Source organism: Ensifer aridi (assembly GCF_002078505.1).
In the GTDB taxonomy this organism is placed as follows: domain Bacteria; phylum Pseudomonadota; class Alphaproteobacteria; order Rhizobiales; family Rhizobiaceae; genus Sinorhizobium; species Sinorhizobium aridi.
Map to the genome: position 1 here is coordinate 549,382 of NZ_LUAV01000004.1, position 57,671 is coordinate 607,052.

50 protein-coding genes and 3 tRNA genes (2 of these 53 only partly in view) are annotated in these 57,671 nt (G+C 62.0%); 40 read left to right on the plus strand and 13 right to left on the minus strand.

The genetic code is table 11. The annotated features are described in order from the left end of the window. The 7 genes from AYK65_RS06310 to AYK65_RS06340 form a co-directional block, all read left to right on the plus strand. A protein-coding gene (locus AYK65_RS06310; protein ID WP_026612531.1) for an endonuclease/exonuclease/phosphatase family protein crosses the window boundary here: on the plus strand, positions 1-838 show its 3' portion. The gene continues 20 nt to the left of window position 1, outside the view; 838 of the gene's 858 nt are visible here — the last part of the coding sequence; its start codon lies beyond the left edge, outside the window; it ends in the stop codon at positions 836-838. Between the two features lie 18 nt (positions 839-856). Further along, on the plus strand, positions 857-2,416 hold the full coding sequence (locus tag AYK65_RS06315) for a phospholipase D family protein (RefSeq protein WP_026612530.1): 1,560 nt from the start codon (positions 857-859) through the stop codon (positions 2,414-2,416). Positions 2,417-2,813: 397 nt separating this feature from the next. Beyond that, positions 2,814-3,446, plus strand: a complete 633-nt coding sequence (clpP, locus tag AYK65_RS06320; protein ID WP_026612529.1) for an ATP-dependent Clp endopeptidase proteolytic subunit ClpP — start codon at positions 2,814-2,816, stop codon at positions 3,444-3,446. A gap of 292 nt (positions 3,447-3,738) precedes the next feature. Beyond that, positions 3,739-5,016, plus strand: coding sequence for an ATP-dependent Clp protease ATP-binding subunit ClpX (gene clpX / locus AYK65_RS06325; RefSeq protein WP_026612528.1), 1,278 nt, complete (start codon positions 3,739-3,741; stop codon positions 5,014-5,016). Between the two features lie 411 nt (positions 5,017-5,427). Continuing rightward, positions 5,428-7,845 carry an endopeptidase La gene (gene lon, locus AYK65_RS06330; protein ID WP_026612527.1) on the plus strand — a complete coding sequence of 806 codons (2,418 nt, stop codon included), beginning with the start codon at positions 5,428-5,430 and terminating at the stop codon, positions 7,843-7,845. Positions 7,846-8,066: 221 nt separating this feature from the next. Next, entirely contained in the window at positions 8,067-8,339 is a 273-nt protein-coding gene (gene hupB, locus AYK65_RS06335) for a DNA-binding protein HupB (protein ID WP_026612526.1), read from the plus strand. A 300-nt stretch (positions 8,340-8,639) separates the two neighbouring features. After that, positions 8,640-10,835: an esterase-like activity of phytase family protein gene (locus AYK65_RS06340; RefSeq protein ID WP_081158082.1), complete on the plus strand. Its 2,196-nt coding sequence runs from the start codon at positions 8,640-8,642 to the stop codon at positions 10,833-10,835. 83 nt (positions 10,836-10,918) lie between these two features. On the opposite strand, the gene AYK65_RS06345 is transcribed toward AYK65_RS06340, so the two are convergent. Together AYK65_RS06345 and AYK65_RS06350 are read right to left on the minus strand one after the other, a co-directional pair. After that, entirely contained in the window at positions 10,919-11,392 is a 474-nt protein-coding gene (locus AYK65_RS06345; RefSeq protein ID WP_026612524.1) for a MarR family winged helix-turn-helix transcriptional regulator, read from the minus strand. 250 nt (positions 11,393-11,642) lie between these two features. Further along, the gene (locus tag AYK65_RS06350) at positions 11,643-13,475 is read right to left on the minus strand and encodes a HAMP domain-containing methyl-accepting chemotaxis protein (RefSeq protein WP_034884985.1); all 1,833 of its coding nucleotides are present in this window, start codon (positions 13,473-13,475) and stop codon (positions 11,643-11,645) included. Positions 13,476-13,801: 326 nt separating this feature from the next. On the opposite strand from AYK65_RS06350, the gene AYK65_RS06355 reads away from it, so the two are divergent. The 3 genes from AYK65_RS06355 (at position 13,802) to AYK65_RS06365 (ending at position 19,018) form a co-directional block, all read left to right on the plus strand. Further along, positions 13,802-15,076, plus strand: coding sequence for a metallophosphoesterase family protein (locus tag AYK65_RS06355; RefSeq protein ID WP_046118306.1), 1,275 nt, complete (start codon positions 13,802-13,804; stop codon positions 15,074-15,076). Continuing rightward, positions 15,076-18,537, plus strand: coding sequence for an ATP-binding protein (locus AYK65_RS06360; protein ID WP_081158057.1), 3,462 nt, complete (start codon positions 15,076-15,078; stop codon positions 18,535-18,537). The genes AYK65_RS06355 and AYK65_RS06360 overlap by 1 nt, the downstream gene beginning before the upstream one ends. Before the next feature lie 82 nt (positions 18,538-18,619). Then, a complete protein-coding gene (locus tag AYK65_RS06365; RefSeq protein ID WP_026612521.1) occupies positions 18,620-19,018 on the plus strand; it encodes a (R)-mandelonitrile lyase in 399 nt (132 codons plus the stop codon). 66 nt (positions 19,019-19,084) lie between these two features. Here AYK65_RS06365 and AYK65_RS06370 read toward each other — a convergent pair. Continuing rightward, positions 19,085-19,160 (minus strand) — tRNA-Val (locus AYK65_RS06370). A 453-nt stretch (positions 19,161-19,613) separates the two neighbouring features. On the opposite strand from AYK65_RS06370, the gene AYK65_RS06375 reads away from it, so the two are divergent. The 22 genes from AYK65_RS06375 (at position 19,614) to AYK65_RS06480 (ending at position 39,350) form a co-directional block, all read left to right on the plus strand. After that, a tRNA-Asp gene (locus AYK65_RS06375) sits at positions 19,614-19,690 on the plus strand. Positions 19,691-19,762: 72 nt separating this feature from the next. Beyond that, positions 19,763-19,839 (plus strand) — tRNA-Asp (locus AYK65_RS06380). A gap of 307 nt (positions 19,840-20,146) precedes the next feature. Then, complete coding sequence (locus AYK65_RS06385; protein ID WP_026612520.1) at positions 20,147-20,512, plus strand: NADH-quinone oxidoreductase subunit A; 366 nt, start codon at positions 20,147-20,149, stop codon at positions 20,510-20,512. After that, positions 20,503-21,081 (plus strand): NuoB/complex I 20 kDa subunit family protein, encoded by a 579-nt coding sequence (locus tag AYK65_RS06390; protein WP_026612519.1) that lies wholly within the window; start codon positions 20,503-20,505, stop codon positions 21,079-21,081. Before AYK65_RS06385 ends, AYK65_RS06390 begins: the two co-directional genes overlap by 10 nt. An 18-nt stretch (positions 21,082-21,099) precedes the next feature. Further along, positions 21,100-21,705, plus strand: a complete 606-nt coding sequence (locus AYK65_RS06395) for an NADH-quinone oxidoreductase subunit C (protein WP_026612518.1) — start codon at positions 21,100-21,102, stop codon at positions 21,703-21,705. A gap of 57 nt (positions 21,706-21,762) precedes the next feature. Then, a complete protein-coding gene (locus AYK65_RS06400) occupies positions 21,763-22,953 on the plus strand; it encodes an NADH-quinone oxidoreductase subunit D (RefSeq protein ID WP_026612517.1) in 1,191 nt (396 codons plus the stop codon). Next, positions 22,953-23,207 carry a hypothetical protein gene (locus AYK65_RS06405; RefSeq protein ID WP_026612516.1) on the plus strand — a complete coding sequence of 85 codons (255 nt, stop codon included), beginning with the start codon at positions 22,953-22,955 and terminating at the stop codon, positions 23,205-23,207. Before AYK65_RS06400 ends, AYK65_RS06405 begins: the two co-directional genes overlap by 1 nt. A 16-nt stretch (positions 23,208-23,223) precedes the next feature. Then, entirely contained in the window at positions 23,224-24,063 is an 840-nt protein-coding gene (nuoE, locus tag AYK65_RS06410; protein ID WP_046118303.1) for an NADH-quinone oxidoreductase subunit NuoE, read from the plus strand. A gap of 4 nt (positions 24,064-24,067) precedes the next feature. Beyond that, positions 24,068-25,372 (plus strand): NADH-quinone oxidoreductase subunit NuoF, encoded by a 1,305-nt coding sequence (gene nuoF / locus AYK65_RS06415; RefSeq protein WP_026612514.1) that lies wholly within the window; start codon positions 24,068-24,070, stop codon positions 25,370-25,372. A gap of 6 nt (positions 25,373-25,378) precedes the next feature. Then, positions 25,379-26,005 carry an NADH:ubiquinone oxidoreductase gene (locus tag AYK65_RS06420; protein WP_026612513.1) on the plus strand — a complete coding sequence of 209 codons (627 nt, stop codon included), beginning with the start codon at positions 25,379-25,381 and terminating at the stop codon, positions 26,003-26,005. A gap of 99 nt (positions 26,006-26,104) precedes the next feature. Then, on the plus strand, positions 26,105-28,186 hold the full coding sequence (gene nuoG, locus AYK65_RS06425; protein ID WP_026612512.1) for an NADH-quinone oxidoreductase subunit NuoG: 2,082 nt from the start codon (positions 26,105-26,107) through the stop codon (positions 28,184-28,186). A 20-nt stretch (positions 28,187-28,206) separates the two neighbouring features. Beyond that, a complete protein-coding gene (gene nuoH, locus AYK65_RS06430) occupies positions 28,207-29,250 on the plus strand; it encodes an NADH-quinone oxidoreductase subunit NuoH (RefSeq protein WP_046118301.1) in 1,044 nt (347 codons plus the stop codon). 64 nt (positions 29,251-29,314) lie between these two features. Further along, positions 29,315-29,806 (plus strand): NADH-quinone oxidoreductase subunit NuoI, encoded by a 492-nt coding sequence (nuoI, locus tag AYK65_RS06435; protein WP_026612510.1) that lies wholly within the window; start codon positions 29,315-29,317, stop codon positions 29,804-29,806. Between the two features lie 150 nt (positions 29,807-29,956). Then, positions 29,957-30,571 (plus strand): NADH-quinone oxidoreductase subunit J, encoded by a 615-nt coding sequence (locus AYK65_RS06440; protein ID WP_026619316.1) that lies wholly within the window; start codon positions 29,957-29,959, stop codon positions 30,569-30,571. Between the two features lie 29 nt (positions 30,572-30,600). Then, positions 30,601-30,909, plus strand: coding sequence for an NADH-quinone oxidoreductase subunit NuoK (nuoK, locus tag AYK65_RS06445; RefSeq protein ID WP_003531854.1), 309 nt, complete (start codon positions 30,601-30,603; stop codon positions 30,907-30,909). Positions 30,910-30,916: 7 nt separating this feature from the next. After that, complete coding sequence (gene nuoL / locus AYK65_RS06450) at positions 30,917-32,911, plus strand: NADH-quinone oxidoreductase subunit L (protein ID WP_026612508.1); 1,995 nt, start codon at positions 30,917-30,919, stop codon at positions 32,909-32,911. Then, a complete protein-coding gene (locus AYK65_RS06455) occupies positions 32,911-34,422 on the plus strand; it encodes an NADH-quinone oxidoreductase subunit M (protein WP_026612507.1) in 1,512 nt (503 codons plus the stop codon). The genes nuoL and AYK65_RS06455 overlap by 1 nt, the downstream gene beginning before the upstream one ends. 19 nt (positions 34,423-34,441) lie before the next feature. Then, positions 34,442-35,884: an NADH-quinone oxidoreductase subunit NuoN gene (nuoN, locus tag AYK65_RS06460; RefSeq protein ID WP_026612506.1), complete on the plus strand. Its 1,443-nt coding sequence runs from the start codon at positions 34,442-34,444 to the stop codon at positions 35,882-35,884. After that, positions 35,881-36,660 carry a biotin--[acetyl-CoA-carboxylase] ligase gene (locus tag AYK65_RS06465; RefSeq protein ID WP_026612505.1) on the plus strand — a complete coding sequence of 260 codons (780 nt, stop codon included), beginning with the start codon at positions 35,881-35,883 and terminating at the stop codon, positions 36,658-36,660. The genes nuoN and AYK65_RS06465 overlap by 4 nt, the downstream gene beginning before the upstream one ends. A 14-nt stretch (positions 36,661-36,674) precedes the next feature. Then, on the plus strand, positions 36,675-38,342 hold the full coding sequence (locus tag AYK65_RS06470; protein WP_026612504.1) for a ribonuclease J: 1,668 nt from the start codon (positions 36,675-36,677) through the stop codon (positions 38,340-38,342). Positions 38,343-38,493: 151 nt separating this feature from the next. Continuing rightward, a complete protein-coding gene (gene mce / locus AYK65_RS06475; RefSeq protein ID WP_026612503.1) occupies positions 38,494-38,898 on the plus strand; it encodes a methylmalonyl-CoA epimerase in 405 nt (134 codons plus the stop codon). 182 nt (positions 38,899-39,080) lie between these two features. Then, on the plus strand, positions 39,081-39,350 hold the full coding sequence (locus tag AYK65_RS06480) for a DUF1467 family protein (protein WP_026612502.1): 270 nt from the start codon (positions 39,081-39,083) through the stop codon (positions 39,348-39,350). A gap of 157 nt (positions 39,351-39,507) precedes the next feature. Here AYK65_RS06480 and AYK65_RS06485 read toward each other — a convergent pair whose 3' ends face one another. Further along, entirely contained in the window at positions 39,508-39,708 is a 201-nt protein-coding gene (locus tag AYK65_RS06485) for a hypothetical protein (protein WP_046118540.1), read from the minus strand. A 497-nt stretch (positions 39,709-40,205) separates the two neighbouring features. Here AYK65_RS06485 and proS point away from each other — a divergent pair, with 497 nt between their 5' ends. From proS to AYK65_RS06500, 3 genes are read left to right on the plus strand one after another with little or no spacing between them, the layout of a single operon-like run. Beyond that, complete coding sequence (gene proS / locus AYK65_RS06490) at positions 40,206-41,534, plus strand: proline--tRNA ligase (RefSeq protein WP_081158058.1); 1,329 nt, start codon at positions 40,206-40,208, stop codon at positions 41,532-41,534. Between the two features lie 17 nt (positions 41,535-41,551). Then, positions 41,552-42,862 (plus strand): lipoprotein-releasing ABC transporter permease subunit, encoded by a 1,311-nt coding sequence (locus AYK65_RS06495; protein ID WP_026612500.1) that lies wholly within the window; start codon positions 41,552-41,554, stop codon positions 42,860-42,862. A 17-nt stretch (positions 42,863-42,879) separates the two neighbouring features. Continuing rightward, positions 42,880-43,566, plus strand: a complete 687-nt coding sequence (locus tag AYK65_RS06500) for an ABC transporter ATP-binding protein (protein ID WP_026612499.1) — start codon at positions 42,880-42,882, stop codon at positions 43,564-43,566. A gap of 76 nt (positions 43,567-43,642) precedes the next feature. Here the strand turns inward: AYK65_RS06500 and AYK65_RS06505 are convergent, their stop codons facing one another. Together AYK65_RS06505 and AYK65_RS06510 are read right to left on the minus strand one after the other, a co-directional pair. Beyond that, positions 43,643-44,110, minus strand: a complete 468-nt coding sequence (locus tag AYK65_RS06505; protein WP_026612498.1) for a DUF5680 domain-containing protein — start codon at positions 44,108-44,110, stop codon at positions 43,643-43,645. 84 nt (positions 44,111-44,194) lie between these two features. Further along, positions 44,195-44,764 (minus strand): FG-GAP repeat protein, encoded by a 570-nt coding sequence (locus tag AYK65_RS06510; protein ID WP_081158059.1) that lies wholly within the window; start codon positions 44,762-44,764, stop codon positions 44,195-44,197. Positions 44,765-45,023: 259 nt separating this feature from the next. On the opposite strand from AYK65_RS06510, the gene AYK65_RS32335 reads away from it, so the two are divergent. Both AYK65_RS32335 and dnaE read left to right on the plus strand, forming a co-directional pair. Continuing rightward, the gene (locus AYK65_RS32335; RefSeq protein ID WP_167549644.1) at positions 45,024-45,167 is read left to right on the plus strand and encodes a hypothetical protein; all 144 of its coding nucleotides are present in this window, start codon (positions 45,024-45,026) and stop codon (positions 45,165-45,167) included. Between the two features lie 119 nt (positions 45,168-45,286). Further along, a complete protein-coding gene (dnaE, locus tag AYK65_RS06515; RefSeq protein ID WP_081158060.1) occupies positions 45,287-48,784 on the plus strand; it encodes a DNA polymerase III subunit alpha in 3,498 nt (1,165 codons plus the stop codon). A 59-nt stretch (positions 48,785-48,843) separates the two neighbouring features. Here dnaE and AYK65_RS06520 read toward each other — a convergent pair whose 3' ends face one another. Beyond that, positions 48,844-50,073 carry a L,D-transpeptidase family protein gene (locus tag AYK65_RS06520; protein ID WP_081158061.1) on the minus strand — a complete coding sequence of 410 codons (1,230 nt, stop codon included), beginning with the start codon at positions 50,071-50,073 and terminating at the stop codon, positions 48,844-48,846. A 273-nt stretch (positions 50,074-50,346) separates the two neighbouring features. Next, on the minus strand, positions 50,347-51,639 hold the full coding sequence (locus AYK65_RS06530) for a DNA polymerase IV (protein WP_046118298.1): 1,293 nt from the start codon (positions 51,637-51,639) through the stop codon (positions 50,347-50,349). A 75-nt stretch (positions 51,640-51,714) separates the two neighbouring features. On the opposite strand from AYK65_RS06530, the gene AYK65_RS06535 reads away from it, so the two are divergent. Next, the gene (locus AYK65_RS06535; RefSeq protein WP_081158062.1) at positions 51,715-52,302 is read left to right on the plus strand and encodes a GNAT family N-acetyltransferase; all 588 of its coding nucleotides are present in this window, start codon (positions 51,715-51,717) and stop codon (positions 52,300-52,302) included. Positions 52,303-52,379: 77 nt separating this feature from the next. Here the strand turns inward: AYK65_RS06535 and AYK65_RS06540 are convergent, their stop codons facing one another. Further along, complete coding sequence (locus AYK65_RS06540) at positions 52,380-52,646, minus strand: DUF3572 domain-containing protein (RefSeq protein ID WP_026612492.1); 267 nt, start codon at positions 52,644-52,646, stop codon at positions 52,380-52,382. Positions 52,647-52,802: 156 nt separating this feature from the next. Here AYK65_RS06540 and AYK65_RS06545 point away from each other — a divergent pair, with 156 nt between their 5' ends. Then, entirely contained in the window at positions 52,803-53,174 is a 372-nt protein-coding gene (locus tag AYK65_RS06545) for a response regulator (RefSeq protein WP_003537642.1), read from the plus strand. Between the two features lie 17 nt (positions 53,175-53,191). Continuing rightward, complete coding sequence (locus AYK65_RS06550; protein WP_026612491.1) at positions 53,192-54,559, plus strand: PleD family two-component system response regulator; 1,368 nt, start codon at positions 53,192-53,194, stop codon at positions 54,557-54,559. 508 nt (positions 54,560-55,067) lie between these two features. On the opposite strand, the gene rpmG is transcribed toward AYK65_RS06550, so the two are convergent. From rpmG to AYK65_RS06570, 4 genes are all read right to left on the minus strand, one after another. Further along, positions 55,068-55,235: a 50S ribosomal protein L33 gene (gene rpmG, locus AYK65_RS06555; protein ID WP_026612490.1), complete on the minus strand. Its 168-nt coding sequence runs from the start codon at positions 55,233-55,235 to the stop codon at positions 55,068-55,070. Between the two features lie 95 nt (positions 55,236-55,330). Further along, the gene (locus AYK65_RS06560) at positions 55,331-56,515 is read right to left on the minus strand and encodes an MFS transporter (RefSeq protein ID WP_046118296.1); all 1,185 of its coding nucleotides are present in this window, start codon (positions 56,513-56,515) and stop codon (positions 55,331-55,333) included. 13 nt (positions 56,516-56,528) lie between these two features. After that, positions 56,529-57,242 carry an NUDIX hydrolase gene (locus tag AYK65_RS06565; RefSeq protein ID WP_081158063.1) on the minus strand — a complete coding sequence of 238 codons (714 nt, stop codon included), beginning with the start codon at positions 57,240-57,242 and terminating at the stop codon, positions 56,529-56,531. Beyond that, positions 57,239-57,671, minus strand: the 3' portion of a protein-coding gene (locus AYK65_RS06570) for a DUF983 domain-containing protein (protein ID WP_026612487.1). The gene runs 23 nt beyond the window's last position; only the last 433 of its 456 coding nucleotides appear in the window; its start codon lies beyond the right edge, outside the window; its stop codon occupies positions 57,239-57,241. The genes AYK65_RS06565 and AYK65_RS06570 overlap by 4 nt, the downstream gene beginning before the upstream one ends.

A 57,671-nucleotide genomic window follows, 5' to 3' on the forward strand; every position in this document is an offset into this window, starting at 1 on the left:
TTTATCCGCAGGCATCATCGCGGCAATCCGCAAGCGGCGGCCGATCGTCGTCAATCGCGAGGCGGCCGTGAGCCGCGGCGATATCGTGATCGCTTCTTATAACATCCACAAATGCGTAGGTACCGACGGGCGCTTCGATCCCGGGCGAACGGCCCAGGTCATCAGCGAGATCGGAGCGGACATCGTCGCCCTCCAGGAGGCCGATCAGCGCTTCGGCGAACGCGCCGGCCTTCTCGATCTGGAGCACCTGCGCCGCGACGCACATCTCGTGTCGGTTCCGATTGCCCCATTTTCCGAGAAAGGTCATGGCTGGCACGGCAATGTCCTGCTGCTCCGAGAAGGGGCGGTCTCCGATGTGCGACAGTTGAAATTGCCCGGCGTCGAGCCGCGTGGCGCCCTGGTCGTCGATCTCGACCTCAAGGCAGGGCCGTTGCGGATAATCGCCGCGCATCTGGGCCTGCTGCGCCACTCCCGTGCGCGGCAGGCTGAAACGCTCCTGAAGGCCACGGCGGATGGTGCCGGCCGGCCGACGCTTCTCATCGGCGATCTCAACGAATGGCGCATGGGCAAGCGCTCATCGCTCAAGTTCCTGAGCCCCACATTCGACCCGTCGCACGCAGCGGTCGCGAGCTTCCCGTCGCGTTTTCCGCTGCTGCCGCTCGACCGCGTGCTCGGCAACCCGCATCATCTCGTGACTTCCGTGTCGGTGCACGATACGCCGCTGGCGCGCGTGGCTTCGGACCATCTGCCGGTCAAGGCCTCGATCGACCTCAAGGCCGCCCAACAGGACGCCAGTGACGGTGACCGTACCGGCTTGATCGGCGCGGAGCCGGTGTAACGCCCGAGGGTGCCTGTCATGTGGTCCTGGATTGCACTCTTCCTTGCGATCCTCTTCGCCCTGTTCCTCGTCGCGGTCCTTTACGTCTACGGCTGGTTCGGACGCCGACCGAAGACCGATCCGTCTTTCGCACGTCCGGTCGGTGAAGAAAGGACCGGCATCGACGAGGATCTCGGACCGTTTTTCCCGGCCCGCAGCGAAGAGAGCGCCGTCGCGCTCATATCCGACAATATCGAGGCTTTTGTCGCGCGGGCCCATTCTGCTCGCCGGGCCGGTCGCAGCCTCGACCTGCAATATTATTATTGGAAGGACGATCTGACCGGCTTTCTGTTGACGCGTGAGGTCCTCCGCGCTGCCGATCGCGGCGTGCGCGTCCGATTGCTGCTCGACGACATCAACGCCGGCATTCACGACCGTCTGTGCATCTCCCTCGACGCGCACCCGAATGTCAATGTGCGCCTTTTCAATCCGAGCCGGGCGCGGACCGATCGTTTCCGCCGCGGCTTCGAGATGGCGATCCGCGCCTTCAGTGCGACGCGCCGAATGCACAACAAGCTGTGGTTGGCCGACAGCCGCCTGGCGATCGCCGGCGGTCGCAATATCGGCGACGCATATTTCGACGCTGCCGAGCAGTCGAACTTTCGCGACCTCGACGTCTGGATGGCAGGACCTGTCGTCGATCAGGCGACGGCGATGTTCGATCTCTATTGGAACAGCGCGTCGGTTCTGCCGATCGCGGCGCTGAGGACCCCACGCAAGCACTACCTGCCGGCGCTGCGCGAAGCGCTTGACGGGGTGGCGCGCACCGCTGCCGGCCGTTTCTACCTGGAAAGGGTTGATGAAGTGGCGGCGCAGAAGGGGCCTTATTGGGGCAGCCGTCCCCTTCATCGCAGCGCCGAGCTGCGCGTGGCTTTCGACCCGCCGGAAAAGGCTTTGATGCAGAAACGGCAGAATTGGCTGTTGCGTGAGCTCTTCCCCCTGATCAACGCCGCAAGACACGATCTGCGCATCATCTCGCCCTATTTCATCCCGGGCGCCGAGGGGACGCGCGAACTGGCGCTGCTCGGGAACAAGGGTGCGAAAGTGGCAGTGCTGACGAATTCGCTTGCCGCAACCGACGTCGCGGCTGTGCATGGCGGCTACATGAAATATCGCAAGGGCCTGCTGCGTGCCGGCGTGGAGCTCTACGAGCTCAAGGAGCGCGGCGATTTCATCGAACGCCATCGGATATCGCTCTTCGGCGCGCGAAGCGCGAGCCTGCACACCAAGGCCTTCGTCGTCGACGGCCTGACTGGCTATGTCGGTTCGATGAATTTCGATCCGCGTTCCGCTTCGCTCAACACGGAGATGGGGATTATCTTTTCCGATCAAGCGCTCGCCGCGGAGCTTCAATCGATATTCCATGACGAGACATTGCCGGAGAGAAGCTATCGCCTGGTTTTGGAGGGGGGCAAGCCTGTCTGGCGCGACCGGACGAACGGAACGACCCGGGTGCTGCGCCGCGAACCCGACGCGGGCATCCTGCGCCGGCTGATCGCCGGGGCGATCCGCTTCCTGCCGCTTGAGTCACAGCTTTGACATTTGCGGCTTTGCGCTGCCGCTGCTCTTCACCTGAACCGCTCTCCGGTTACGCGGAGACAGCGCCGGCAGGCGGTTGAGGGGCGGACAACGGCGATCAGAGTTTCGGTACCGCATCAAAGCGCCCCGGAATTCACGGTCCGTTTACCGACGATACGCGAATGCCTGTGAGCAAGACGGCAGGCTGGGCGCCCGAAGGGGCCGGAACCCAAAAAAATGTTCTATCGAATGACGAGGCGAGCCGTAAAAATCCTTGGCCCCGCGGCCTGCGGCCATTAAAGCATTATCGAATGCTGGCGACTTGAAGTGAAGGGCATTGACACTCTATGTAAGGTCTGAGGCTAAACCGATGATTCCGGTCCGCGAAGGGATTGCGGGCGATTGATGAAGGTTCGATATGAGAAATCCAGTTGATACGGCCATGGCTCTGGTGCCGATGGTTGTTGAGCAGACCAACCGCGGCGAACGGTCCTACGACATCTATTCGCGGCTGCTCAAGGAGCGCATCATCTTCCTTACGGGTCCCGTCGAAGATCACATGGCGACGCTCGTCTGCGCGCAATTGCTGTTCCTCGAGGCGGAAAATCCGAAGAAGGAAATCGCACTCTACATCAACTCACCAGGTGGCGTCGTGACGGCCGGCATGGCGATCTACGACACGATGCAGTTCATCAAGCCCGCGGTTTCGACGCTCTGCATCGGTCAGGCCGCATCCATGGGTTCGCTGCTGCTTGCGGCCGGCCACAAGGACATGCGTTTCGCAACGCCCAATTCCCGCATCATGGTGCACCAACCGTCCGGCGGCTTCCAGGGCCAGGCTTCCGATATCGAGCGGCATGCGAGGGACATCCTCAAGATGAAGCGTCGGTTGAACGAGGTCTACGTCAAGCACTGCGGCCGCACTTATGAAGAGGTCGAGCAGACGCTTGACCGCGATCATTTCATGAGCGCCGACGAAGCTCTGGACTGGGGCCTGATCGACAAGGTGATCACCTCGCGCGATGCCGTAGAGGCCGCCTCACAGGGTTGAAATCGAGCATTTGTGTCACCACAGATGTAATTGTGACACATTTGTAAGAGCCAAGGGGCTTTATCGGAAGGGCAAAGCCGTTAATATGAATCCTTAATGCCGTGTTTGAATCTTGAGAGCATGGCATTCGGATTTCGGCGGGAGAGTCGTTGCGGCCGAAGTCGGGCCCATGCGCCTGACGCGGTGAGTACTCCCAAGAACCTTGCGCTGTGCCGGGGGCCTTTGCGCAAGGCGAACTGAGTGGTCCGCGATATCTTTCCGAAGGTGTCCGGCGTGCTGGAAGGAAATGGAAATGAGCAAGGTCAGCGGTAGCAACGGCGGTGACTCGAAGAATACCCTCTATTGTTCGTTCTGCGGCAAGAGCCAGCATGAAGTTCGCAAGCTGATTGCCGGACCGACCGTGTTCATCTGCGATGAATGCGTCGAACTCTGCATGGACATCATCCGCGAGGAGAACAAGACCTCTATGGTCAAGTCTCGCGATGGCGTTCCGACCCCGCAGGAGATCATCAAGGTCCTCGACGAATACGTCATCGGCCAGCAGCAGGCCAAGCGCATCCTGTCCGTTGCCGTGCACAACCATTACAAGCGGCTTGCCCATGCGGCGAAAAGCAGCGACGTCGAACTCGCGAAGTCGAACATCATGCTGGTCGGGCCGACAGGCTGCGGCAAGACCTATCTGGCGCAGACGCTCGCTCGCATCATCGACGTTCCCTTCACCATGGCCGACGCGACGACGCTGACGGAAGCGGGCTATGTCGGCGAGGACGTCGAAAACATCATCCTGAAGCTTCTCCAGGCGGCCGACTACAATGTCGAGCGCGCTCAGCGCGGCATCGTCTATATCGACGAGGTCGACAAGATTTCCCGCAAGTCGGATAACCCGTCGATCACCCGCGACGTTTCCGGCGAGGGCGTGCAGCAGGCCCTACTGAAGATCATGGAAGGCACCGTCGCCTCTGTGCCGCCGCAGGGCGGCCGCAAGCACCCACAGCAGGAATTCCTGCAGGTCGACACGACGAACATCCTCTTCATCTGCGGTGGTGCGTTCGCCGGCCTCGACAAGATCATCTCTGCTCGCGGCGAGAAGACGTCGATCGGCTTCGGCGCAACCGTCCGCGCTCCGGAAGACCGTCGGGTCGGCGAGGTGCTGCGCGACCTCGAGCCGGAGGATCTGGTCAAGTTCGGGTTGATCCCCGAATTCATCGGCCGCCTGCCGGTTCTCGCGACGCTTGAAGATCTGGATGAAGACGCTTTGATCCAGATCCTCTCGGAGCCGAAGAACGCGCTGGTCAAGCAGTATCAACGCCTGTTCGAGATGGAAGACGTCGAACTGACCTTCCACGAAGACGCGCTGCGCGAGATCGCCCGCCGGGCCATCGTCCGCAAGACCGGCGCGCGCGGCCTGCGTTCGATCATGGAAAAGATCCTGCTCGACACCATGTTTGAGCTGCCGACGCTCGAAGGCGTCCGCGAGGTCGTCATTTCGGATGAGGTGGTCAAGGGGACGGCGCGTCCGCTCTACATCTACTCGGAGCGTTCCGAGGAGAAGACCAACGTCTCGGCCTAAATCGGCTGGTCGCTCACGATAGTTTGAAAAGCCCGCCATGTGCGGGCTTTTTTGTGCGCATATACCCTGGTCGAGGAAGTCGCTGTCGGAGCGAGCCCCGTCGGCTTCGATTCCTGGCGAGTTTGAGTGGTTTTCGGTTCAAAATCACTGTGATCTCGCGAATCGATTGTTGCTAAAGTGCCGCGACGACGCGATGATGCGACGATTCAATGAAAGCCGGGCTGGCCCTCGGTCGTAAGGTCCGCGACAGCATCTCAGCGTAGGCATCGGAATATCCATGAAGGCGGAGGTTGCGCCTTACCTTGAAAAGGCCTCTCTTGCACTCCACTTTCATGTACGAAATGTGACAGCCGGGAGTGCCGCTGAGGCTCCCGGGAACGGGCCCGAAAATCGGGACGGAAAGGAAATGATATGACGAACAAAACGTCTCCGGCGACTGAAAGCGCGACCTATCCGGTTCTGCCGCTGCGTGACATCGTGGTTTTCCCGCATATGATCGTGCCGCTCTTCGTCGGCCGGGAGAAGTCGATCCGCGCCCTTGAAGAGGTCATGGGTACCGACAAGCAGATTATGCTTGCGACCCAGATCAACGCCACTGACGACGATCCGGAAGCCTCCGCCATCTATAAGGTCGGCACGATTGCGAACGTGCTGCAACTGCTGAAGCTCCCCGACGGGACCGTCAAGGTTCTGGTCGAAGGCCGCGCGCGCGCCGAGATCGAGCGCTATACGCCGCGCGACGATTTCTATGAGGCGGCCGCCCATGCGCTGCGCGAGCCCGACGAAGATCCGGTCGAGATCGAAGCGCTGAGCCGCTCGGTCGTCTCCGAATTCGAAAGCTATGTGAAGCTTAACAAGAAGATTTCGCCGGAAGTCGTCGGCGTCGCGAGCCAGATCGAAGACTATTCGAAGCTCGCCGATACCGTCGCATCCCATCTGTCGATCAAGATCGTCGAGAAGCAGGAAATGCTGGAAACGACGAGCGTGAAGATGCGTCTTGAAAAGGCGCTCGGCTTCATGGAAGGCGAGATCTCGGTCCTGCAGGTGGAAAAGCGCATCCGCTCGCGCGTTAAGCGCCAGATGGAGAAGACCCAGCGCGAGTACTACCTCAATGAGCAGATGAAGGCGATCCAGAAGGAGCTGGGCGACAGCGAGGACGGCCGCGACGAGATGGCCGAGATCGAGGAGCGCATCGCCAAGACGAAGCTCTCCAAGGAAGCTCGTGAAAAGGCCGATGCGGAGCTGAAGAAGCTGCGCCAGATGAGCCCGATGTCGGCGGAGGCGACGGTCGTTCGCAACTATCTCGATTGGCTCCTGGGCCTGCCCTGGGGCAAGAAATCGAAGATCAAGACCGATCTCAACCATGCCGAGAAGGTGCTCGACGCCGATCACTTCGGTCTTGACAAGGTCAAGGAACGTATTGTCGAATATCTCGCCGTGCAGGCACGCTCCACGAAGATCAAGGGCCCCATCCTGTGCCTTGTCGGACCTCCGGGCGTCGGCAAGACCTCGCTCGCGAAGTCGATCGCCAAGGCGACCGGCCGCGAATATATTCGCATGGCGCTCGGCGGCGTGCGCGACGAGGCGGAGATCCGCGGTCACCGCAGGACCTATATCGGCTCCATGCCGGGCAAGATCGTTCAATCGATGAAGAAGGCAAAAAGGGCCAATCCGCTGTTCCTGCTCGACGAGGTCGACAAGATGGGGCAGGACTTCCGCGGCGATCCGTCTTCGGCGCTTCTGGAAGTGCTCGATCCGGAACAGAACTCGACCTTCATGGATCACTATCTCGAGGTCGAATACGACCTGTCGAACGTGATGTTCATCACCACGGCAAACACGCTCAACATTCCGGCACCGCTGATGGACCGCATGGAAGTGATCCGCATCGCCGGTTACACCGAAGAGGAAAAACTGGAGATCGCCAAGCGGCATCTGTTGCCGAAGGCGATCCGCGACCATGCGCTGCAGCCGAACGAGTTCTCCGTGACGGACGGGGCGCTGATGGCGGTCATCCAGACCTATACGCGTGAAGCGGGCGTTCGCAACTTTGAACGTGAGTTGATGAAGCTTGCGCGCAAGGCTGTGACCGAGATCCTCAAAGGCAAGACGAAGAAGGTCGAAGTGACGGCCGAGAACGTGCACGACTATCTCGGCGTGCCGCGCTTCCGCCATGGCGAAGCCGAGCGCGACGACCAGGTAGGCGTGGTCACGGGCCTCGCCTGGACCGAGGTCGGCGGCGAGCTGCTGACGATCGAAGGCGTGATGATGCCCGGCAAGGGCCGCATGACGGTCACCGGCAACCTGCGCGACGTGATGAAGGAATCGATTTCGGCAGCGGCATCCTATGTCCGGTCGCGCGCGATCGATTTCGGGATCGAGCCACCGCTGTTCGACAAGCGCGACATTCACGTCCACGTACCTGAGGGCGCAACCCCGAAGGATGGTCCGTCCGCGGGTGTCGCCATGGCAACGGCTATCGTTTCGGTCATGACCGGCATTCCGATCTCCAAGGACGTGGCGATGACCGGGGAAATCACCCTGCGTGGTCGCGTCCTGCCGATTGGCGGTCTCAAGGAGAAGCTGCTGGCGGCTCTGCGTGGCGGCATCAAGAAGGTGCTGATCCCCGAGGAGAACGCCAAGGACCTCGCCGATATTCCGGACAACGTGAAGAACAGCCTCGAGATCATCCCGGTCTCGCGGATGGGCGAGGTGCTCGAACACGCTTTGACGCGGCGTCCTGAGCCGATCGAATGGGATCCGGCCAGCCAGCCGGCCATGCCGGCGGTTGATTCGCAGGACGAAGCGGGGGCATCGATCGCGCACTAAAGGGAAGCGCAAAGGGCCGCGACTGTGGCCCGCTTGCGCCCCTCAAGCAGAAAAACAAGGAAGACCGGCCTTTTGCCGGTCTTTTTTGTTGTAAAAGCGTGCTGCACGCCTTGCATTCCAAGGGATTAGGCGCAATTGGGGATGGCAAGACGTGGGTGACGCGCAAGCGACCCCGGCTTAAGAAGACAGTCGTTTCGAACCAGTGTGAAAGGGGTGGAAACATGAACAAAAATGAGCTCGTGACTGCCGTTGCCGAAAAGGCCGGACTCTCGAAGGCTGATGCGTCCTCTGCAGTTGATGCAGTTTTTGAGACCATCCAGAGCGAACTGAAGAACGGTGGCGACATTCGCCTCGTCGGCTTCGGCAACTTCTCCGTTACCCGCCGTGAAGCCAGCAAGGGCCGCAACCCGTCGACGGGCGCGGAAGTTGACATCCCGGCGCGCAACGTGCCGAAGTTTACCGCCGGCAAGGGCCTTAAGGACGCCGTCAACTAATAGGACGTTTCAGCGGAAAGGCTGCCGAACGGCATTCTCCATTTGCCGGTCCTTAGCAACGGCCGTCCGCGATTAGGTTCATGTTCCATCTGCCGCGACGTCGCTTCCGAGCGAGGGTCTTAGGCAGGTTGATTGAGGCCCGGTTCACCGGGCCTCTTTTCGTTTCAACCTCCGCTGTCATCCCGCTGTTACAGGACGGTTGCAAAAGCCTCCCGTCCGGCCCCGGCCGCCGCCGATTCCGGATGTCAGCGCGGCGCGAGAAAGCGCGGTCGGCGCATGTGCCGCGACAAGGAGGGACAGATGAAAGCATTTTCGATCATCACAGCATTGGCCGCGGCTCTTGCCGCATCGACGGCATCCGCCGTCCAGGCCGAACAGGTATTCAACCGGATCGCATCCTTTGCCGTCGCCGACAACCTGCCTGCGGGAGCCGACCGGAAGGCACCGACATCGGCCGAGATCATCACCTCGAGTGAAGACGGCAATACGCTCATCTATACCGACAGCCCTGGCAAGCGCATCGGCTTCATCGATATTACCGACGCCAAGGCGCCGAAGGCGAGTGGCACCGTCTCCTTCGAAGGCGAGCCGACCTCCGTCGCGGTCGCCGGCGCAAAGGCCCTCGTCGCCGTCAATACGCGCGAAAGCTTCACCAAACCATCGGGCCTCCTCGCAGTCGTCGACGTTGCGGCGAAAAAAGTGGAGGCGACCTGTGATCTCGGCGGTCAACCGGATTCGGTAGCCCTGAACAAGGACCGGACGCTTGCCGCAGTCGCGATCGAGAACGAGCGCGACGAGGACGTCGAGGACGGAAAGATCCCGCAGATGCCGGCCGGCGATCTCGTCATCCTGTCGCTGAAGAACGGTGTCGCCGATTGCACGACGATCAAGCATGTGGCGCTGACCGGTCTCGCCGAGATCGCGGGTGACGATCCGGAGCCGGAATTCGTCGCCTTCAACGGCAAGGACGAAATCGCGCTGACGCTGCAGGAGAATAACCACATCGTCATCATCGACGGTAAATCCGCGACCGTGAAGACGCATTTCTCCGCCGGCACCGTCGACCTGAAGAACATCGATGCCAAGCGGGATGGCGCCATCTCCTTCACGGGCGAGCAGCCTGGCCGCAAGCGCGAACCGGATGCGGTGAAGTGGCTCGACGACAATCGTCTGCTCGTCGCCAACGAGGGTGACTACGAAGGCGGTGCGCGCGGTTTCACGATCTTCGATGCGACCGGCAAGGTCCTCTTCGAGTCCGGCGCGGGCTTCGAACATGCGATCGCAGCCATCGGCCACTATCCGGAGAAGAGGTCGTCGGCCAAGGGCGTCGAACCGGAGGGCCTCGAAGCGGCCCGTTTCGGCGACGACAACCTCTTCTTTGTGCTCTCCGAGCGCGCCTCGATCGTCGGCGTCTACAAGGATACCGGCGCTCAACCCGAACTCCTCCAGCTTCTGCCGTCCGGCATTTCGCCCGAGGGCGCGGTCGCCATTCCCAGCCGCAATTTGTTTGCGACCGCCAATGAGGTGGATCTCGTTGAGGACGGTGGAGCGCGGGCACATGTGATGATCTACGAACGGGCAGAAGGGCAGGCCGCCTATCCGCAGATTCGCTCGTCGGAAAAGGACGGCACGCCGATCGGTTTCGGCGCGCTTTCCGGCCTTGCTGCGGTCATGGACAAGCCGGGTTTCCTGCGCGCTGTCAGCGACTCCGTCTTCTCCTCGCAGCCGACGATCTTCACGATCGACGCCACCCAGACCCCGGCGCTGATCACGGAGGCGCTGCGGATCACCCGCGACGGTGCTCCCGCCCAGAAGCTCGACATCGAAGGCGTCGCCAATGACGGCGAGGGCGGCTTCTGGCTCGCTTCCGAGGGCAATTCGGACAAGCTTTACAGCCATGCGCTCTTTCATGTGAACAAGAAGGGCGAGATCAAGAAGGAGATCGCCTTGCCGGCGGAGTTGCGTGCGAACGAAATCCGCTACGGTTTCGAAGGTATCGCGACCGTGGGCGAGGGGGATGACCAGGTCCTCTGGATGGCTGTCCAGCGCGAATGGAAGGACGACGAGAAAGGCTTCGTCAAGCTCGTCTCCTACAAGCCGGCAACCGAGGAGTGGGGTGCGGTGCGCTATCCGCTCGACAAGTCGGAAGAAGGCTGGGTCGGCCTTTCGGAAATCTCCGTCCATGGCGACTATGCCTATATCATCGAGCGCGACAATCTGATCGGCGAGGCAGCCAGGCTGAAGAAGCTCTATCGCGTTCCTCTCGCCGATCTGAAGCCCGCCAAGCTCGGCAGCGAGTTGCCGGTCGTCCGCAAGGAAGAGGTGCGCGATCTCATTGCCGATCTGAAGGCGCTGAACGGTTATGTCGTCGACAAGGTCGAGGGCTTCGCAGTTGACGCCGCCGGCAATGGTTATGTCGTCACGGACAATGACGGCGTCGACGATTCCTCCGGCGAAACCCTGTTCTTCTCCATCGGTGCCATCGACGCGATGTAAGCGTCGAGGCCGGGAGAAAGCGGAAAAGGCCGGAGCATGACGCCCCGGCCTCTTCTCTTTCTGCGGAGGTGATGCGCGCGGCTCTATCGCGCGGAGGCGATCTCTGCCTCTTCCGCTTCTTCCTTGCGTTTGCGGATCTCGTCGGTCTTTTCGACGAGCTTGCTGACGATATCGTAGAGCTGGTCGAGCTGCTCGTCGTCGAGCGCTGAGAAGATTTCCTCCAGGAGCTGTTTGCGTGGGTGTTCCGCCGCTTCGAGGACGGCCCGTCCGGTCTCGGTGATGGAGACGATCTTTGCGCGGCGATCCTCCGGGTCGGGTTTGCGCATCACCAGGCGGTCGCGTTCCAGCCCGTCGATCGCCTCGGTCACCGTTCGCGGCGCAAAGTTCAGCGCACAGGCGATATCCGTGGAGCGACAGGGGCCGAGTTTGCTCAGGAAGAAGAGAAACTTGCTCCGGGCAAGCGAGACGCCTTCCTCCGTCATGGATTCGTTAACCAGCCGATGAACGCGATGGTAGAGCTCGAACAGCTTGTCGGAAACTTCGAATGTCTTCTTCATGACCACCATGGCGATATTTTGAGGTGCCATGTCAAATGGCAGTTACCCTATTGATAGTTACAATTGCGACATTTGTCGACAAGAACCTCCTAATTCTTAAGGCTGATGCCGCAGCGCCACGCGACTCACCAGCCGCAAGAGGATGCAGTCGCAAAAAGAAACGGCCCTCGGTTGAGAGGGTCGTTTGGCTTGCAGCGCAAGGATTGCAGCCGCTCCGCCGCTGTAGCGGGATCAGGAAAAGTGTGCGGGTTTAGGCGGCGTAGCGCGATCCTACCGGCCCAAAGCCGTGGTTCGAGGTCTCGGCCAGGGCGAAGCGGTCGATCAGGTCGCGCAGGCGGCCCGCTTCTTGCGCCAGGGTCGCGCTTGCCGCGTTGGCTTCCTCCACCATCGCGGCGTTCTGCTGCGTGACCTGGTCCATCTGGTTGACCGCGACGTTCACTTCCGAGAGGCCCGCCGCCTGCTCCTGTGCCGAAACCGCAATGGCGTCCATGTGCTCGTTGATCGTCACGATCAGGCCTTCGATGGTGCGAAGCGCCTCGCCGGCCTCGCGCACGAGCTTGACGCCGCTTTCGACCTCGACGGCCGAGTTGCGGATCAACTCCTTGATCTCCTTGGCCGCGTTGGCCGAACGCTGCGCGAGCTCGCGCACTTCCTGCGCGACGACCGCGAAGCCCTTGCCGGCATCGCCCGCACGCGCCGCCTCGACCCCCGCATTGAGCGCGAGGAGGTTCGTCTGGAAGGCGATCTCGTCGATGACGCCGATGATGTTGGATATCTGACTGGAGGAGTGCTCGATCCGCCCCATGGCTTCGATCGCGCCGGCGACGATGGCGCCGGACTTATGTGCGCTTTCGTTTGCCTGGCTCGCGATCGCGCGCGCCTCATTGGTGCGCTTCGAGGAATTGGCAACGTTGACGGTGATCTCATCGAGCGCGGCCGCGGTTTCCTCGAGTGAAGCTGCCTGCTGTTCGGTACGCCGCGAGAGGTCGTCCGCGCTGTGGCTGACCTCGCGGGCACCGCTGTCGATGCTGCCGGAGCTTTGCGAAACGGCCGCCAGCGTGTCGGCGAGCTGGGCGACGGCCTGGTTGAGGTCGTGCCGCAGCTGTTCGAAATCGGGCGCAAAAGGCTCGTCGAGCTGGAAGGCCAAATCGCCGGAAGCAAGTCGCCGCAGCCCGCTTGCAAGGCCGGCCGTCGCCGCCTGGAGCCGCCGCTGCGCCGCGGCCTCGGCCTCTTCGGTCAGGCGCTGGCGTTGCGCCTCGGCTTCGGCGTGCTGGGCGCGGGCCTCCTCCTCGAGTTTGAGATTGGTGATCGCCCCCTGGCGGAAGACCTCGACCGCGCGCGCCATTTCGCCGATCTCGTCCTTGCGGGTGCCGTAAGGAATGGCGCTCGCCGTGTCGCCCTCGGCGAGGCGCGCCATTGAGTGGGTGATGACCTGGATCGGGCGCGCTATCCCGCGCACGGCGTAGATGATCGCGCCGAGGACGATCACGGCGGCAAAGCCGATCACCGTCATCTCGACCGCCATGACCCGGCTGTGCGTGGCAGCACTGGCGGCGACGGCTGCGTCCGCTCCGGCAAGGTTGAGCGCGCGCAGCTCCTCGAGCGCCGCATCGACCTTCTCTCCGGCTTCCCGCATCTCGACCTTGAAAACGCTCTGCGCCTTCATGTTCTCCAGATTGTTGGAGAGGTTCAGCATGCGGTCAGCGACCGAGAGATAATCTTTATAGGCCGCTCGCACCTTGTCGAGCATCGCCCTGTCGGCGTCGGAAGTGGCGAGGCCCGCATATTCTTCGGAGAGCTTGTCGAAATCGCCGACGGTCTCGCCGATGACCTTTTCTGCCGCCTTTTTTTCGAAAGGCGTGAGCGAGATCAGATGCCGCGCGAAGGCCATCCGCGTGTCCGAGAGCTGCGTCTCGAGTGCGCGCGCCAGCGAGACGCGCGGCAGCCAACTCGTGGCGATCTCGGTGGTCCGTTCGTTCAGCATTCGGGTGCCGTTCATCGACGACAGCGCCAGCGCGGCGACGATCACCGTCACCAGAGAGAAGAGGGCGATCAGCGTGTGCGATATCTTGAGGCGCGACATGGATAACTCCGGAATGACGACCGTCGGCGAAGGTCGGTGCAAGATGTTCTCCGGCTCTTGATCGTCATGAGAGAGCGGATGCTCGAGCAGGAATCATTCCGGTGCTAGAGATGCACTAGGCACTTCCGGGCGAAAGTTAAACGAGCAAGACGTTACGAAACCGCTAATCGACGGGAACGGCACGGATAGGCGATCAGTGCAGGGCCGTTTTCTTGGGCTTTGTTTGGAGAACACTTGAAAGCAGCGGGCTTGCCGCCTGTGTACAGGCGCGGTTTGCCCCACGCACTCGCATTGACGAGGGACGCGGCGCCGGGTCATGGTCGGCCATGCCCTTCCGATTTGTTCATACCGCAGACCTTCATCTCGATTCACCTTTGCGCAGCCTCGCGCTCCGAAACCCGGAGCTTGCCAGCCTTGTGCGCAGCGCCACCCGTAACGCGCTCGTGCGCATTGTCGATCTGTGCATTGCCGAAAACGTCGACGCGCTGTTGATCGCCGGCGATCTCTATGACGGCAGCCAAACCTCCATGAACACGGCGCTCTTCCTTGCAGGCGAGCTCCGCCGCCTTGACGAGGCCGGCATCCGCACCTTCATCATTCGAGGCAATCACGACGCCCAATCGCAAGTGACGCGCGAACTCACGCTGCCGCCCTCCGTCCACGTCTTCTCCGGCCGCAGCAGGACGGTGCTGGCAAAGACCCTGGAGAACGGCAGAACGGTCCATATTCACGGCGTGAGCTTTGCCGACACGCACGCGCCGGAAAGTCTGCTGCCCCACTTCCATGCGCCGGTCGCCGACGGAATCAACATCGGCATGTTGCATACGAGCCTTTCCGGCTCCGCCGCACATGACCCCTATGCTCCCTGCAGCATCGCCGATCTTCAGCGGCATGGCTTCGACTATTGGGCTCTCGGCCATGTCCATCAGCGGCAGGTGCATAGCGAAAAGCCCTCCATCGTCATGCCCGGCATGCCGCAGGGCCGCGACATCAACGAAATGGGCATGAAGGGCGTTACCATCGTCACGATCGACGATCACGGGCAGGTGGTGCTGGAAGAGCGGGCGACAAGCACCGCCGCTTTCGAACGGCTTTCCGTCGACGTAACGGGAGCCGCTGATTGGCGCGATATGCTGGACGCGGTGAGCCGGGAGATCGCTCGCCTTCGCAAGCGACTGCCTGCCGACAATCTGATCCTGCGGTTGACGCTGACGGGAAGAACCCCGCTTGCCTGGCGCCTACGGCGCGACGCCGATCTCCTGGAAACGGAAATGGCCAACATTGCGGCCGGGCTCGGCGGATGCTGGATCGAGAAGGTCGAGGTGCAGTGCCGGGCGGCAGGGGATGCAGGACATCCCTCGGCCGACCCGGTGGTCGAATTGGCGGCGCTCGTCGACGACGTGTTGTCCTCCTTCGGTTTCCGCGCAGAGGTGAAGGGCGTCGCGGAGGAACTGCTGCAGCAATTGCCGCCCGAACTGCGGCAGGTATTGGCGGTCGACGAGGAAGCGCTGGAGAGTCTGGCGCTGAACGCCGGGCTGGCGGGGAGCGCGGATGTGCTCGCGCATCTCCACGGTCGCACGGTCGCCGAGGCCATCGACTGATGCGACTTCAACGACTGGATCTCGTCCGCTACGGCAAGTTCACCGAGCGGAGCCTCGATTTCGGCGAGGCGAAGCCGGGTGCGCCTGATTTTCACCTCGTTTACGGTCCGAACGAAGCCGGGAAGTCGACCCTGTTCTCAGGCTTCCTCGATCTGCTCTTCGGGATCGAGCGTTCGAGCCCCTACGGATTCCTGCATCCCTACCAGACGATGCGAATCGGCGGCGTCCTGGAAGCCGGCGGCCATCGCCACCGCGCCTATCGTATAAAGCGCAACGCCAACAGCCTCGTCGGCTCCGACGAGCAGCCGCTGCCGGACAATCTCTTTTCCGCGGCTCTCGGCTCAGTCGATCGGGAGACGTATCGCATGATGTTCTCGCTCGACGACGACAGCATCGAGGAGGGCGGGGAAGCGATCCTGCAGAGCGAGGGGGAACTTGGTTCGCTGCTCTTTTCCGCAAGCTCCGGCTTGCCGGATAGCGGCGCCGTTCTCGCGAGCCTGCGTGCGGATGCGGATGCCTTCTTCCGTCCGCAGGGGCGAAAGCACCGGCTTGCCGAGTTGAAGGCAGAACTCGACGCGCTCAAAGCGGAGCGCAGCGCGATTGACGTGAATGCGCGCGAATACGCCTCCCTGCGCAAGGCGCTGATGTCTGCGCGCGAACGCTACGAAACGGCGGCAGGAACACGGGCGGAGCTGCGTGTCGCCAGGGACTTGGCGCGCGTAAAGCTCCATGCTCTGCCGATCCTCAAGCGGCTTTCCGACGCCGGAGACGAATTCGCGAAACGACGTCCGTTGCCGGTGCCGTCAGCGGAGTGGCAGAGCGAGCTGCCGATGCTTCGCAAGCGGGAGGCGGAAATCGCGGCGCGGCTGGCGCAACTGAACGAGGAACTCGACCGGCGCCGCGACGAGCTGGCGGGAATGCCGCAGGACGGGGAGGCGCTGGCGCTCGCCGAACGGTTCGGGGCGCTCCGCGACGCCGCACTCGACGCACGCTATCTCACGGCCGCACGTGACATGCCGGCTCGCCTCGAAGAGCTGGCAAGGACATCCGCCGAGATCGACGCCTGCCTTGCCCGCCTGGACGAGGAGGGCAACTCCGATCCCGCCACGCTCCTCCTGCCGACCGCGCGTGCCGCCCGGCTGCAGGAGCTTGTGCGCCGGCACGCAAGCCTGTCGGAGAGGCTAGCCGCGGCACGCGAGGAAACCGAGAGCGCGAAACGGGATCGCGAGGAGGCCGAGCGCGACGCCGCCCGGCTGAAGGAAGGAACGGGCGAACCCGCTCTTCTCGCGAACCGCTTGCATTACCTGCGCCAGAGCGACTGCCTTATTCGTCAGCAGGCAGCGGCCAAAGAGATCGATCGGCTGGAAGCGATGCTCTCGGATAAGCTCGAGGCGCTGCGACCCTTTGAAGGCACTTTGGACGATCTGGCGGCGCTTGCCGTCCCGGCGCCGGGCGTGGTGGATGCATGGCGGGCGGAGGAAGCTGCACTTGCGGAACGGCGGTTACGGCTCGACGACCGGACCGCCGACGAAGACGAGCGCCAAGCCGGAGACGAGGCGCGGCTCGCCGCGCTTGCGGCCAATGGCGGCGCCATCGATGACGCGACCGCGAGCGAACTCCGGCGGCGCCGGGATCTTGCCTGGCAAAGGCACAGCTCCTGCCTCGACGAGGCGAGCGCGACGGCGTTCGTGGTGATACTGAAAGAGGACGACGCGGCTGCGGCACTGCGGCTGGAACAGGCGGAGCGCGTCGCCGAGATGCGTGGCCTGACGCTCGCCGTTTCCGAGCGGCGTGGCCGCCTGCGGATGCTGGAGGCGCAAAGAAGGGCGATCGGCGAGCGGCGGGAGCGGCTGGACACGACGATCGGCGCTGCCGCAAGCGCCTGCGGCTTACCTAGCGTGATCATGCTACCGCAACTGGAGGCTTGGCTCGCGACGCGCGCCGCCGCGCTCGAGCTGCGCGCAGATTTGCGTGCCGCGCTACGGGAGCGCGACAAGGCCGTTGCTGAAGAGAACGCGGCCGTCCGCGTTCTGCGCGAGGAACTGGTGCGGTTCGGCGCGAGCGACGCTTTGCCCGACGGTCTCGGTGCGTTGCTCTCCGCGGCCGAACATTTCGTCTCGCGCGCACAGGCGGCGTCCGCCGCCCGCAGTGCCGCCGCCGCGCGGTTCGGCCGCGCGTCGGAAGCGTTGGAAAGCCGTGAGGCGACGCTCGCTGCCGCGGAAGCCGCGATGGCCGCCTGGTGCGGCGAGTGGCGTGATGCCCTCGCCGGTACCTGGCTCGCCCGCCGGATCGAGCGGCCACTCCCGCAGGAAATAGGTCCGGTGCTCGCTTTGCTTCAGGACTTCGACAAGCTGATGCAGCGGAAGGGCGAACTCGACCATCGCATCGCCGCGATGCGAAGGGATCAGCAGGTTTTCGCGGAAGCCGTCGCGGGTCTTGGAGCGCAATTAGGCGAGGCACAGTGCGAGGATGTCCTCACCCTTTTCACCGCCATTCGCGATCGCATCACCGCTGCGCATCACATGGAAGAGCGCCGCCTCACGCTCCAAGGCAGCATCGAGCGAATGGAGGAGAGCCTGCAGTCGCTGCACGGCGAAGAGCGAATCCATGCCGCAGCCAAACGGGCGATCGTCGATTTCTTCGGCTGCGCGACGCTCGACGAGGCCGCTTCCTGCCTGGAGGCCGTCCAGGAGCAGGAACGGCTGCGGCGCCGGTGCGCCGAGCTCGAGAACGATCTGGTTACGCGCCTTGGCGTCGCCACGGCCGGGGAAGCCGAAGCCATGCTGGGCCCGATCGACGAAAAGGAGTTGAGCCTCGAGCTCGCTCGGCTGGACGAGGCGATCGATGCGGCCGACCGCGACGTCGGCGAGTCGCATGCGGAGGTCCGGAGCAAGGAGAAGGCGCTTGCCGAAGTGGAGGGGGGCGACCGCGTCGCCGAGCTCGAACAGCGGCGCCGCACGCTTCTTCTCGACGTCGAGATGAAGGCGATCGGCTATCTCCGGCTGCGGGCTGGCGTGATCGCCGCCGAGCAGGGGCTCAGGCTGTTTCGCGAACGTCACCGCAGCGCCATGATGCAGCGTGCTTCGCGGACATTCATGCACATCAGCGGCGGCGAATATTCCGGCCTGTCGACGCAAGCGGAGAAGGGTCAGGAATTTCTGATCGCGAACACGGCCGCGGGTGGATCGAAACTTGCCCGCGATCTTTCGAAAGGCACGCGTTTCCAGCTTTATCTCGCCCTCAGGATCGCCGGCTACCATGAAGTCGCCGCAACGCGGGAGGCGCTCCCGTTCATCGCCGACGATATCATGGAGACGTTCGACGACGGCCGCGCCGGCCGCGCCTTCGAGCTGATGGCGGACATGGCGCGCGTCGGCCAGGTGATCTATCTGACGCACCACGAGCATCTTTGTGATATCGCCCGGAGCGCCTGTCCGGCGGTGACGGTTCATAGACTTTGAGCTCGCTTGCCATTGCCCGCACCTTCGCGTGCTCTTTATAGGAACAGATACGAATTCACGCCCTGAGACTAGGAGAACGCCGATGGAAATCTTCGAATGTGGATCAAGACCCTCGACGCGCGGCCCGGCCGAATACTTCACAGGGGCGGTACGCATCGATCCCGCCTTCGAGGCACCGGCGCCGGCACGAGTGCGCGGGGCGACGGTCACCTTCGAGCCCGGCGCCCGCACCGCTTGGCACACGCACCCGCTCGGCCAGACGCTGATCGTCACCTCAGGCCGGGGGCTGGCGCAAAGCTGGGGCGGAGAGCTGCGCGAGATTCGCGCCGGCGACGTCGTCTGGTTTCCGCCGGGCGAAAAGCACTGGCACGGTGCCGCGGCCGATACGGCAATGACGCACATCGCCATCCAGGAGGCGCTCGACGGCAAGGTGGTGGATTGGCTCGAGCATGTGACGGATGAGCAATATCGCGGAGGGTGAAAGGACCGCACATATCGCTACGCCCAGCGATGTTGCTGCCTATTCATCTTCCCAGGAATAAGAAAATGGTGGGCGATGAGAGACTCGAACTCCCGACATCCTCGGTGTAAACGAGGCGCTCTACCAACTGAGCTAATCGCCCTTTCGCGTTGCGAACCAATGTGTCCGCCGCGTCGGTGGGCGTGATCTATGCGCAACCGGCGAAAACCGCAAGAGCATTCGCGCGATTTTTTCGATTTTTTTGTGAGGGCTCGTCAAGCGTATGGCCGGAGCAGGCGGACTGTGGACAATTGACAACTGCGTCGGCAGAGAACGGCGACAGATCGGCTTTCTCCCGTCGCCACCGACAGGGACATAAAGATGTGCGGACGCAGCCGCACGTCGAAGTGGAGGCACTGCTCATCTCGGTTGCGCCGCTGCCGCCGCCATACGCGATTTTCGCTCCGCGCGACGCCCTGTGGATCAAAAACCGTTCCGTCACGGATTTGTCTTCAAACACGCTTGACACCCAAATGCGAACCGCTTAGTTAGCCGCTCATCAAACGGCAGGGCCGCTTGATCGGGGCGCGCGAGCGTTTCGGCCAGTCAAGGGAATGCGGGTGTAGCTCAGTCGGTTAGAGTGCCGGCCTGTCACGCCGGAGGTCGCGGGTTCGAGCCCCGTCACTCGCGCCACTCTTGAAGGATACTGCGGCATTCTCAAAAGATGCCGATGATGAGACAATGGCCATCTGCTGGTCATGATGCGCGGGTGTAGCTCAGTCGGTTAGAGTGCCGGCCTGTCACGCCGGAGGTCGCGGGTTCGAGCCCCGTCACTCGCGCCATTTCTCTTTGTCTCCCTCCCGATGAACCCCTTCGAGCTGTTTCATTTTTGCATGGCAGCAATCCGCCTTGATGCCGCATTTCGGCGGTAACCTCCGCCCGCTCGCGCAATTGCGCGCTTCGTTATGCGCATGCATGCGACATGCCGTCCAATCCTGCGCCGTGAACCGGTTTAAATGCCTGTTGAAGGCTTGCGCCGGGGCGCGGCCTGCGCTAACCACTCTGGCGTTGCAACATACTTTTCGGCCTGCGGCATCATGTTCTTGAAGCGCCTCTCTTGGTGCTCTCCCGCGGGCAGGGACGGATAAAATGACTGAACTTCTCGGTTCTTATGTTCCGATCGCGATTTTCATTGGAATCGCGCTTGTGATCGGCCTCGCTCTTCTGGTCGCTCCTTTTGCCGTCGCCTTCAAGGCGCCTGATTCGGAAAAACTGTCGGCCTACGAGTGCGGCTTCAATGCGTTTGACGACGCCCGCATGAAGTTCGACATCCGCTTCTATCTCGTTTCGATCCTCTTCATCATCTTCGACCTCGAAGTCGCGTTCCTCTTCCCCTGGGCGGTTTCGTTCAAGGATATTGGCTGGTTCGGCTTCTGGTCGATGATGGTCTTCCTCCTGGTCCTGACGGTCGGCTTCATCTATGAATGGAAGAAGGGAGCGCTGGAATGGAACTAGCATCCGGCACCACGCTCGTTGCGCCCCAACCGAAAGGGATCGTCGATCCCGCGACCGGCAAGCCGATCGGCAGCAATGACGCATTCTTTGGCGAGATCAACAACGAGCTCGCCGACAAGGGCTTTCTCGTCACCTCGACGGACGAACTTATCAACTGGGCGCGCACCGGCTCGCTCATGTGGATGACCTTCGGTCTTGCCTGCTGCGCCGTCGAAATGATGCAGATGTCGATGCCGCGCTATGACGCCGAGCGCTTCGGCTTTGCGCCGCGCGCCTCGCCGCGTCAGTCCGACGTCATGATCGTCGCCGGCACGCTTACCAACAAGATGGCGCCCGCGCTGCGCAAGGTCTACGACCAGATGCCGGAACCGCGCTATGTCATTTCGATGGGCTCCTGCGCCAACGGTGGCGGCTACTATCACTATTCCTACTCGGTCGTACGCGGCTGTGACCGCGTCGTGCCCGTCGACATCTACGTGCCAGGCTGTCCTCCCACGGCAGAAGCGCTGCTCTACGGCGTGCTTCTGCTGCAGAAGAAGATCCGCCGGACCGGCACGATCGAGCGCTAAGGGCAGGGGGTCTTTAATATGAGTGAAGCCCTGAACGAGCTTGCCTCCTATCTTCGCGAGATGCGCGGCGCGCTTATTGCCGATTCGGCCATCGAATACGGCGAGCTGACACTGACGGCGAAGGCGGAGAACCTTATAGCGCTCCTGACCTTCCTGCGCGACGACGTGCAGTGCGGTTTTATCAGCCTGATCGACGTTTGCGGTGTCGACTATCCGCAGCGGCCGGACCGCTTCGACGTCGTGTATCATCTGCTGTCGCCGCGCCAGAACCTGCGCGTGCGGGTGAAGGTCGCCACCGGCGAGGGCGAGCCCGTCCCCTCCGCGACCGCCGTCTACCCGGGCGCCGACTGGTTCGAGCGCGAAGCCTATGACATGTACGGCATTCTCTTCACCGGCCATCCGGACTTGAGACGCATCCTCACGGACTACGGTTTCGAGGGCTATCCGCTGCGCAAGGACTTCCCGGTAACCGGCTTCGTCGAAGTGCGCTACGACGACGAGGTCAAACGTGTTGTCTATGAGCCGGTCCATTTGAGGCAGGAATTCCGCAACTTCGACTTCCTCTCGCCGTGGGAAGGCACGGATTACGTCCTGCCCGGCGACGAGAAGGCGAAGGCACGGTAAGTCAAGTCGGCCCGTGGTGATCGCGAAAGGATTGCCATCCGGCCTGGAGCAATCGGTATGACCGAACATAACGTCCGCAACTTCAACATCAACTTCGGTCCGCAGCATCCGGCGGCGCACGGCGTTCTGCGTCTCGTGCTGGAACTCGACGGCGAAATCGTCGAGCGCGTCGATCCGCATATCGGCCTTCTGCATCGCGGCACCGAGAAGCTGATCGAGACGAAGACCTACCTGCAGGCTATCCCTTATTTCGACCGGCTCGATTACGTCGCGCCGATGAATCAGGAGCACGCCTTCGCGCTTGCCGTTGAGAGGTTGACCGGCACGGAAGTGCCGATCCGCGGCCAGCTCATCCGCGTCCTCTATTCGGAAATCGGCCGTATCCTGTCGCATCTCCTCAACGTGACGACCCAGGCGATGGATGTCGGCGCGCTGACCCCGCCGCTCTGGGGTTTCGAGGAACGCGAGAAGCTGATGGTCTTCTATGAGCGCGCCTGCGGCGCGCGCATGCACGCCGCCTATTTCCGTCCCGGCGGAGTGCATCAGGACCTGCCGCACAAGCTCGTCGAGGATATCGGCAACTGGATCGATCCGTTCCTGAAGACCGTCGACGATATCGATGAGCTCCTGACCGGCAACCGCATCTTCAAGCAGCGCAATGTCGACATCGGCGTCGTCACGCTGGAGGATGCCTGGGCATGGGGCTTCTCCGGCGTGATGGTGCGCGGCTCTGGCGCTGCCTGGGACCTGCGCCGTGCGCAGCCCTATGAGTGCTATTCCGATCTCGAGTTCGACATTCCGATCGGCAAGAACGGCGACTGTTTTGACCGCTACCTGATCCGCATGATCGAGATGCGCCAATCGGCGCGGATCATGCGCCAGTGCGTCGACCGTCTGCTCGGTGATGCGAAGGTGGGGCCGGTCTCCTCGCTCGACGGCAAGATCGTGCCGCCAAAGCGCGGCGAGATGAAGCGCTCGATGGAAGCGCTGATCCACCACTTCAAGCTCTATACCGAGGGCTACCATGTGCCGGCCGGCGAGGTCTACGCCGCGGTCGAGGCCCCGAAGGGCGAATTCGGCGTCTATCTGGTCTCCGACGGCACCAACAAGCCGTACCGCTGCAAGATCCGCGCGCCGGGCTATGCGCATTTGCAGGCCATGGACTTCCTCTGTCGCGGGCACCAGCTTGCCGACGTCTCGGCCGTGCTGGGCTCCCTCGATATCGTTTTCGGCGAGGTCGATCGCTGATGCGTCTGGCGCCGCTCGCCGCTCTCGGACTTCTTGCTCTTGCTTCTGCGGCCTCCGCCCAGGAGGAAGTCGGCAGTGAATCGTCCTCGGGGCTGCGGGGCGGCGCCATGTCCACGCTCCTGTCCAAGGGTTACGAGATCAAGGCCGCGGTCGCCAACGGCACGCGCTACATCGTATTTTTGCAGAAAGACCAGTCAGCCTATGCCTGCGAATTCGTCTCGCTGACGAAATCGCGGTGTGGTTCGATTAACTGATAAGGTGTCCACTAGAATGTCCGTTCGTCGACTAGCCGAAGACACTGTCCAGCCAGCGACCTTTGCGTTCAACAAGGAAAATGCTGCCTGGGCCAAGGCAACGATCAATAAGTATCCGAAGGGCCGCGAGCAGTCGGCAGTCATCCCCCTGCTGATGCGCGCCCAGGAACAGGACGGTTGGGTGACGAAGGCTGCAATCGAGTCGGTCGCCGACATGCTCGGCATGCCCTATATCCGCGTCCTCGAAGTCGCTACTTTCTATACGCAGTTTCAGTTGAAGCCGGTCGGATCGCGGGCGCATGTCCAGGTTTGCGGCACGACGCCCTGCATGCTGCGCGGCGCGGAAGACCTGATCAAGGTCTGCAAGAAGAAGATTGCCGCCGAGCCCTTCACGCTGAACGAAGGCGGCACGCTCTCCTGGGAAGAGGTCGAATGTCAGGGCGCCTGCGTCAACGCGCCGATGGTGATGATCTTCAAGGACACCTTCGAGGATCTGACGGCCGAGCGGCTCGAGGAGATCATCGATCAGTTCGAAGCTGGCAAGGGCGCCGAGGTGAAGCCCGGCCCGCAGATCGATCGCGTTTATTCCGCACCGATCGGCGGACTGACGACGTTGCAGGTGCCGCAGCCGGAGGAGAAGAAGTCTGCGGTCCGGGCGAGCAAGTCGGCTGGTGGTGACAAGGCGGTCAGCGTGCCGCCTTCGAACGCTGCAAAGCCGAAGACCGCTTCAGACGTCACCAATCCGACGCTGAAGACTCCGGCGACGGCGAAGAAAGCCTCGGCAAGGAACGCCAAGATCGAGGGCGAGACCGCCGACAAGTCCAAGCCGGCGAAGAAGCCGCGGGTAAAGAGGTGAAACCATGCTGAGAGATGAAGATCGCATCTTTACCAATATCTACGGCCTCAAGGACAAGTCCCTGAAAGGCGCGATGGCGCGCGGCCACTGGGACGGCACCAAGGAGCTCCTCGAGAAGGGCCGCGACTGGATCATCAACGAGGTGAAGGCTTCGGGTCTGCGCGGCCGCGGCGGCGCCGGCTTCCCGACCGGTCTCAAATGGTCCTTCATGCCGAAGGAAAGCGACGGTCGCCCGCATTATCTCGTCGTCAATGCCGACGAGTCGGAGCCCGGCACCTGCAAGGACCGCGACATCATGCGCCACGATCCGCACACGCTGATCGAAGGCTGCGTCATCGCGAGCTTCGCCATGGGCGCCCACACCGCCTATATCTACGTGCGCGGCGAGTTCATCCGCGAGCGCGAAGCGCTGCAGGCTGCGATCGACGAATGCTACGAGTATGGCCTGCTCGGCAGGAACAACAAGCTCGGCTACGACATCGACATCTTCGTTCATCACGGCGCCGGCGCCTATATCTGCGGCGAGGAGACGGCGCTGCTCGAAAGCCTCGAGGGCAAGAAGGGCCAGCCGCGACTGAAGCCGCCTTTTCCGGCGAATATGGGCCTCTATGGCTGCCCGACGACCGTCAACAACGTCGAGTCGATCGCGGTCACGCCGACCATTCTGCGCCGCGGTGCCGGCTGGTACACCAGCTTCGGCCGCCCGAACAATCACGGCACCAAGCTCTACTCGATCTCCGGCCACGTGAACCGCCCCTGCACGGTCGAGGACGCGATGTCGATCCCGTTCCATGAACTGATCGAGAAGCACTGCGGCGGCATCCGCGGCGGCTGGGACAATCTGCTCGCCGTCATTCCCGGCGGCTCGTCCGTCCCCTGCGTGCCGGGCGCGCAGATGAAGGACGCGATCATGGACTATGACGGGCTGCGCGAGCTTGGTTCCGGCCTCGGAACCGCCGCCGTCATCGTCATGGACAAGTCTACCGATATCATCAAGGCGATCTGGCGGCTTTCCGCTTTCTACAAGCACGAGAGCTGCGGCCAGTGCACGCCTTGCCGTGAAGGCACGGGATGGATGATGCGCGTGATGGAGCGGATGGTGCAGGGTCGCGCCCAGAAGCGCGAGATCGACATGCTCTTCGACGTGACGAAGCAGGTCGAAGGTCACACGATCTGCGCACTCGGCGATGCGGCCGCATGGCCGATCCAAGGCCTGATCAAGCATTTCCGTCCGGAGATGGAAAAGCGGATCGACGAATACACCCGCAATGCCACGTCGCACGGCGCGGTGTTGGAAGCGGCGGAGTAAGAGGCCATGGCTGGGGCAAGCAGGGATGTACAGGGAAGGGAAACGGCGGCAGCCATCCCGTTCGCACGGACTGCGGACCCGGCCGATCCGTTCGGCATGGCCGAATGGATGAGGAGCATGCCGAACGTCGCGCTGCATCCGCTGATGGCGCATCCGACGGCGGCCATTGCCGCTGCCACGGCTCTCGGTTTCGGCCTGTCGAGCCAGATTGCCGGCATGATGTTCGGCGCAATGCAGGGCGCTGCCAGCGCTATGCAGAAAAGCGTCGCGGCCCTGGAAGTTGAGCCGGTCGAAGCGACGAAGCCGGCACCGGCTGTGGCGCCGCAGACGGCAGCCCGGCAGGCCTCGGAAGCGCCGTCCGTCCCGGCCGCGCGCAAGCCGCGCGCTGCGAGAAAGCTGGCCGCATCGGCGCAGAAGAGCGGTGCGAGCGACGATCTCAAGCGGATCGCGGGGATCGGCCCGAAGCTCGAACAGGTGTTGAACGGCAGAGGTATTCGCCGCTTCGCCGACATCGCTGCGTTGAGCGAAGCCGATGTGGCGAAGCTCGATGCCGAATTCGGCTTGTACGGCCGCATCACGCGGGACGACTGGATCGGGCAGGCGAGGGCACTCAAGGGAGTGCGGAAGAAATAAGGTGATGGCCCTGCGGCGTCACGACAAGCGGCAAGGCCGTGAAGGAATTGTCCGCCGCCAAGGAAGGCAGGCGGACGAAAGACAGGATTGAGTGCGAAGATGGCAAAGCTGAAAGTCGACGGAAAAGAGATCGAGGTCCCGGATCATTTCACGCTGCTTCAGGCATGCGAGGAGGCCGGTGCCGAGGTTCCGCGCTTCTGTTTCCATGAGCGGCTTTCGGTTGCCGGCAACTGCCGCATGTGTCTGATCGAGGTGAAGGGCGGTCCGCCGAAGCCTGCCGCCTCTTGCGCCATGGGCGTACGCGATCTGCGTCCCGGTCCGAACGGGGAAGCGCCGGAAGTCTTCACGAACACGCCGATGGTCAAGAAGGCGCGCGAAGGCGTGATGGAATTCCTGCTCATCAATCATCCGCTCGACTGCCCGATCTGCGATCAGGGCGGCGAGTGCGACCTGCAGGACCAGGCGATGGCCTTCGGCATCGACTCCTCGCGCTATCAGGAAAACAAGCGCGCGGTCGAGGACAAGTATATCGGTCCGCTCGTCAAGACCGTGATGAACCGCTGCATCCACTGCACGCGCTGCGTCCGCTTCACGACGGAAGTCGCCGGCATTGCCGAGCTCGGCCTCATCGGCCGCGGCGAGGACGCGGAAATCACCACTTATCTCGAACAGGCGATGACCTCGGAACTGCAGGGCAATGTCGTCGACCTCTGCCCGGTCGGCGCCCTCACTTCGAAGCCCTTCGCCTTCACCGCGCGTCCGTGGGAGCTCAACAAGACCGAATCGATCGACGTCATGGATGCGGTCGGTTCGGCGATCCGCGTCGATACCCGCGGCCGCGAGGTCATGCGCATCATGCCGCGCGTCAACGAGGAGATCAACGAAGAGTGGATCTCCGACAAGACCCGCTTCATCTGGGACGGGCTCAAGACGCAGCGCCTCGACCGTCCCTACGTCAAGAAGGACGGACGCCTGCAGCCGGCGAGCTGGAGCGAGGCATTCCAGGCGGTCAAGGCGGCTGTCGCGAAGACTTCGGGAGACAAGATCGGCGCGATTGCCGGGGACCTTGCTTCGGTCGAGGAAATGTATGCCCTGAAGGAGCTCATCTCCGCGCTCGGGTCGCAGAATCTCGATTGCCGTCAGGATGGCGCGGCGCTCGACCCGTCTCTCGGTCGCGCAAGCTACATCTTCAATCCGACGATCCAGGGCATCGAGAGCGCCGACGCGCTGCTCATCATCGGTTCCAATCCGCGCTTCGAGGCCTCCGTCCTCAATGCCCGCATCCGCAAGCGCTACCGCATGGGCAACTTCCCGATCGCCGTCATCGGCGAACAGAGCGAGCTGCGGTACGGATATGAATATCTCGGCGCCGGCACCGACACGCTTGCCGAGCTCGTCGCCGGGAAAGCGAAGTTCTTGGCGACGCTCAAGAAGGCTCAACGCCCGCTGATCATCGTCGGCCAGGGTGGGCTCGCAGGGGAGGGCGGCGCTGCCGTTCTCGCCAATGCCGCAAAGCTTGCCGTCGCGATCGGCGCGGTCAGCGCGGAGTGGAACGGCTTTGCTGTCCTTCACAACGCGGCGGCCCGTGTCGGCGGTCTCGACCTCGGTTTCGTTCCCGGCGAAGGCGGCAAGTCGGCGGCTGAAATGCTCGCGGCGATGGACGTGCTCTTCCTGCTCGGCGCCGACGAGATCGACCTTTCGAGGAAGAAGGCGGGCTTCACCGTCTATATCGGCTCGCACGGCGACAATGGCGCGCATGCGGCCGACGTCATTCTTCCGGGTGCGACCTACACGGAAAAGTCCGGCACCTGGGTGAACACCGAAGGCCGCGTGCAGATCGGCAATCGTGCCGGTTTCGCCCCGGGTGAGGCCCGCGAGGACTGGGCGATCATCCGCGCGCTCTCCGACGTGCTCGGCAAGAAGCTGCCTTTCGACTCGCTCGGCGAGCTGCGCGCCAAGCTCTACGCGGCCCATCCGCACTTCGCCGAAGTGGACGCGCTTACCGCCGCCGGCAGCGACGAAATTGCCGCACTTGGGCAAAAAGCCGGTGAGATGGCGAAATCCGTGTTTGCGTCTCCGATCAAAGACTTCTATTTGACGAACCCGATAGCGCGCGCATCCGCCGTCATGGCCGAATGCTCGGCCTTGGCGCGCAACAATTTCAAAGCTGCGGCGGAATGAGCGCGAGGGAATAGAGCATCATGGACGCTTTCGTTTCGACCTATGTCTGGCCCACGGCCATCATCATTGGCCAGTCGCTCCTGCTTCTGGTCGCGCTGCTGCTTTTCATCGCCTATTTCCTGCTCGCGGACCGCAAGATCTGGGCGGCCGTGCAGCTTCGCCGCGGTCCGAACGTTGTTGGTCCCTGGGGTCTGTTCCAGTCCTTCGCCGACCTTCTGAAGTTCGTCTTCAAGGAGCCGGTCATTCCGGCCGGCGCCAACAAGACGATCTTCCTGCTCGCGCCGCTTGTTTCCGTGACGCTCGCGCTCACCGCCTGGGCCGTCATCCCGCTCAATGCGGGCTGGGTGATCGCGAACATCAATGTCGGCATCCTCTTCGTCTTCGCCATATCTTCTCTCGAGGTTTATGGCATCATCATGGGCGGCTGGGCGTCGAACTCGAAATATCCGTTCCTCGGCGCGCTGCGGTCGGCTGCGCAGATGGTGTCCTATGAAGTCTCGATCGGCTTCGTTATCGTCACCGTTCTGCTTTGTGTCGGTTCGCTCAATCTGACGGACATCGTCAACGCGCAGGTGGACGGTCCCGGAACGATGCTCGGCTTGCCGGCTTCCTTCCTCGACTGGCACTGGCTGTCGCTGTTCCCGATGTTCATCATCTTCTTCATCTCGGCGCTTGCCGAGACGAACCGTCCGCCTTTCGATCTGCCCGAGGCTGAATCGGAACTCGTCGCCGGCTACATGGTGGAATACGGCTCGACCCCGTACATGATGCTGATGCTCGGCGAATATGCGGCGATCTGCCTGATGTGCGCGCTGACGACGATCCTCTTCCTGGGCGGCTGGTTGCCTCCGGTTGATATCTGGCTCCTGAACTGGGTCCCGGGCATCATTTGGTTCGTGCTTAAGGCCTCGTTCGTATTCTTCATGTTCGCGATGGTGAAGGCTTTCGTGCCGCGCTACCGCTACGACCAGTTGATGCGTCTCGGCTGGAAAGTCTTCCTGCCGCTGTCTCTGGCGATGGTCGTGATCGTCGCGTTCGTTCTGAAGCTGATGGGCTGGGCATGATGACCGCTCAAGCTTCGCTGCATACCGCTGGCTCCTCCCAGGCCGGCAAGTTTGGAGGTTAATGATGGCCGGTCTTTCGCAAGCCGTCAGCTCGCTGTTCCTCAAGGAATTCGTCGGCGCGTTCTTTCTGTCGATGCGCTATTTCTTCCGGCCGAAGGCGACCGTGAACTATCCCTTCGAGAAGGGGCCGGTCAGCCCGCGCTTCCGCGGCGAGCATGCGCTGCGCCGCTATCCGAATGGAGAAGAGCGCTGCATCGCCTGCAAGCTTTGCGAAGCGATCTGTCCTGCCCAGGCCATCACCATCGAGGCCGGCCCGCGTCGCAACGACGGCACCCGCCGCACGGTTCGCTACGACATCGACATGGTGAAGTGCATCTATTGCGGTTTCTGCCAGGAAGCCTGTCCTGTCGATGCCATTGTCGAAGGGCCGAACTTCGAATTCGCCACCGAGACGCGCGAAGAGCTCTACTACGACAAGGAGAAGCTGCTCGCCAACGGTGATCGTTGGGAGCGCGAAATCGCGCGCAACATTGCGATGGACTCGCCCTACCGCTGAGGCCATCCGCAAGTACGCCGCATCGCGCCGCTGAATAGACGTGGTGCATGCGAAACGGGTTTGGGCATCGGCCGGACGGACGTCCGGCTTTGCCTCATGGAGTGAGGGCGACGAGCCTTCATGCCGAGCAAGACGAAAAAGGCACCGATCATGGGTCTGCAGGTTCTTTTTTTCTATCTCTTTGCCTTCATCGCCGTGGCATCGGCATTCATGGTCATCGCGGCCAAGAATCCGGTCTATTCTGTTCTGTTCCTGATCCTGACCTTCTTCAATGCGGCAGGGCTTTTCCTCCTCACCGGTGCCGAGTTCCTGGCGATGATCCTGCTCGTCGTCTATGTCGGCGCGGTGGCGGTGCTCTTCCTCTTCGTCGTCATGATGCTCGACATCGATTTCGCCGAGCTTCGTGCGGGTGTGCTTGAATACGCGCCGATCGGAGCTCTGATCGGACTGATCCTCGCGGCGGAGCTTATCATCGTCGTTGGTGGATCGGCTTTCTCGCCGGAAATCGCCAAGGGTATCGCCATGCCGATCCCGCCGATCAGCGAGCGGACCAACACGGCTGCGCTCGGCGACGTCCTCTATACCCACTACATCTACTTCTTCCAGATCGCGGGGCTGGTGCTGCTCGTCGCCATGATCGGCGCCATCGTGCTCACTCTGCGTCACCGTCAGAACATCAAGCGTCAGGACATTCCGCGCCAGGTTGCCCGCACGCCCGAGACCGCCGTCGAGGTGGTCACGGTCAAGCCGGGGCAGGGCATCTAATCGCGACGCGAGGTCGAGGGACTACACTCATGGAAATCGGCATTTCCCACTATCTGACCGTCAGCGCCATTCTCTTCACGCTTGGCGTCTTCGGCATCTTCCTCAACCGGAAGAACGTCATCATCATCCTGATGTCGGTGGAACTCATTCTGCTCGCGGTCAACATCAACATGGTGGCGTTCTCGGCTTTCCTGAACGACATCACCGGTCAGGTCTTCGCGCTGTTCATTCTGACGGTGGCCGCCGCGGAAGCGGCCATCGGACTTGCAATTCTCGTCGTCTTCTATCGAAACCGCGGCTCGATCGCCGTCGAAGACGTCAACATGATGAAGGGCTGACAGGGCTATGGACACCATCATCAAGGCTATCGTCTTTCTGCCTCTGATCGGCTTCCTGATCGCCGGCCTCCTCGGCACGCAGATCGGTGCCAAAGCATCCGAATATGTGACCAGCGGCCTGATGCTGATCGCGCTCGCGCTTTCCTGGTTGGTCTTCTTCGACGTCGCCCTCGGCGAAGAGGAAATGATCAGGGTTTCGGTGCTGCGCTGGATCCAGTCCGGCGGCTTCGATGTCGAATGGGCCTTCCGCGTCGACACGCTGACCGCGGTCATGTTCGTCGTCGTCAACACGGTCTCGACGCTGGTGCATATCTACTCGATCGGATACATGCACCACGATCCCAATCGCCCGCGCTTCTTCTCCTATCTGTCGCTCTTCACCTTCGCGATGCTGATGCTCATCACGTCGGACAACCTCCTGCAGATGTTCTTCGGCTGGGAGGGCGTGGGTCTGGCGTCCTATCTGTTGATCGGCTTCTGGTACAAGAAGCCTTCGGCCAATGCCGCGGCGATCAAGGCGTTCATCGTCAACCGCGTCGGCGACTTCGGTTTCTCGCTCGGCATCTTCTCAGTCTTCGTGCTCTTCGGTTCGATCAACCTCGAGACGATCTTTGCCGCCGCGCAGAGCTATCTGCCGGCCGAGGGCGCCGGGGCAGGGGAGGCCGTCATCAACCTGTTCGGCATGCAGCTCGACAAGGCGGATGCCTTGACCGCGACCTGCCTGCTGCTCTTCATGGGCGCGATGGGTAAGTCAGCGCAGTTCCTGCTGCACACCTGGCTGCCGGACGCCATGGAAGGCCCGACGCCGGTCTCGGCCCTCATCCATGCCGCGACCATGGTAACCGCCGGCGTCTTCCTCGTCGCCCGCATGTCGCCGCTCTTCGAACTTTCGCCGGACGCGCTGACGGTGGTCACGCTCATCGGTGCGATCACCGCCTTCTTCGCGGCGACCGTCGGTCTCGTGCAAAATGACATCAAGCGCGTCATCGCCTATTCGACCTGCTCGCAGCTCGGCTACATGTTCGTGGCGCTCGGCGTCGGCGCCTACGGCGCTGCCATCTTCCACCTGTTCACGCATGCCTTCTTCAAGGCGCTCCTGTTCCTCGGCGCGGGCTCCGTCATTCACGCCGTCGACGGTGAGCAGGACATGCGCTACATGGGCGGCCTGCGCACGCACATTCCGGTCACCTACTGGATGATGTTCATCGGCACGATTGCACTGACCGGCGTCGGCATTCCCGGCACGGTCATCGGCACGGCGGGCTTCTTCTCGAAGGATGCGATCATCGAATCCACCTTCGCGTCGCATAGCATCGTTTCCGGCTTCGCCTTCGCGCTGCTCGTCATCGCGGCGCTCTTCACCAGCTTCTATTCCTGGCGCCTGACCTTCATGACCTTCCACGGCAGGCCGCGTGCTTCCTCCGATGTCATGCATCACGTGCACGAGTCGCCCCAGGTGATGCTGGTGCCGCTCTACGTCCTCGCTCTCGGCGCGCTCGTCGCAGGCTTCCTGTTCCACGACTATTTCTTCGGCCACCATTATGCCGAATTCTGGCAGGGCTCGCTCTTCACGTTGCCCGAGAACGAGATCCTCGAGGAATACCACCACGTTCCGCTGTGGGTGAAGTGGAGCCCGTTCGTCGCCATGGCGCTCGGCCTGTACACAGCCTGGTACATGTACATCCGCTCGCCGGAGACGCCGAAATATCTCGCTGAGCAGCATCGCGGTCTTTACCAGTTCCTGCTCAACAAGTGGTACTTCGACGAACTCTACGATTTCCTGTTCGTCCGTACCGCCAAGCGTCTCGGCACCTTCCTTTGGAAGGAGGGTGACGGCCGCGTCATCGACGGCTTCGGTCCGAACGGGATCGCGGCGCGCGTTCTCGACGTGACCGATCGCGTTGTCCGGCTGCAAACCGGTTACCTTTATCACTACGCGTTCGCCATGCTGATCGGCATCGCTGCGCTCGTTACCTGGATGATGCTCGGGAGTTCCTTCTGATGACCGATTGGCCCGTACTTTCCGCGGTCACCTTCATGCCGCTCGTCGGCGTTCTGCTTCTCTTGCTGACGAGGGAAGACAGCGCCTACGGCCGCCGCAACATCCTGAACGTCTCGCTGCTGACGACGATCTTCACTTTCCTGGTATCGCTCTACGTCTGGTATCAGTTCGACCCGTCGAACCCCGGCTTCCAGATGGTCGAGAAGCACGGATGGCTTGGCACGGGCATTTCCTACCATCTCGGCATCGACGGCATCTCGGTGCTGTTCCTCCCGCTGACGGCGCTCCTGATGCCGTTCTGCGTGCTTGCGAGCTGGGTAACGATCGAGAAGCGCCTCAAGGAATACATGATCGCGTTTCTCATCCTGGAAACGCTGATGCTCGGCGTCTTCGTTTCGCTCGATATCGTGCTCTTCTACGTGTTCTTCGAAGCCGGCCTCATCCCGATGTTCATCATCATCGGAGTCTGGGGCGGCAGGGACCGCGTCTACGCCAGTTACAAGTTCTTCCTGTACACTCTGCTCGGCTCGGTGCTGATGCTGCTTGCCATCATGGCGATGTACTGGCAGGCCGGCACCACCGACATCACCGAACTGCTCAAATACAATTTTCCGCGCGAGATGCAGACCTGGTTATGGCTCGCCTTCTTCGCATCGTTTGCGGTGAAGATGCCGATGTGGCCGGTGCACACCTGGCTTCCGGACGCGCACGTGCAGGCGCCGACGGCAGGGTCGGTCATCCTGGCCGGCATCCTCCTGAAGCTCGGCGGCTACGGCTTCCTGCGTTTCTCGCTGCCGATGTTCCCGCTGGCGTCGGACTTCTTCGCGCCGCTCGTCTATACGCTCTCGATCATCGCCATCATCTACACCTCGCTGGTGGCGATGATGCAGACCGACATCAAGAAGCTCATCGCTTACTCTTCGGTCGCCCACATGGGCTACGTGACGATGGGGACCTTCGCCGCCAACATCCAAGGCGTGCAGGGCGCCATCTTCCAGATGCTCTCGCACGGCATCGTATCCGGCGCGCTCTTCCTTTGCGTCGGCGTCGTCTATGACCGGCTGCACACACGCGAGATCGCCGCCTATGGCGGTCTTGTCAACAACATGCCGAAATACGCCGTCGCCTTCATGGTCTTCACCATGGCCAATGTCGGGCTTCCGGGGACCTCGGGCTTCGTCGGTGAAGTCTTGACGTTGGTCGGCGCCTTCCGCGCAAACACCTGGGTTGCCCTCTTTGCGACGACCGGCGTTATCCTATCCGCCGCCTATGCGCTCTGGCTCTATCGCCGGGTCATTTTCGGCGCACTCGAGAAGGAAAGCCTGAAAGCGCTGCTCGATCTTTCCACCCGCGAGAAAGTAATCCTCTATCCGCTGGTGATCCTGACGATCTTCTTCGGTGTCTATCCGGCACCGGTCTTCGATGCGACCGCGGCCTCCGTGGATCTTCTCGTCAACAACTACGCCGCAGCCCTGCAGGCGGCGCAAGACGTTGCGCTTTCGGTGCAATGACCACAGGACGTGATTGGACATGACTGCTGAAACCCTTATTGCAAGCCTGCAACTCTCGGTGCCCGAGCTGATCCTCGCGATCGGCGCGCTGGTGCTGCTGATGGTCGGCGTCTTTTCGAGCGAACGATCCGCGTCGACGGTGACCGGGCTGTCGGTGGCCGTGCTGATCATCGCCGGGCTGTGGCTCGTGCTGAAGATCGGCAATGGCGAGGCCTATGCCGGCGCGTTCCTTTCGGACCCGTTCGCGAAGTTCATGAAGGTCCTGGCATTGATCGGTTCGATCACCGTGATGGTGATGACCGTCGGTCATGCCCGCTCGGCACAGATCGACCGTTTCGAGTTCCCGGTACTGCTGCTGCTTGCGACTCTCGGCATGCTGCTGATGATCTCGGCCAACGACCTGATCTCGCTTTATCTGTCGCTCGAGCTGCAGTCGCTCTCGCTGTACGTCGTGGCGGCGATCAACCGTGACAGCATCCGTTCGACGGAGGCCGGTCTCAAATATTTCGTTCTCGGCGCCCTTTCATCGGGCATGCTGCTTTATGGCATGTCGCTCGTCTATGGCTTCACCGGCCATACCGGCTTCGAAGAGATTGCGGCGGCACTGACGGCGGAGGGTCGTTCACTGGGCCTCATCTTCGGGCTGGTATTCATCCTTGCCGGCCTCGCCTTCAAGATCTCCGCCGTTCCGTTCCATATGTGGACGCCGGACGTCTATGAAGGCGCACCGACACCGGTGACTGCCTTCTTTGCCGGCGCGCCGAAGGTTGCGGCCATGGCGATGCTCGTCCGCATCGTCATCGACGCCTTCGAACCGGTCGTCGCCGACTGGCAGCAGATCGTCGTCTTCATCTCGATCGCCTCCATGCTGCTCGGCTCCTTCGCTGCGATCGGCCAGCGCAACATCAAGCGGCTGATGGCCTATTCCTCGATCGGCCACATGGGCTATGCACTGGTGGGACTTGCTGCCGGCTCGATGGCGGGCGTGCGCGGCGTGATCCTCTACATGCTCATCTACATGGTCATGACGCTCGGCACCTTTGCCTGCATTCTCGCCATGCGCCGCAGGGACGGCGAGCACGTCGAGGGGATCGACGACCTCGCCGGCCTGTCGCAGACCAACCCGTTCATGGCGACCGTGCTGACGATCCTCATGTTCTCGCTCGCGGGTATCCCGCCGCTTGCCGGCTTTTTCGCCAAGTACTTCGTCTTCGTTGCGGCGATCGAGGCGCAACTCTATGCGCTGGCGATTATCGGTGTGCTCGCTTCCGTCGTGGGCGCCTATTATTACCTGCGCGTCATCAAGGTCATGTGGTTCGACGAAGCCAAGGGCGAGTTTGCCCGTACGGCCGGCGAATTGCGGCTGGTCTTCGGACTGTCCGGCCTCTTCGTGCTCGGCTACGTGCTGATCGGCGGCCCGCTTGGAAACGCCGCGGAAGCCGCGGCCCGGACTTTCTTTTGACCGGCGGACCAGCCGGCGGCCGGATTTCGCCTGACGATTTCCGGCATGTCTCGCTTGCGGAAACCGTCTCGACCAACAGCGAGTGCCTGGCAAGGGCGCGGGAGGGTGATCCAGGCAATCTCTGGATCACTGCAACGCGCCAGACCGGGGGCAGGGGGCGGCGCGGCCGCGCCTGGTTCTCGGAGCCCGGCAATCTCTATGCATCGCTGCTCCTCATCGATCCGGCGCCGGTCGAAAAACTGCACTCGCTGCCGCTCGCTGCGGCGGTCGCCGTTCACCGGGCGATTCGGCGGGTAATGCCGCCGGGCTCGCCCGAGGTGGCGATCAAGTGGCCGAACGACATCCTCATCGACGGGCGGAAGACCTGCGGCATTCTCCTCGAAGGGGAGAGCCTGCCGGACGGACGCCACGCGCTGGTGATCGGCTGTGGCATCAACGTCGCAACCATCCCGGCGGAAGCGCTTTATCCGGTTACTTCGCTGCGGCTAGCGGGCGCGACGATCTCGCCTGAAGAGCTTTTTGCGCATCTCTTCGTGACGATGGCCGAGACGCTTGCCACCTGGAATCATGGCGCCGGCGTCGCATCGATCATCGCCGAGTGGCGCGCCGCGGCCAGGGGTGTTGGCGAGGCGATCACCGTCAACCTCCCCGACCGGTCGCTTTCCGGCCGTTTTGTCGGTATTGATCAGGACGGCCGGCTGATACTCGACACGGGCTCCGGCGCGCCGCAGGCGATCGCGGCGGGGGACGTATTTTTTCGGATGAATGAGAAATAGAGGCGCATCAAGAAATGGCGCAGGACGAAGAATTGGTGTTCTTGCCGCTCGGCGGCGTCGGCGAAATCGGCATGAACCTCGGCCTTTACGGCTATGGCAAGCCGGGCAACCGCCAATGGATCATGGTCGATTGCGGCGTGACCTTTCCCGGGCCGGAGCTGCCCGGCGTCGAATTGGTGCTGCCCGATATCGGCTTCCTGGCAGAGGAACGGCGCAATCTGAAGGCGATCATCATCACGCATGCGCATGAGGACCATTATGGTGCGCTCAACGATCTGTGGCCCGGCCTGAACGTTCCCGTCTATGCTTCGCCCTTCACCGCCGGAATGCTGGAGGCCAAGCGCGACTTCGAGAAGAGCCGCGGCGAGATCCCGATCACGATCTTCAAGGCGGGCGACCGCATCAATATCGGCCCCTTCAGCATCGAGGCTGTTGGCGTCAATCATTCGATCCCGGAGCCGATGTCGCTGATCATCCGCACTCCGCTTGGCACTGTCGTGCATACGGGCGACTGGAAGATCGACCTCGAGCCTTCCTTGGGACCGATGACCAACGAGGGGCGCTTCCGACAGATCGGCGAAGAAGGCGTGCTGGCGCTCGTTTGCGATTCGACCAATGCGCTGCGCGACGGTGTATCGCCGTCCGAACGGGAGGTTTCGCAAAGTCTGGCGAAGATCATCGCGAACGCCGAGGGGCGGGTCGGCATCACCACCTTCTCCTCCAACGTCGGACGCATCCGGTCGGTCGCGGAAGCGGCTGAGGCTGCCGGCCGCGATGTGCTGCTGCTCGGCAGTTCGATGAAGCGCGTCGTCGATGTCGCGAAGGACATCGGCATCATGGAGGGGCTGAGGCCGTTCCTGGCTGAGGACGAGTTCGGCTACATTCCGCGCGACAAGGTCGTGGTCATCCTGACGGGCAGTCAGGGGGAGCCGCGCGCGGCCCTTGCCAAGATCGCCCGCGACGAGATGCGCAATGTGGCGTTCTCGGCCGGCGACACGATTGTCTTCTCGTCGCGCACCATCCCCGGCAACGAAAAGGCGATCAATGACATCAAGAACGGCTTGATCGAGCAGGGCATCCACATCATCACCGACAGCGATGCGCTGGTGCATGTCTCCGGCCATCCGCGTCGCAACGAACTGCAGCAGATGTATCAATGGCTAAAGCCTGAGATCGTCGTGCCGGTGCACGGCGAGGCGGCGCATCTGACGGCGCATGCCGAGCTTGCGCTGCAGTCGGGCATCGCCAATGTGCCGAAGTTGCGCAACGGCCAAATTCTGCGGCTTGCGCCAGGCCCGGCGGAGGTCGTCGACGAAGCGCCGCATGGCCGCATTTACAAGGACGGGACTCTGATCGGCGATTTCGACGAGATGGGGATCGGCGAGCGCCGCAAGCTCTCCTTTGCCGGCCACGTCGCCGTCAATGTCGTGCTCGACAACCGCTATGATTTCCTGGGCGACCCAGATGTCGTTCCGATCGGCCTTCCCGAATATGACGACGAGGGCGAGGCGATGGACGACACGCTCTACGATGCGGTGCTGGGCGCGGTGGAGAGCATCCCGCGGGCGAAGCGGAAGGATCTCGCGATGCTGCAGGAAGCGGTTCGCCGCGCGGTGCGCAGCACGGCCAATCAGATCTGGGGTAAGAAACCGGTCGTGACGGTCTTTGTCACCAAAGTCTGATTTTTCATGTGCTTCCAGCGGTGTAAAGCTTGGTGTTCTTGGATTGCCATCGATCCAAGTACCTGCAGCAGTTCGAAGCGCTACGACGATTCCTATGCGTCCGACTGAACCGCGCAGCGCTAGGGGCTGATACTGAAGGGTGGGAGGCTCGATGCTCGGAAGAGTGAACCATGTGGCGATCGCCGTGCCGGATCTGTCGTCCGCCGCCGAGAGCTATCGATCGACGCTCGGAGCCGTGGTGACAGAGCCGCAGGCGTTGCCAGAGCACGGCGTGACCGTGGTGTTCGTGACGCTTCCCAACACCAAGGTGGAATTGCTCGAGCCGCTCGGCGAGGCCTCGCCGATTGCGGCTTTCCTGGAGAAGAACCCGGCCGGCGGCATGCATCACATCTGCTACGAGGTTGCGGACATCATCGCGGCACGCAATCGGCTGAGGCAGGCCGGGGCGCGCGTGCTCGGCGACGGCAATCCGAAGATCGGCGCGCATGGCAAACCGGTACTCTTCCTTCACCCCAAGGACTTCCAAGGGACCTTAATCGAACTCGAGGAGGTGTGACAGTCGGGCGCGGGGCGCATATTTGCCGGGAGGCCCGCGCGGCGCTATAAGCCACCCCGGAACGTTTTGGAGCGTGGCTGCCGACATCCGACAGGCGGTGTGATCCGAACGCTTTCATGCGTGTCGTCGTACCTAATGCTGCACGGGTTTGGGCCGACGTGCACTATCTTCGAGATCCCGGGATGTCTCTGTTTTCGATCTTTGCCATCTACTTCATCATCTGGTGGATCACCCTATTCGCCGTATTGCCCTTCGGGGTTCGCACGCAGGCCGAGGAGAACGACGTCGTGCCGGGAAGCACGGAGAGCGCTCCGGCGCGGTTTCGCGCGCTGCGCGTCGTGCTGCTGACGACGGTCATCGCCGCGATCATCCATCTCTGCTGGTACGTCTTCTCGGTGAAGCTTGGCTACGGCATCGACGCCATACCCCGTTTCGCGCCGAAATTTTATTGAAGCATGATGATCCACCGCGCGTTGCGCGTTGGGCAAAAACCGTGCCAAGGAGCAAAAGCCCTTGTTTAAGGGGTGCCGCTGTGTCGCTCGCAACCGGAGGTGCAGGGCGGGGCGTCGACATCATATCCGCAGGCCGGACGCAGCGGTGGCCCATTCGTCACGGGGGCGCCCACTTGACAGCCAAGGAATTGACATCTTCGCGCAACTGCTTCGCTGTGGAGCGAAGAGAAAAACCAAAAAAAAACAAGGCCAAAGCCTTGTTTTCAAGTTTCGCGTGATCTTTAATCCGTTTCCGGCGGCAGCGAACGAGCGCGCCTAAGATCTTATCCTCCCAAGACTTGACCGCGAATTTCGACAAGAATTTGGTCTTCTTGCCTCTTTTGTGAGCCGAAATTAGCTCAAACATTAGGCCCTGTCATCTGGTTTTTTTGCATTTTTGCTACAGTCGGGCAAAATTTTCCCGTTGACAGGAAGCGCCTTCGTCCTGTTACTAACGTGCTCTTTTGACGCAGGCGATGCTCCCGTTTCCGTCTGGATATCCGCTCGCGCGTAGCCTTCTTGCCCTACAATGCCGCTTCAGGAGCAGTCTCGATCGCTGCGTGATCCTGTTCATAGGTCGACCATGATCTGAGGAACTATGGAGCGGCGGCAGGGTTTCCTTCCGCGCGCGAAGCAGTTATGAACGCTGAACTCGAAGGCTTCCCGCCGGCGGTGCCGTCGGGAAAATCAAGAGCCCTATTTGAAAAGGCAACAGCCGCCTTCCCCTGGTCGCAGGGCGAAAAGGCCGGCCGAAGCACAACGTCATTTCGCCCGAATCCATCGATAGTGCGAGAGTCACCAGTTCTGGAACCTGCCATGCGCCTGTCCCGCTATTTCATGCCCATCTTGAAGGAAAATCCGAAGGAAGCGGAGATCGTTTCCCATCGTCTGATGCTGAGGACAGGCATGATCCGTCAGCAGTCGGCCGGCATCTATACCTGGCTGCCGCTCGGCAAGCGCGTGCTCGATAAGGTCAATGCGATCATTCGCGAAGAGCAGAACCGCTCCGGCGCCATCGAGCTCCTGATGCCGACGCTGCAATCGGCGGAGCTCTGGCAGGAGAGCGGGCGCTATGATGCCTATGGCAAGGAGATGCTGCGCATCAAGGACCGGCAGGATCGGCCGATGCTTTACGGTCCGACGAACGAGGAGATGATCACGGACGTCTTCCGTGCGTACGTGAAGTCCTATCGCGACCTGCCCCTCAATCTCTATCACATCCAGTTGAAGTTCCGGGACGAGATCCGTCCGCGCTTCGGCACCATGCGCTCGCGCGAGTTCCTGATGAAGGATGCCTACTCCTTCGACCTCGACCGGGAAGGGGCGGAGCATGCCTATAACCGGATGTTCGCCGCCTATCTGCGCACCTTCGATCGCATGGGCCTGCGCGCCATTCCGATGCGCGCCGATACCGGCCCGATCGGCGGAAACCTGAGCCACGAATTCATCATCCTCGCAGACACCGGCGAGTCCGAAGTCTTCTGCCACAAGGATTTTCTCGGCTTCGATATTCCGGGTGAGGACACGAATTTCGACGATGTCGCGGGCCTCAAGGCGATCTTCGACAAGTGGACCGCGCGCTATGCGGCGACTTCGGAAATGCACGACGAGGCTGCCTTCAACGCCGTTCCTGAAGGTGAACGCTTGTCGGCGCGCGGCATCGAGGTCGGTCACATCTTCTATTTCGGCACGAAATATTCCGAAGCCATGGGCGCCAAGGTGCTTGGGCCGGACGGCAAGGAACGCACGGTGCATATGGGTTCCTACGGCATCGGTCCGACCCGCCTCGTGCCGGCGATCATCGAGGCGTCGCACGACGAAAACGGCATTATCTGGCCGAAGAGCATTGCGCCCTTCGATGTGGTCGTCATCAATATGAAAGCGGGCGATGCCGCTTGCGACGCGGCCTGCGGCACGCTCTACTCCGATCTCGGCAAGGCCGGATTCGACGTGCTGCTGGACGATACGGACGATCGGGCCGGCGCAAAATTCGCGACCGCCGATTTGATCGGCGTCCCGGTACAGGTAATCGTCGGACCGCGTTCGATCGCCAATGGCGAGGTCGAGGTGAAGGACCGCAAGACCGGCGCGCGCGAAACGATGACGGTTGAAGCCGCGATCAACAAGCTGATTGCAACGAAATAAGAGGCGAAGGTATCGAGATGACTGCGGCGACGGAAGAGCAAGTGCAGGCAGCCGCATCATCCGGCACTTCTTCCAGCCGTCCTTTTTCCGCTTTCGAGCGCTTGGTTGCCTGGCGCTATCTGCGTTCGCGGCGAAAGGAAGCATTCATCTCGGTCATCGCCGGCTTCTCCTTCATTGGCATCATGCTTGGCGTCGCAACGCTGATCATTGTCATGGCGGTGATGAACGGCTTCCGCACCGAGCTCATTTCGCGCATCCTCGGCATGAACGGCCATATGATCGTTCAGCCGCTGGATGGCCCGCTCACGGATTATGCCGATCTCGCCACCAAATTCTCGGCGGTTCCGGGCGTGACGATGGCCATCCCGTTGGTCGAGGGGCAAGTCCTCGCGCAAGGCTTCGGCGACGCCTCCACCGGCGCCCTCGTCCGCGGCATACGCGCGGACGATCTCATGAAGCTGAAATCGATCTCAGAGCACATCCAGTCCGGCGATCTCGTCGGCTTCGCCTCAGGCAGCGGCGTGGCGATCGGCTCGCGCATGGCCGAGCAGCTGGGGCTTCGCGTCGGCGGCACGATCACGCTCACCTCACCGAATGGCGACGTGACTCCGATGGGCATGAACCCGCGGGTCAAGGCCTATACGGTCTCGGCGATCTTCGAGATGGGCATGTCGGAATATGACGCGACGATCATCTTCATGCCGCTCGAGGAAGCGCAGCTTTATTTCAACGCCGAAGGCCTCGTGCAATCGATCGAGATTTTCGCCGAGCATCCGGATGCGATCGATGCTTTGCGCAAGCCCGTCGAGGAGGCAGCCGGCCGGCAGATCTTCATCACCGATTGGCGCGACCGCAACAGGACCTTCTTCTCCGCGCTCGCGGTTGAGCGCAACGTGATGTTCATGATCCTGACGTTGATCGTGCTTGTGGCGGCCCTGAACATCGTTTCGGGGCTCATCATGCTCGTCAAGGACAAGGGCAGCGACATAGCTATCCTTAGGACCATGGGCGCGACTTCCGGCTCTGTGATGCGCATTTTCTTCATGACGGGCGCGGCAATCGGCGTCGCCGGAACGATTGCGGGCGTGATCCTCGGGATTGCCGTCTGCCTCAACATCGAGTCGATCCGCCAGTTCTTTTCCTGGATCTCCGGGACGACGCTCTTCGATCCGGAACTCTACTTCCTAAGCCAGCTTCCGGCCGATATGAACGCCGATGAAACCGTCGCCGTCGTCGTCATGGCGCTTGCACTTTCCTTCCTTGCCACGATCTTCCCTGCCTGGCGCGCTTCGCGCCTCGATCCGGTGCAGGCCCTGCGATACGAATAACAAGGACAACAGCTTAAATGAATGCGCGCGTGGCACTGCAGCTTTCCGGCGTCGAGCGGCACTATGGCGAAGGCGACACTTTCCTGCCGATCCTCAAAGGCGTCGATCTGACCTTGCGCAGCGGCGAGACGGTTGCCCTCGTCGCACCGTCCGGTACGGGAAAGTCGACGCTGCTTCACATCGCTGGCTTGCTCGAACATCCGGACGAGGGCGACGTGGTCGTGAACGGCGTAGCCTGCAACGGACTCAGCGACGACCAGCGTACCGCGATCCGCCGCAACGAGATCGGTTTCGTCTACCAGTTTCACCATCTCCTGCCGGAATTCTCGGCACTCGAAAACATCATGATGCCGCAACTGATTGCCGGCCTGCCCAAGGCCGAGGCGGCGAAACGGGCCGAAGCGCTGTTAGACTATATGCGGATCGGCCATCGCGCTGCGCATCGGCCGGGCGAGCTTTCCGGCGGCGAGCAGCAGCGTGTGGCAATCGCCCGAGCGGTGGCGAATGCGCCGTTGATCCTTCTCGCCGACGAACCCACGGGCAATCTCGATCCCGAGACCGCCGGCTATGTCTTCGAGGCGCTGGAAGCGCTGGCGCGCCAATCCGGGCTCGCGGCGCTGATCGCCACCCACAATCACGAGCTCGCCGCGCTTATGGACCGCTGCGTGACGATCGAGGACGGGAAGATCGTCGAACTGCGATAGTTTCGCGTGATCGCGCCCCCGCGAGATCGGCCCCCGATGTGAAATCAGCCCGGCCGGCTTTCGCCCGAACAGAACGTCAGGGAATGATGAGGCCGCCGCGGTAGTCGAGCTCGTAGGCCTCCTCGCCATCGACGAAGATGATTTCTCGTCCGGAAAAATGCTCCGTTTCGCCGCGGCTGCTGTCGATATAGCAACCATAGGCATGCTGGTATTCCATGCCGCCGAGGAAGTGGCCCTTCTCACGGTACATCGTCTGAAGCGCGGCCCTGATCACGGTGCCGGCTCTCTGCGCATCGATAAGATCCGGACGGACGATGCGGCCGAAATAGTTCATCGCCCAGCACGGCTTGTCATGGTGCCAAACGGCTTCCTGGCCGGCAAAGTCCCTTCCGCCGAAATAGCTGTCGAGATAGCGCCACGCGCCGCGCTGATGGCCGATGTCGTGGGAGCCCTGCCTGGAAGCGGGCAACTCTGCGCCGTCACCCACATAGGTCTTCGACTTCGCCTCGACGATGAAGTCTGTCAGTTCCTCGATATTGATCATGCGCGGTCCCTCGATTGCTTCTTGAGGATGCCGCAGCTCGGTCCGGTTGTAAAGAACAAATAGGGAACAAACCCCGCCGCAGATCTATCCCGCGCCGCACGCCTTCTGGCCCATTTCGTCGCGCCAATTCTTCAAAAGAACGGTGGCGCCCTTCGAGGCGATCGGCTTGCCGTTCGTCGTTCCCTTGCCGTTCAGCACGTTGAAGTCGCACTGCAGGGTGTTCTCGGGGTCGAGCGTGTCGTAGGACGAAAAGGTGTAGCCGGCGACGACGAAGTCGCCGTTGCGGTAAGCGATCGTCAGCTTCTGCTCCCAGCGCTCGCGGCCGACGGCGTCGTTGTGCGAGGTGATCTGTATCGAGCCGTTGGGCAGGGCACTGACCGAGGGAGCCTGACCGTAAAGCTCGAATTGTCCCCAGACCTTATCCGGTATGACCGAGTTGAGCGTCAGTTTGCCGACATCGCTTTTGAGGTAGAGGTAAATTGCGTTGTCCTCGTCGCTGCCCTCGGCTGGCGCGACAAGGAGCGCCAGATCGCTCGCGCCGTCCTTGTTCCAATCCCCTGTCGCGGCCGAGACGATTCGAGCAGGATCCATTGCCTCGGCGGCAACTGCGAACGAGGGCAGCAGGAAAAGGGCTGAAATCAGGCAAACTCGCATTTGTAGCTCCTTGCGAGAGGACATCACTGAGACCGGAGAGGGAAACGCGATCGTCTGGTCCCTGTCTTGCGTCTCGATGTTTTGACGCGATTCGGACCGGGCCGCCATCGATCCATGTCGAGTAACGAGCGCGGTTATGATGAGAACAAGGGGCGTGCATCGATTGAATGGAGCCAATATCGCACATGTGGTGAAGCCAATCTCCAGGTGGTTGCATTAACCATAGCCGCTGAATAGCGGGTGTTGTATGCGCCCTTGCTTGACTATCGAACGAAAATGGAACAAAAAAGGAACAGTAGCGGAAAGGAGACAAGTTATGGCTGATTTCGTTCGTGATCTTGCTGCCTTTGCATCGATGACCCTGTTCATTGCCAGCATTTCGGTGATCGCGCTCGGCTTGTGATCGGCGATGCGCCGGAGCTGTGACAAGCCGCAAAAGCAACCGGCTGCAGTCCGTAAGACTGGACAGCGACGACGGGAAACGGGATATCCTGCGCACCGGAACAGAATCGGAGTGCGGTGATGGTGAGCGACGAAGGCATGGGGCCGGGTGCTGCGGGTGTAGCGGATCCGCAATTCGTGCATCTGCGTGTGCATTCGGCATTCTCCCTGCTTGAAGGCGCGCTGCCACTGAAGAAGATCATCGGCAAGGCGGTTGCCGACGATCAGCCGGCGATCGGTATTGCCGACACCAACAACCTCTTCGCTGCGCTCGAATTTTCGCAGAAGGCGGCGGACGACGGATTGCAGCCGATCATAGGCTGCCAGCTTTCGATCGACATGGAGGACGAGCCGGATGGCGAGCGGCGCGGGCATCCGCAGCAATTCGCCAGGCTCCCGGCAATCGTCCTGATCGCCGGGACGGACGCGGGCTACACCCGGCTCGTTGATCTGGTCAGTCGCGCCTATCTCGAAGGCGAGGGGCATCAGGCGGCACGGATCAAGCGCTCCTGGCTGGCTGAAGGCGGTACCGATGGCCTGATCGCCTTGACCGGCGCCGGCGGAGGCCCGGTCGATATGGCGCTGAAGACGGGCTCGCCAGCGCTGGCCGAGGCGCGGCTGAAAACATTCATCGAGCTTTTCGGCGATCGCCTCTATGTCGAGCTGCAGCGGCACGGCAATTTCGACCGGCGCCACGAAAACCGCATGATCGATCTTGCTTACCGGCTCGACGTTCCGCTCGTGGCGACGAACGAAGCCTTCTTTCCCTCACCGTCCGACTATGACGCCCATGACGCGTTGATGGCCGTCGCCCACAATGCTGTCGTTTCCGACGACAGTCGCTTCCGGCTGACGCCCGACCACTATTTGAAGAGCCGCCAGGAGATGGCGGTGCTCTTCGCCGACCTGCCTGAGGCACTCGAAAACACCGTCGAGATCGCGCGCCGTTGCTGCTTCATGCTGAAGACACGCGCGCCGATTCTGCCGCGCTTCACCGGCGTATCGGACGACCCCGAGGAGGCGGAGCGGGCCGAGGCGGCGGAGCTTCGCCGACAGGCGGAGGAGGGACTCGAGGAGCGTCTCGCCAAGCTGGGCATGGCTCCCGGTTACAAGGAAGAGGCTTATCGCGAGCGTCTGGCTTTCGAGCTCGGCGTCATCGAACGAATGAAGTTTCCGGGCTACTTCCTGATCGTTTCGGACTTCATCAAATGGGCCAAGCAGCATGACATCCCAGTCGGCCCGGGCCGCGGCTCGGGCGCGGGATCGCTGGTCGCCTATGCGCTGACGATCACCGACGTCGATCCGATGCGCTTCTCTCTGCTGTTCGAGCGCTTCCTCAATCCGGAACGCGTCTCGATGCCCGACTTCGACATCGACTTCTGCCAGGACCGGCGCGAAGAGGTCATCCGCTATGTCCAGCAGAAATACGGCCGCGAGCAGGTAGCACAGATCATCACCTTCGGATCGCTGCAGGCACGCGCGGCACTGCGCGATGTCGGCCGGGTGCTGGAAATGCCCTACGGCCAGGTCGACAAGATCTGCAAGCTGGTGCCGAACAATCCGGCAAATCCGACGCCGCTTTCGAAGGCGATCGAGGAAGAGCCGCGTCTGCAGGAGGAGGCGGAAAAGGAGCCGGTCGTCGCTCGCCTCCTCGACATTGCCCAGAAGATCGAGGGGCTCTACCGCCACGCCTCGACGCACGCCGCCGGCATCGTCATCGGCGACCGGCCGCTCTCGCAGCTCGTGCCGATGTACCGCGATCCGCGCTCGGACATGCCGGTCACCCAGTTCAACATGAAGTGGGTCGAGCAGGCCGGGCTCGTCAAATTCGACTTTCTCGGCCTGAAAACGCTGACGGTGCTGAAGACGGCCGTCGATTTCGTCGCCAAGCGCGGCATCGAGATCGATCTCGCGAGCATCCCGCTCGACGACGCGAAGACCTATGAGATTCTCTCCCGCGGCGAAACGGTCGGCGTCTTCCAGGTTGAAAGCGCCGGCATGCGCAAGGCGCTGATCGGCATGCGTCCGGACTGTATCGAGGACATCATCGCGCTGGTGGCGCTCTATCGTCCGGGTCCGATGGAAAACATCCCGGTCTACAATGCTCGCAAGCACGGCGAGGAAGAGATCGAATCGATCCATCCGAAGATCGATTATCTGCTCAAGGAGACTCAAGGGGTTATCGTCTACCAGGAGCAGGTGATGCAGATCGCCCAGGTGCTCTCGGGCTATTCGCTCGGCGAGGCCGACCTGTTGCGCCGCGCCATGGGCAAGAAGATCAAGGAGGAGATGGACAAGCAGCGCGCGCGCTTCGTCGAAGGCGCCGTCCAGAACGGCGTCTCGAAGCCGCAGGCCGATCTGATCTTCGATCTTCTGGCGAAGTTCGCCAACTACGGCTTCAACAAGTCGCATGCCGCCGCCTACGCCATCGTCTCCTATCAGACCGCCTATATGAAGGCGCACTATCCGGTCGAGTTCCTCGCGGCGTCGATGACGCTCGACATGTCCAACACGGAGAAGGTCAACGACTTCCGCCAGGACGCGAAGCGTCTCGGGATCCAGGTGATACCACCTTCCGTGCAGACCTCGTTCCGCCATTTCGAGACCGGCGACAACCGCATCTATTACTCGCTCGCCGCCATCAAGGGCGTCGGCGAGTCCGCCGTCGATCACATAGTTGCGGTTCGCGGCGACCGGCCCTTCGCGAGCCTCGAGGATTTCTGCCTCAGGATCGATCCGAAGCTCTTGAACCGGCGTGTCTTCGAAAGCCTGATCGCTGCCGGCGCCTTCGACTGCTTCGGCTACGACCGGGCCGAGCTCATCGGTGGGCTCGACCGTGTCCTCGGCTTCGCGCAACGCGCGCAGGAAAACAAGCTGAGCGGCCAGAGCGACATGTTCGGCGCCGGTGCCGCGACCGGGCCGGAAAAGATCGTGCTGCCTGCCTATACGCCGTGGCTTGCTTCGGAGAAGCTGCACCGCGAGTTCCAGGTGCTGGGTTTCTATCTTTCGGCTCACCCGCTCGACACCTACAGCAAGCTGCTCGAGAAGATGCGCGTCCAGACACTCGTGGATTTCTCGGCGGCCGTGAAGCGGGGGGCGACGGCAGGTCGGCTCGCCGGAACCGTGACGTCGAAGCAGGAGCGCAAAACCCGCACCGGCAACAAGATGGGCATCGTCGCCTTTTCCGACGCATCCGGCCAATTCGAGGCGGTCCTTTTTTCCGAGATGCTGAACCAGCATCGCGATCTGTTGGAACCGGGCAAATCGCTGGTCATGACAGTGGATGCGGAGGAGCGGCCGGAGGGCATCGGACTTCGTATCCGGACGTTGCGGTCTCTCGAGGAGGAATCGCTGCAAATGCAGAAGGCGCTACGCGTCTATGTGCGCGACTCCGGCCCCTTGCGTTCCATCGCCTCGCATCTGAATACGAAAGGCGACGGCCTCGTTTCCTTCATCGTCATCAAGGATAACGGGCAGCGGGAGATCGAAGTCGAACTCAGCGAGAAATACCGCATCTCGCCGGAAATCGCCGCCGCCCTTCGCTCCGCCCCCGGTGTCGTCGACGTCGAGCTGGTCTAGGCTCGGCGACCTCGGCTGGAGCAGCCTGAAACGGTGAGGAGACGCAGGCAGTGCGCATCTTAGCTGCGCGGCGTCCTCGTGGTGGTGATGAAATCCGTTCCCTCGCCAGTCTCCAGTCCTGACTCGGTGTCGGTGATCGAAAGGGACGAGCCGTTCACGAGAAGCCCCGCTATGCGCTCGCGCACATCCTCGGGCACGGTGATGCGCTTAAGCGTCCGCTCAACTGCGTCGAACGCCGCCGGCGCGTCGGCATCGGCTGTGATGCCGAGGCGTTTTTTTGTGGCTTTCGGAAGTTGGTTTTCAAGGGAAATGCCGAACCATTTGCCTTGTCCGCTCTTTGGGTCGAGATCCTGGAATTGCAATAAATGCGTTCCAAGCGCCGTCCCCGGCTCTGCGATGGTGACGTCTGCCTCGAACAGTGGCTGAAATTGCCGACGCACCCGAAGCACACCGTTCGACGGCGCGCCGCGGCCGGCCTTGCGAAAGACTGCTTCGATCAGCCCCTGCGTCATCTTACCGTCCGCCGGCAACCCTTCGGCGGTTTGGAACGACTGGATTGCTGCAAGCGTGGCGGGGCCGATGAAGCCGTCCAGCGGGCCGGCATCGTGGCCGAGCATGTTCAGAAGCGTCTGGAGATCACGTACGGTCTCTTGCACGCCGCGCCGGGTGATCAGCATGCGAATCGGCGCCTCCTCCTGGTCGGATGCGACCGGCGAGGGGCGTTTGTCCGCCATGGCGACTTCGACGGCGTTCTCGTTTAACTCGCCGATCGCCGGGCGCAACGGCACGTCCGACAAGGCCGGCCCGCGTGGGCGCGACTGGTTTGGCTGGAACAGCGTGGCGCTCGACACCTCGACCGGTGTGGTCTGGCGATCCGATATGACCACATGCATACCGTAGCCGGTCATCTTGTAGAGCGCTGCGGCGAACTTGCTCGGCAGTCGCACGCAGCCATGCGAGGCCGGGTAGTCCGGCACGTGGTTCGATCCGTGCAGCGCGATGCCGGACCAAGTGAGGCGCTGCATGAACGGCATCGGCGCGTTCGAATAGATGTTGGATTTGTGATGGCGGCGCTTCTCGATGATTGAGAAGATGCCCGTCGGCGTCGGGTGACCCGCCTTGCCAGTGGAGACCTTCGATGTGGCGATCACAGTGTCGCCGTCGTAGACCACGAGGGACTGCTGCTCGATCGAGACGACGATTTGCAGCAGCGCCTTGCTGCCGGCCGCAAGCGCGGACGGTGACGACATTACAAGAGCCGCAAACGCGATCCTGAGAGTGAAACGCAATACTTACCCTCGTTCCGACAGTGAAGCGCTGCGCATTGGAGTCGGCGCATAGGCCCGCGCTTTCGTGTCCGGCGCGTGCGCCGGGCTGTCGGACGAGGCTATCGTTCAATATTTAAGAAATTATCCCTACAGCGCCGCGCGTCCGATCGGACGCGCAAAGGTCGCTGTAGCACTTTGAGTTGCTGTATGATTTTGTCCTTAAATCGATTCCGATTTAAGGAATCATGCAGTAATGCGCCGGGATTGACCCCGGCGTAGCAGCGGCGCCACGAACTACTGACCGCGGCGCCGGCCGCCGAAAGTGTAGCCGGTCTCGACGGTAGCTTTCCCAAATTTGTCGCGCAGCTTGTTGATCGCCTCTTCGGCGGCGGCCCGCCTTGACGCTTGCGGATCGACCAGATCCGGCGGGTCGGCGAGAGCCGGGTCGGCGAGATCGCTGACGCCGATGCCGATAAGCCGGTATTTCGTCCCGTCTGCCTCCTTTTCGAGGAGGTGCAGGCCAGTGCGGAAGATGCGGTCGGCAAGGCACGTCGGGCTCTCGAGCCGGCGATTGCGCGTGCGGAGTTTGAAATCCGCGGTCTTGAGCTTGAGCACGACCGTCTGCCCCGCAAGCGCGGACTTGCGCAGACGAAACGCCACCTGCTCGCTCAATCGCCTGAGATGCTGCACCAGTTCCTCGGGGCGCGACAGGTCGTCGTTGAAGGTCGTCTCGGAGGAGACGCTCTTTGCCTCGCCGTCGACTTCTACGGTCCTTTCGTCGAGGCCTCGCGAAAGCCTGTAGAGCCGCTGGCCCATTGTTCCGTAGCGACGCATGAGGTCGGCCTCCTCCATCGTCTGCAATTGGCCAATGGTGCGGATGCCGTCCCTTTCGAGCGTCTGAGCAAAGGCCTTTCCGACGCCCCAGATCAGCGTGACGGGGCGGCCTTTGAGGAAATCCACGGCCTCGGTCTGGCCGATCACGGAAAAGCCGCGTGGCTTCTGCAGGTCGGAGGCGACCTTGGCGAGGAATTTGCAATAGGAAAGGCCGACGGAAACGGTGATGCCGATCTCGTTCTCCACGCGTTTGGCGAACCGGGCCAGCGTTCGGGCGGGTGGATCGTTGTGAAGCCGCTCCGTGCCGCTCAGGTCGAGAAAGGCCTCGTCTATGGAGAGCGGCTGCACGAGCGGTGTCAGCTCCAGCATCATGGCCCTGATCTGGCGCCCGACGCTGACGTATTTCTCCATGTTCGGCTTGATCACGACCGCGTCCGGGCAGGCTTCCAGCGCTTTGAACATCGGCATCGCCGAGCGCACGCCGCGGATGCGGGCGACATAGCAGGCTGTGGAGACGACGCCGCGCTTGCCGCCGCCGATGATCACCGGCTTGTCGGCGAGCTCCGGATTGTCGCGCTTCTCGATCGAGGCGTAAAAGGCATCGCAATCGATATGTGCCAAGGTCAACTGATAGAGTTCGGAATGGTTGAGCAGCCGCGGGCTGCCGCAAGCCAGGCACCGTCGCGCCGGGGCGGTCTGTTCCTTCAGGCAATCTCGGCAGAAGCCGGGGATCGATCGAGCGCTCTCGGACACGTTGGGAACAAATGTTGAACGCGGCGACTTTACGCTCTACGCTGTTGAGTCTCAAGGCGGCGGTCGGAGGCTCCTTTGGATATCGCCCTGCAATTTGCGCCGGTGACAAGGGATCGCTGGCCGGATTTCGAGACCCTCTTCGGTCCGAAGGGGGCGTTCTGCGGCTGCTGGTGCGTTGCCTTGCGCCTCCCTTACGCGATCCGCGGCAAGATGACGACCGAGGAGCGAAAGGATTTTATGCGCGCGCGGATCGCGGCCGGGCCGCCGCCCGGCATTCTCGGTTATTCGGAGGGAAAGCCGGTCGCCTGGGTTCAGGTCGGTCCGCGTCATGATGTGCCGCAGTTCAATTCGCCGCGCACCTGTTCCCGGCCGCTCGAAGAGCGTGAGGCGGAGGACGCAAGCGTCTGGGCAGTAAGCTGCTTCTTCCTTTCATCGCCGCTGCGCGGCAAGGGATTGAGCCACCGCATGCTTGCGGCCGCGATCGATCATGCGCGAATGGGGGGTGCACGCTACGTCGATGCGTGCCCGATCGACCATACCAAACAGCCGAAATCAGTGACCCTCTATATCGGCTCGACCGCCATCTTCGAGGCGGCCGGCTTCGAGACCGTCGCCCGGCGCAAGGACGGCCGGCCTCTGATGCGTCTGCACTTGAGGCAATGAGAATGCTTGTCCGAAATGCCATCCACCCACCCCAAGGCGCCGACGGACTGCCGGCGCGTTCATGGAGACAGCCACGATCAACCGTAGTCTCGCGGACCGGAAAAGACGTGGTGGGCGCGGACGACCTCTTCCGGAGGCGTCTCGGTTGCGGTGCAGAAGGCCATCAGGGTCGGCTCGTGGTCCATCAGGAACGCGACGAGTCCGCCCATGAAGCCTGGATCGCCGGCCGCGCTGCGCAACGAGGCCACATCCGTGCCGGTCAACGCCAGGAAGCGCGACATGAGTTCCGGCTCGCCCGCGAGCCAGGTGAGGATGGCGATCGCCGTATCGTCAGCACTCTTCATGATGTCGGGCCTCTTCTCATTTGGCGGCCGGAATTACCTATTTTTCAACCAAATAGCGCTAGCCTGCCAATCGATGAAATGCGTCGAGTCGTCGGTTGTGCAACTTATATGTCTTAGGTGGACTTGCAAGGCGGCGGCAGACAACAAGGAATCGACATGCCCAAACAGGTGATGATTGTTGAGGACAACGAGCTGAACATGAAGCTCTTCCGCGACCTGATCGAGGCCTCGGGCTATGCTACGATCCAGACGCGCAACGGCATGGAGGCGCTGGAGCTTGCGCGCAAGCACCGGCCCGACCTGATCCTGATGGACATCCAACTGCCGGAGGTGTCCGGCCTGGAAGTCACGAAGTGGCTCAAGGAGGACGACGAGCTGCACGTCATTCCCGTTATTGCCGTGACCGCTTTTGCGATGAAGGGCGACGAGGAGCGCATCCGTCAGGGCGGATGCGAGGCCTATGTTTCCAAACCGATTTCCGTTCCAAAATTCATTGAGACGATCAAGACCTATCTGGGCGATGCCTGAATGCCGGGAATATTGATATGACTGCGCGTATCCTCGTCGTCGACGATGTACCAGCCAACGTGAAGCTGCTGGAAGCGCGGCTAATGGCCGAATATTTCGACGTTCTGACGGCCGGGGACGGGCATTCCGCATTGGCGATCTGCGAGAAGACGCCGATCGATCTGATCCTGCTCGATATCATGATGCCAGGTATGGATGGCTTCGAAGTCTGCGAGAGGCTGAAGGCGAACAGCCGCACGTCGCATATTCCGGTCGTCATGGTGACGGCCCTCGATCAGCCTTCGGATCGCGTGCGCGGACTGAAGGCCGGAGCGGACGACTTCCTGACGAAGCCCGTCAACGATCTGCAACTGATGTCGCGGGTGAAAAGTCTCGTCCGGCTGAAGAACGTCAGCGACGAGTTGCGCCTGAGGGCGCAGACCGCCCATACGATCGGGCTGCAGGAACTCGCGCGGCTCGACCGCCCGGATGAGCCCGGCAATATCCTGCTCGTCGATGGCCGGGCCTCCTCGCAGGAGCGGCTCGTGCGCGCTCTGAGCCCGATTGCCGAGGTTTCCGTCATCTCGGATCCGCAGGCCGCTCTCTTCGAGGCCGCCGAGAACAGTTTCGATCTCGTGATCGTCAACGCGAACTTCGACGACTACGACCCGCTGCGTCTGTGCTCGCAGCTGCGCTCGCTCGAGCGGACACGCTTCATTCCCCTCCTGCTGGTCACGGAGCAGGGTCACGACGAAATGATCGTCCGCGCACTAGAGCTCGGCGTGACGGACTATATCATGCGTCCCGTCGATCCAAACGAACTGGTCGCTCGCTCTCTCACACAGATCCGGCGCAAACTCTGCAATGATCGTCTGCGCGCGAGCGTGCAGCAGACGATCGAATTGGCGATTACGGACGATCTCACCGGATTGCACAACAGACGCTATCTCGACGGCCATCTTAAACTGCTGATGGATCGGGCGGGCGCGCGCGGTCGACCGCTGTCGATTTGCATTACCGATATCGATCGCTTCAAGCGTGTGAACGACACCTATGGCCACGATGCGGGCGACGAGGTGCTGCGCGAATTTGCCAATCGTGTTCGCGCTACCGTTCGGGGAGCGGATCTTGCCTGCCGTTTCGGCGGGGAGGAGTTCGTGATCGTCATGCCCGACACGACGCCAGAGATGGCGGCGATCGTCGCGGAGCGCCTTCGACTAATGGTTGAGAGTCGCGGATTCGACATTCCGCGTGCAGATACGGTCCTGAGCGTCACGGCATCGCTTGGAATCGCGAGCCTGAGGCCTGAAGGGGACACGGCCGAGGCTCTCCTGAAAAGGGCCGATATGGCTCTTTATCAGGCGAAGAACGGTGGTCGCAACCGGGTCGTTGCCGCCGCCGCCTGATCACTCCGAACGTAATTCTTCGGCGATCGCGAAGCGCTCATTCTCCCCCTCTTGCCAAGGTTCTCTTAGGTTGTATTCTCTGCCGCGTCGCTGTGCTGGGGCAACGCACTTCCATGGGCGATGGGTTCGGGGGCTGTCCGAATCTGAGACAGAATTAACCAAACGCCGAGCAACCTGCTTCGGCGTTTAAGAATTCGTTGATTTTTTTTCATTTTCAGGCAATGCTGATAAGCGAGGAAGTAGGACTTCCATAGCTATCGGTTACCCCATGATGCTCAGGTCCGCCGCATCTCCTGGGTCGTGGGGTCGGTCGGCTGGCTTCCGATTCGCGGATTCCTCGTGCCGCAGCCGGGACCAGCCGACCCCCTTTCGCAAACGCCGCTTCGAAAGAAGCGGCGTTTCGTTTTTCTACTGCTGCACAGTGTTGCGCAACATATCTGGGCGCAGCCGAAAAGAAAAAGCGCCGACCTTGACGGCGGCGCTCCTCGATCAACAGGAAATGGCGATCTTACTTGATCTTCGTTTCCTTGAATTCGACGTGCTTCTTGACGATCGGATCGTACTTCGTCTTCGTCATCTTTTCCGTCATCGTGCGGCTGTTCTTGGTCGTGACGTAGAAGTAACCCGTGTCGGCCGTCGACAGCAGCTTGATCTTGATGGTGGTAGCTTTCGCCATGGTCGTCCTGCCTTTATAAAAAAATGAAAGCCGTGGACAACCGGTTGCGGGCCACGGTCAAGGTTGGCGCGAAACTACAAATCGCGGCCGAAAAGTCAAGGCCGTTTTGGATTCAAAACCATGCGGGCGAGGGTAAGAACCACATAAAGCCCGAAGAAACCCGCGATGGCCCAGGCAAAGCCGTTATTGCCGGTGACGTCCATCGCCGCGCCGATCACCTGCGGTCCCGCCACCGTGCCGACGGCGTAGGAGAAAACGAAGGCAGCATTCGCGGCGGCGAGATCCGCTCCCTGAAGCCGTGAGCCGAGATGGCTGAGGCCGACTGTGTAGAGGCCGGAGACGCATCCGCCCCAGAACAGGAGCACCAGCGCCATCAGGAACCAGCTCTCGATGAGCATGGGCAGGAAGAGGGCGCCCACGAAGCCGATCAACGTCAGCGCCGACAGGATCCGTCGGCGGTCCTTCACGTGGTCGGAAAGCATGCCGAGTGGAATCTGGAAGATGAAATTGCCGATGCCCATCACCGTCAGGAGCAGGGCGGCCTGCGATTCGGTGAAGCCCGCGCGCGTCCCGAAGATCGGAAACAGCGAGAGGCCGCCCGATTCGACCGCGCCGAAGATAAAGACGGCTGCCGTCGCCGTCGGCACCAGGAAGACATAACGCATGAAGTGGCGCCCCGGCTTCTCGTCGAGCACCGGGCTTTCGTTACGTGCCAGAAAGATCGGAATCGCGGAAAGCAGGATTACGCCGGCGCCGACGGCGAAGGGCAGGACCCCTTCGCTGCCCAGGATCGAAAAGAGCAGGGGACCGCTCGCGAAGCCGAGCGACAGCACGGTGCCGTAGATGCCGAGCACGAAGCCGCGCCGGTTGGGCGGGGCCGTCGCATTGATCCAGAATTCCGAGAGAATGAAGAGAACAGTGATCGCACCGTGAAAGACGATGCGTAAGGGGAACCAGAGCCAGAAATTGGTGATGTAGTAGAAGCCAAGCGCGCTCGCCGCCGCGAACACTATGGCGAGAAGCATGGTTGGCGCGACGCCATGACGATGCGCAAATTTGGTCGTGAACGGGGCGGCTGCCATCGAGGCAAGGCCGGCCATCGCGGAATTCAGCCCGATCAGCGTCGGGGCGACGCCGCGCTTTTCCATGATGATGCTGAGGAGAGGCAGCCCGAGGCCGATCGCGATGCCGACGGCAGTGATCGAAGCGACCGCCGCGATCAGCGACGGCCAGTGGATTTCGTCAACCGGTGCAGGCGTACCGGGCGGCGGCTTCGACATGCGGCAAGAATCCTCAGAAAAGCGTGCGAACGGGGCGCCCGTGGCGCGTGAAGTAGAACGGTACGGCCCTTTCAGGCGCGAGGGACGGATCCGATTCGAGCCCGCTTCTCAGATCCGAAAGGATGATGGCGGTGATCTCCGGCACATGGAGGGAGGAAAAATCGCTGACATCGATCCACTGCAAATCCTGAAGCTCCCGGCTTTCCAGAACCAGCGAGGGATCGATCTCGGCTTCGTCCGCGAAAACCGCGAAGAACCGCGTGTCGAACCGCCTCGGGTGTCCCGGAGGGGTAATGGCTCGAGCCATATAGCGCAAGTTCGAAAGATCGGGAAGGAAAGGAAGGGATGCGCTCTTCCGGCCGTGTGCCTTGCCGAGGCTCACGCCCGCCTCCTCGTAAAGTTCCCTGGCGGCGGCCAGTGCGAGCGCCCGAGCGCGACTATCGGTAATCGGCTGCCCGTGTGTCACCTTGAGCGATCGCAGCACCGCAGGGTGAAGATCGCCCGTAAATCCCAGACGGTGATCGTCCGGATCGCGGCGGCCACCGGGAAAAACATAGAGATCCGGCAAGAAGGCATGGGCGCTGTGCCGTCTTCCCATCAACACGCGGACGCCTCTGCCCGATCGGTCGAGAAGCATGATGGAGGCCGCGTCGCGCGGTCTCACCCACGGGTGTTTTCGTGTTTCGGTCTGCTGCACGGAGTCGTCGCCCCGGCGCTCCGGTGTCATGCGGAAGGATCCCGCGGCGGCAGGGTGTCCTCGGGCCGGTCCTCATGGCCACCGAAGCCGTGCATTTTCAGCGCCCACTGCAGCCCGATGACGGCGCCTTTGACCGGCTGCATGAGGGCGACGGCACTGGCAAGCGTCACCGGCGCCCAGATCGCCAGGTGCTGCCACGTCGAAAGCGGCAGCACTAGGTCGGTCATCATATAGCCGCCAAGCACGACATGGCCGACAATGGTGACGACGATATAAGGCGGGAAGTCGTCGGCGCGGTGATGGTCCATGCGTTCGCCGCAGGCATCGCAAGCGTCCACCGATTTGAGGAAGGCGCGAAACAGGCGGCCGCGGCCGCAGGCCGGGCAGGTCCCGAAAAAGCCGCGCTTCATCGACCGGCCGACTGGCCGCTCATCGCTCTCCGCTCCACCAAGTCGGACC

Coding starts and splice junctions, on each gene's coding strand:
- AYK65_RS06315 (WP_026612530.1), top strand. CDS start 857: ATGTGGTCCTGGATTGCACTCTTCCTTGCGATCCTCTTCGCCCTGTTC.
- clpP (WP_026612529.1), top strand. CDS start 2,814: ATGAGAAATCCAGTTGATACGGCCATGGCTCTGGTGCCGATGGTTGTT.
- clpX (WP_026612528.1), top strand. CDS start 3,739: ATGAGCAAGGTCAGCGGTAGCAACGGCGGTGACTCGAAGAATACCCTC.
- lon (WP_026612527.1), top strand. CDS start 5,428: ATGACGAACAAAACGTCTCCGGCGACTGAAAGCGCGACCTATCCGGTT.
- hupB (WP_026612526.1), top strand. CDS start 8,067: ATGAACAAAAATGAGCTCGTGACTGCCGTTGCCGAAAAGGCCGGACTC.
- AYK65_RS06340 (WP_081158082.1), top strand. CDS start 8,640: ATGAAAGCATTTTCGATCATCACAGCATTGGCCGCGGCTCTTGCCGCA.
- AYK65_RS06345 (WP_026612524.1), bottom strand. CDS start 11,392: ATGAAGAAGACATTCGAAGTTTCCGACAAGCTGTTCGAGCTCTACCAT.
- AYK65_RS06350 (WP_034884985.1), bottom strand. CDS start 13,475: ATGTCGCGCCTCAAGATATCGCACACGCTGATCGCCCTCTTCTCTCTG.
- AYK65_RS06355 (WP_046118306.1), top strand. CDS start 13,802: ATGCCCTTCCGATTTGTTCATACCGCAGACCTTCATCTCGATTCACCT.
- AYK65_RS06360 (WP_081158057.1), top strand. CDS start 15,076: ATGCGACTTCAACGACTGGATCTCGTCCGCTACGGCAAGTTCACCGAG.
- AYK65_RS06365 (WP_026612521.1), top strand. CDS start 18,620: ATGGAAATCTTCGAATGTGGATCAAGACCCTCGACGCGCGGCCCGGCC.
- AYK65_RS06385 (WP_026612520.1), top strand. CDS start 20,147: ATGACTGAACTTCTCGGTTCTTATGTTCCGATCGCGATTTTCATTGGA.
- AYK65_RS06390 (WP_026612519.1), top strand. CDS start 20,503: ATGGAACTAGCATCCGGCACCACGCTCGTTGCGCCCCAACCGAAAGGG.
- AYK65_RS06395 (WP_026612518.1), top strand. CDS start 21,100: ATGAGTGAAGCCCTGAACGAGCTTGCCTCCTATCTTCGCGAGATGCGC.
- AYK65_RS06400 (WP_026612517.1), top strand. CDS start 21,763: ATGACCGAACATAACGTCCGCAACTTCAACATCAACTTCGGTCCGCAG.
- AYK65_RS06405 (WP_026612516.1), top strand. CDS start 22,953: ATGCGTCTGGCGCCGCTCGCCGCTCTCGGACTTCTTGCTCTTGCTTCT.
- nuoE (WP_046118303.1), top strand. CDS start 23,224: ATGTCCGTTCGTCGACTAGCCGAAGACACTGTCCAGCCAGCGACCTTT.
- nuoF (WP_026612514.1), top strand. CDS start 24,068: ATGCTGAGAGATGAAGATCGCATCTTTACCAATATCTACGGCCTCAAG.
- AYK65_RS06420 (WP_026612513.1), top strand. CDS start 25,379: ATGGCTGGGGCAAGCAGGGATGTACAGGGAAGGGAAACGGCGGCAGCC.
- nuoG (WP_026612512.1), top strand. CDS start 26,105: ATGGCAAAGCTGAAAGTCGACGGAAAAGAGATCGAGGTCCCGGATCAT.
- nuoH (WP_046118301.1), top strand. CDS start 28,207: ATGGACGCTTTCGTTTCGACCTATGTCTGGCCCACGGCCATCATCATT.
- nuoI (WP_026612510.1), top strand. CDS start 29,315: ATGGCCGGTCTTTCGCAAGCCGTCAGCTCGCTGTTCCTCAAGGAATTC.
- AYK65_RS06440 (WP_026619316.1), top strand. CDS start 29,957: ATGGGTCTGCAGGTTCTTTTTTTCTATCTCTTTGCCTTCATCGCCGTG.
- nuoK (WP_003531854.1), top strand. CDS start 30,601: ATGGAAATCGGCATTTCCCACTATCTGACCGTCAGCGCCATTCTCTTC.
- nuoL (WP_026612508.1), top strand. CDS start 30,917: ATGGACACCATCATCAAGGCTATCGTCTTTCTGCCTCTGATCGGCTTC.
- AYK65_RS06455 (WP_026612507.1), top strand. CDS start 32,911: ATGACCGATTGGCCCGTACTTTCCGCGGTCACCTTCATGCCGCTCGTC.
- nuoN (WP_026612506.1), top strand. CDS start 34,442: ATGACTGCTGAAACCCTTATTGCAAGCCTGCAACTCTCGGTGCCCGAG.
- AYK65_RS06470 (WP_026612504.1), top strand. CDS start 36,675: ATGGCGCAGGACGAAGAATTGGTGTTCTTGCCGCTCGGCGGCGTCGGC.
- mce (WP_026612503.1), top strand. CDS start 38,494: ATGCTCGGAAGAGTGAACCATGTGGCGATCGCCGTGCCGGATCTGTCG.
- AYK65_RS06480 (WP_026612502.1), top strand. CDS start 39,081: ATGTCTCTGTTTTCGATCTTTGCCATCTACTTCATCATCTGGTGGATC.
- proS (WP_081158058.1), top strand. CDS start 40,206: ATGCGCCTGTCCCGCTATTTCATGCCCATCTTGAAGGAAAATCCGAAG.
- AYK65_RS06495 (WP_026612500.1), top strand. CDS start 41,552: ATGACTGCGGCGACGGAAGAGCAAGTGCAGGCAGCCGCATCATCCGGC.
- AYK65_RS06500 (WP_026612499.1), top strand. CDS start 42,880: ATGAATGCGCGCGTGGCACTGCAGCTTTCCGGCGTCGAGCGGCACTAT.
- AYK65_RS06505 (WP_026612498.1), bottom strand. CDS start 44,110: ATGATCAATATCGAGGAACTGACAGACTTCATCGTCGAGGCGAAGTCG.
- AYK65_RS06510 (WP_081158059.1), bottom strand. CDS start 44,764: ATGCGAGTTTGCCTGATTTCAGCCCTTTTCCTGCTGCCCTCGTTCGCA.
- dnaE (WP_081158060.1), top strand. CDS start 45,287: ATGGTGAGCGACGAAGGCATGGGGCCGGGTGCTGCGGGTGTAGCGGAT.
- AYK65_RS06540 (WP_026612492.1), bottom strand. CDS start 52,646: ATGAAGAGTGCTGACGATACGGCGATCGCCATCCTCACCTGGCTCGCG.
- AYK65_RS06545 (WP_003537642.1), top strand. CDS start 52,803: ATGCCCAAACAGGTGATGATTGTTGAGGACAACGAGCTGAACATGAAG.
- AYK65_RS06550 (WP_026612491.1), top strand. CDS start 53,192: ATGACTGCGCGTATCCTCGTCGTCGACGATGTACCAGCCAACGTGAAG.
- rpmG (WP_026612490.1), bottom strand. CDS start 55,235: ATGGCGAAAGCTACCACCATCAAGATCAAGCTGCTGTCGACGGCCGAC.
- AYK65_RS06560 (WP_046118296.1), bottom strand. CDS start 56,515: ATGTCGAAGCCGCCGCCCGGTACGCCTGCACCGGTTGACGAAATCCAC.
- AYK65_RS06565 (WP_081158063.1), bottom strand. CDS start 57,242: ATGACACCGGAGCGCCGGGGCGACGACTCCGTGCAGCAGACCGAAACA.